Origin of the sequence: Streptomyces sp. NBC_00249 (assembly GCF_026342355.1) — a bacterium.
Lineage (GTDB): Bacteria > Actinomycetota > Actinomycetes > Streptomycetales > Streptomycetaceae > Streptomyces.
The window spans coordinates 390,108-446,708 of record NZ_JAPEMV010000004.1; the positions used below are offsets into that span (position 1 = coordinate 390,108).

General features: G+C 72.4%; 53 protein-coding genes, 1 tRNA gene and 1 pseudogene (2 of these 55 running past the window's edge). 32 read left to right on the forward strand and 23 right to left on the reverse strand.

The genetic code is table 11. The features are described 5' to 3' along the window. Positions 1-16: the 3' end of a DNA-binding transcriptional regulator gene (locus OOK31_RS20120; protein ID WP_267088670.1), read on the forward strand. 764 nt of this gene lie to the left of the window's left edge; 16 of the gene's 780 nt are visible here — the last part of the coding sequence; the start codon falls outside the window, past its left edge; it ends in the stop codon at positions 14-16. Between the two features lie 38 nt (positions 17-54). Here OOK31_RS20120 and OOK31_RS20125 read toward each other — a convergent pair whose 3' ends face one another. From OOK31_RS20125 to OOK31_RS20135, 3 genes are read right to left on the reverse strand one after another with little or no spacing between them, the layout of a single operon-like run. After that, positions 55-309 carry a glutaredoxin domain-containing protein gene (locus tag OOK31_RS20125; RefSeq protein ID WP_267088671.1) on the reverse strand — a complete coding sequence of 85 codons (255 nt, stop codon included), beginning with the start codon at positions 307-309 and terminating at the stop codon, positions 55-57. Beyond that, a complete protein-coding gene (locus OOK31_RS20130) occupies positions 306-482 on the reverse strand; it encodes a DUF397 domain-containing protein (protein WP_267088672.1) in 177 nt (58 codons plus the stop codon). Before OOK31_RS20130 ends, OOK31_RS20125 begins: the two co-directional genes overlap by 4 nt. Positions 483-486: 4 nt before the next feature. After that, a complete protein-coding gene (locus OOK31_RS20135; protein ID WP_267088673.1) occupies positions 487-1,350 on the reverse strand; it encodes a helix-turn-helix transcriptional regulator in 864 nt (287 codons plus the stop codon). Between the two features lie 223 nt (positions 1,351-1,573). Here OOK31_RS20135 and OOK31_RS20140 point away from each other — a divergent pair, with 223 nt between their 5' ends. The 5 genes from OOK31_RS20140 (at position 1,574) to OOK31_RS20160 (ending at position 6,343) form a co-directional block, all read left to right on the forward strand. Beyond that, positions 1,574-1,984 carry an ATP-binding protein gene (locus OOK31_RS20140; RefSeq protein WP_323188233.1) on the forward strand — a complete coding sequence of 137 codons (411 nt, stop codon included), beginning with the start codon at positions 1,574-1,576 and terminating at the stop codon, positions 1,982-1,984. Positions 1,985-1,994: 10 nt separating this feature from the next. Next, a complete protein-coding gene (locus OOK31_RS20145; RefSeq protein WP_267088674.1) occupies positions 1,995-3,206 on the forward strand; it encodes a DUF1266 domain-containing protein in 1,212 nt (403 codons plus the stop codon). A 72-nt stretch (positions 3,207-3,278) separates the two neighbouring features. After that, positions 3,279-3,692 (forward strand): PPOX class F420-dependent oxidoreductase, encoded by a 414-nt coding sequence (locus OOK31_RS20150; RefSeq protein WP_267088675.1) that lies wholly within the window; start codon positions 3,279-3,281, stop codon positions 3,690-3,692. A 417-nt stretch (positions 3,693-4,109) separates the two neighbouring features. After that, the gene (locus OOK31_RS20155) at positions 4,110-5,174 is read left to right on the forward strand and encodes a gluconolaconase (RefSeq protein WP_267088676.1); all 1,065 of its coding nucleotides are present in this window, start codon (positions 4,110-4,112) and stop codon (positions 5,172-5,174) included. Between the two features lie 11 nt (positions 5,175-5,185). After that, positions 5,186-6,343, forward strand: coding sequence for a hypothetical protein (locus OOK31_RS20160; protein WP_267088677.1), 1,158 nt, complete (start codon positions 5,186-5,188; stop codon positions 6,341-6,343). A gap of 66 nt (positions 6,344-6,409) precedes the next feature. Here OOK31_RS20160 and OOK31_RS20165 read toward each other — a convergent pair whose 3' ends face one another. The 5 genes from OOK31_RS20165 to pdhA (OOK31_RS20185) form a co-directional block, all read right to left on the reverse strand. Next, the gene (locus tag OOK31_RS20165) at positions 6,410-7,174 is read right to left on the reverse strand and encodes a hypothetical protein (RefSeq protein ID WP_267088678.1); all 765 of its coding nucleotides are present in this window, start codon (positions 7,172-7,174) and stop codon (positions 6,410-6,412) included. A gap of 34 nt (positions 7,175-7,208) precedes the next feature. Next, positions 7,209-8,147 carry a GNAT family N-acetyltransferase gene (locus tag OOK31_RS20170; RefSeq protein ID WP_267088679.1) on the reverse strand — a complete coding sequence of 313 codons (939 nt, stop codon included), beginning with the start codon at positions 8,145-8,147 and terminating at the stop codon, positions 7,209-7,211. Between the two features lie 133 nt (positions 8,148-8,280). Beyond that, on the reverse strand, positions 8,281-9,759 hold the full coding sequence (locus OOK31_RS20175; RefSeq protein ID WP_267088680.1) for a dihydrolipoamide acetyltransferase family protein: 1,479 nt from the start codon (positions 9,757-9,759) through the stop codon (positions 8,281-8,283). A gap of 13 nt (positions 9,760-9,772) precedes the next feature. Beyond that, the gene (locus tag OOK31_RS20180) at positions 9,773-10,753 is read right to left on the reverse strand and encodes an alpha-ketoacid dehydrogenase subunit beta (RefSeq protein WP_267088681.1); all 981 of its coding nucleotides are present in this window, start codon (positions 10,751-10,753) and stop codon (positions 9,773-9,775) included. Continuing rightward, on the reverse strand, positions 10,753-11,961 hold the full coding sequence (gene pdhA, locus OOK31_RS20185) for a pyruvate dehydrogenase (acetyl-transferring) E1 component subunit alpha (protein ID WP_267088682.1): 1,209 nt from the start codon (positions 11,959-11,961) through the stop codon (positions 10,753-10,755). The genes OOK31_RS20180 and pdhA (OOK31_RS20185) overlap by 1 nt, the downstream gene beginning before the upstream one ends. Before the next feature lie 325 nt (positions 11,962-12,286). Between pdhA (OOK31_RS20185) and OOK31_RS20190 the strand changes: the two genes are divergently transcribed. Then, on the forward strand, positions 12,287-12,946 hold the full coding sequence (locus OOK31_RS20190; RefSeq protein WP_030225053.1) for a response regulator transcription factor: 660 nt from the start codon (positions 12,287-12,289) through the stop codon (positions 12,944-12,946). Positions 12,947-13,117: 171 nt separating this feature from the next. Further along, entirely contained in the window at positions 13,118-13,561 is a 444-nt protein-coding gene (locus OOK31_RS20195; protein ID WP_267088683.1) for a pyridoxamine 5'-phosphate oxidase family protein, read from the forward strand. A gap of 72 nt (positions 13,562-13,633) precedes the next feature. On the opposite strand, the gene OOK31_RS20200 is transcribed toward OOK31_RS20195, so the two are convergent. Next, a complete protein-coding gene (locus OOK31_RS20200) occupies positions 13,634-15,241 on the reverse strand; it encodes a protein kinase (protein WP_267088684.1) in 1,608 nt (535 codons plus the stop codon). Between the two features lie 227 nt (positions 15,242-15,468). Here OOK31_RS20200 and OOK31_RS20205 point away from each other — a divergent pair, with 227 nt between their 5' ends. From OOK31_RS20205 to OOK31_RS20250, 10 genes are all read left to right on the forward strand, one after another. Beyond that, entirely contained in the window at positions 15,469-17,121 is a 1,653-nt protein-coding gene (locus OOK31_RS20205) for a protein kinase (RefSeq protein WP_267088685.1), read from the forward strand. Between the two features lie 227 nt (positions 17,122-17,348). Beyond that, positions 17,349-17,834, forward strand: coding sequence for a hypothetical protein (locus OOK31_RS20210; RefSeq protein ID WP_267088686.1), 486 nt, complete (start codon positions 17,349-17,351; stop codon positions 17,832-17,834). A gap of 83 nt (positions 17,835-17,917) precedes the next feature. Beyond that, positions 17,918-18,589, forward strand: coding sequence for a PadR family transcriptional regulator (locus tag OOK31_RS20215; protein WP_267088687.1), 672 nt, complete (start codon positions 17,918-17,920; stop codon positions 18,587-18,589). A gap of 24 nt (positions 18,590-18,613) precedes the next feature. Then, positions 18,614-19,357: an ABC transporter ATP-binding protein gene (locus OOK31_RS20220; RefSeq protein WP_267088688.1), complete on the forward strand. Its 744-nt coding sequence runs from the start codon at positions 18,614-18,616 to the stop codon at positions 19,355-19,357. Between the two features lie 8 nt (positions 19,358-19,365). Further along, positions 19,366-22,224: an ABC transporter permease gene (locus OOK31_RS20225; RefSeq protein ID WP_267088943.1), complete on the forward strand. Its 2,859-nt coding sequence runs from the start codon at positions 19,366-19,368 to the stop codon at positions 22,222-22,224. Positions 22,225-22,306: 82 nt separating this feature from the next. Next, positions 22,307-22,846 (forward strand): bacterial proteasome activator family protein, encoded by a 540-nt coding sequence (locus tag OOK31_RS20230; RefSeq protein WP_267088689.1) that lies wholly within the window; start codon positions 22,307-22,309, stop codon positions 22,844-22,846. A 448-nt stretch (positions 22,847-23,294) separates the two neighbouring features. Then, positions 23,295-24,209 carry an NTP transferase domain-containing protein gene (locus OOK31_RS20235; RefSeq protein WP_267088690.1) on the forward strand — a complete coding sequence of 305 codons (915 nt, stop codon included), beginning with the start codon at positions 23,295-23,297 and terminating at the stop codon, positions 24,207-24,209. Beyond that, complete coding sequence (locus OOK31_RS20240) at positions 24,206-25,507, forward strand: molybdopterin molybdotransferase MoeA (protein WP_267088691.1); 1,302 nt, start codon at positions 24,206-24,208, stop codon at positions 25,505-25,507. Before OOK31_RS20235 ends, OOK31_RS20240 begins: the two co-directional genes overlap by 4 nt. Continuing rightward, on the forward strand, positions 25,495-26,595 hold the full coding sequence (locus tag OOK31_RS20245) for a TrkA family potassium uptake protein (RefSeq protein ID WP_267088692.1): 1,101 nt from the start codon (positions 25,495-25,497) through the stop codon (positions 26,593-26,595). Before OOK31_RS20240 ends, OOK31_RS20245 begins: the two co-directional genes overlap by 13 nt. A gap of 38 nt (positions 26,596-26,633) precedes the next feature. Next, positions 26,634-27,611, forward strand: a complete 978-nt coding sequence (locus OOK31_RS20250; RefSeq protein ID WP_267088693.1) for an NAD(P)H-quinone oxidoreductase — start codon at positions 26,634-26,636, stop codon at positions 27,609-27,611. A gap of 114 nt (positions 27,612-27,725) precedes the next feature. Here OOK31_RS20250 and OOK31_RS20255 read toward each other — a convergent pair whose 3' ends face one another. The 3 genes and pseudogenes from OOK31_RS20255 to pdhA (OOK31_RS20265) all read right to left on the reverse strand — a co-directional run. After that, positions 27,726-29,042, reverse strand: a complete 1,317-nt coding sequence (locus tag OOK31_RS20255; RefSeq protein WP_267088694.1) for a dihydrolipoamide acetyltransferase family protein — start codon at positions 29,040-29,042, stop codon at positions 27,726-27,728. Continuing rightward, the gene (locus OOK31_RS20260; RefSeq protein WP_267088695.1) at positions 29,042-30,049 is read right to left on the reverse strand and encodes an alpha-ketoacid dehydrogenase subunit beta; all 1,008 of its coding nucleotides are present in this window, start codon (positions 30,047-30,049) and stop codon (positions 29,042-29,044) included. The genes OOK31_RS20255 and OOK31_RS20260 overlap by 1 nt, the downstream gene beginning before the upstream one ends. Further along, positions 30,049-31,182: pseudogene (gene pdhA, locus OOK31_RS20265) on the reverse strand (pyruvate dehydrogenase (acetyl-transferring) E1 component subunit alpha); the annotation flags it as partial. The pseudogene pdhA (OOK31_RS20265) and the gene OOK31_RS20260, both read right to left, overlap by 1 nt. Positions 31,183-31,359: 177 nt before the next feature. On the opposite strand from pdhA (OOK31_RS20265), the gene OOK31_RS20270 reads away from it, so the two are divergent. Beyond that, positions 31,360-31,947 carry an Lrp/AsnC family transcriptional regulator gene (locus tag OOK31_RS20270; protein ID WP_267088696.1) on the forward strand — a complete coding sequence of 196 codons (588 nt, stop codon included), beginning with the start codon at positions 31,360-31,362 and terminating at the stop codon, positions 31,945-31,947. Between the two features lie 66 nt (positions 31,948-32,013). On the opposite strand, the gene OOK31_RS20275 is transcribed toward OOK31_RS20270, so the two are convergent. After that, positions 32,014-32,601: a TetR/AcrR family transcriptional regulator gene (locus tag OOK31_RS20275; RefSeq protein ID WP_267088697.1), complete on the reverse strand. Its 588-nt coding sequence runs from the start codon at positions 32,599-32,601 to the stop codon at positions 32,014-32,016. Beyond that, positions 32,598-34,124 carry a 3-hydroxyacyl-CoA dehydrogenase gene (locus OOK31_RS20280; protein WP_267088698.1) on the reverse strand — a complete coding sequence of 509 codons (1,527 nt, stop codon included), beginning with the start codon at positions 34,122-34,124 and terminating at the stop codon, positions 32,598-32,600. Before OOK31_RS20280 ends, OOK31_RS20275 begins: the two co-directional genes overlap by 4 nt. 167 nt (positions 34,125-34,291) lie before the next feature. Here OOK31_RS20280 and paaN point away from each other — a divergent pair, with 167 nt between their 5' ends. Further along, complete coding sequence (paaN, locus tag OOK31_RS20285; protein ID WP_267088699.1) at positions 34,292-35,974, forward strand: phenylacetic acid degradation protein PaaN; 1,683 nt, start codon at positions 34,292-34,294, stop codon at positions 35,972-35,974. A 143-nt stretch (positions 35,975-36,117) separates the two neighbouring features. Here the strand turns inward: paaN and OOK31_RS20290 are convergent, their stop codons facing one another. The 3 genes from OOK31_RS20290 to OOK31_RS20300 form a co-directional block, all read right to left on the reverse strand. Next, positions 36,118-36,891, reverse strand: a complete 774-nt coding sequence (locus OOK31_RS20290) for an RNA methyltransferase (RefSeq protein WP_267088700.1) — start codon at positions 36,889-36,891, stop codon at positions 36,118-36,120. A gap of 122 nt (positions 36,892-37,013) precedes the next feature. Further along, entirely contained in the window at positions 37,014-38,177 is a 1,164-nt protein-coding gene (locus OOK31_RS20295) for an HTTM domain-containing protein (protein WP_267088701.1), read from the reverse strand. Further along, positions 38,165-38,851: a DUF5819 family protein gene (locus OOK31_RS20300; RefSeq protein WP_323188234.1), complete on the reverse strand. Its 687-nt coding sequence runs from the start codon at positions 38,849-38,851 to the stop codon at positions 38,165-38,167. Before OOK31_RS20300 ends, OOK31_RS20295 begins: the two co-directional genes overlap by 13 nt. A gap of 174 nt (positions 38,852-39,025) precedes the next feature. On the opposite strand from OOK31_RS20300, the gene paaA reads away from it, so the two are divergent. The 6 genes from paaA to OOK31_RS20330 all read left to right on the forward strand — a co-directional run bounded on the left by paaA (position 39,026) and on the right by OOK31_RS20330 (position 43,864). Continuing rightward, entirely contained in the window at positions 39,026-39,991 is a 966-nt protein-coding gene (gene paaA, locus OOK31_RS20305) for a 1,2-phenylacetyl-CoA epoxidase subunit PaaA (protein ID WP_267088945.1), read from the forward strand. Then, entirely contained in the window at positions 39,988-40,272 is a 285-nt protein-coding gene (paaB, locus tag OOK31_RS20310) for a 1,2-phenylacetyl-CoA epoxidase subunit PaaB (RefSeq protein WP_267088703.1), read from the forward strand. The genes paaA and paaB overlap by 4 nt, the downstream gene beginning before the upstream one ends. Beyond that, a complete protein-coding gene (gene paaC / locus OOK31_RS20315; RefSeq protein ID WP_267088704.1) occupies positions 40,269-41,018 on the forward strand; it encodes a 1,2-phenylacetyl-CoA epoxidase subunit PaaC in 750 nt (249 codons plus the stop codon). The genes paaB and paaC overlap by 4 nt, the downstream gene beginning before the upstream one ends. Beyond that, positions 41,015-41,515 carry a 1,2-phenylacetyl-CoA epoxidase subunit PaaD gene (gene paaD / locus OOK31_RS20320; protein ID WP_267088705.1) on the forward strand — a complete coding sequence of 167 codons (501 nt, stop codon included), beginning with the start codon at positions 41,015-41,017 and terminating at the stop codon, positions 41,513-41,515. Before paaC ends, paaD begins: the two co-directional genes overlap by 4 nt. After that, complete coding sequence (locus tag OOK31_RS20325; protein ID WP_267088706.1) at positions 41,516-42,613, forward strand: 2Fe-2S iron-sulfur cluster-binding protein; 1,098 nt, start codon at positions 41,516-41,518, stop codon at positions 42,611-42,613. It abuts the gene before it with no gap. 108 nt (positions 42,614-42,721) lie between these two features. Further along, the gene (locus tag OOK31_RS20330) at positions 42,722-43,864 is read left to right on the forward strand and encodes an acyl-CoA dehydrogenase family protein (RefSeq protein ID WP_267088707.1); all 1,143 of its coding nucleotides are present in this window, start codon (positions 42,722-42,724) and stop codon (positions 43,862-43,864) included. A gap of 62 nt (positions 43,865-43,926) precedes the next feature. Here OOK31_RS20330 and OOK31_RS20335 read toward each other — a convergent pair whose 3' ends face one another. From OOK31_RS20335 to OOK31_RS20360, 6 genes are all read right to left on the reverse strand, one after another. Beyond that, positions 43,927-44,271 carry a rhodanese-like domain-containing protein gene (locus OOK31_RS20335; protein ID WP_267088708.1) on the reverse strand — a complete coding sequence of 115 codons (345 nt, stop codon included), beginning with the start codon at positions 44,269-44,271 and terminating at the stop codon, positions 43,927-43,929. Positions 44,272-44,323: 52 nt separating this feature from the next. Beyond that, entirely contained in the window at positions 44,324-45,157 is an 834-nt protein-coding gene (locus OOK31_RS20340) for a J domain-containing protein (protein WP_267088709.1), read from the reverse strand. A gap of 94 nt (positions 45,158-45,251) precedes the next feature. Next, positions 45,252-46,628 (reverse strand): DUF2252 domain-containing protein, encoded by a 1,377-nt coding sequence (locus OOK31_RS20345; RefSeq protein ID WP_267088946.1) that lies wholly within the window; start codon positions 46,626-46,628, stop codon positions 45,252-45,254. 260 nt (positions 46,629-46,888) lie between these two features. After that, the gene (locus OOK31_RS20350; protein ID WP_323188235.1) at positions 46,889-47,548 is read right to left on the reverse strand and encodes a response regulator transcription factor; all 660 of its coding nucleotides are present in this window, start codon (positions 47,546-47,548) and stop codon (positions 46,889-46,891) included. Between the two features lie 8 nt (positions 47,549-47,556). Further along, entirely contained in the window at positions 47,557-49,254 is a 1,698-nt protein-coding gene (locus tag OOK31_RS20355; protein WP_267088710.1) for a histidine kinase, read from the reverse strand. Positions 49,255-49,479: 225 nt separating this feature from the next. Next, positions 49,480-49,562, reverse strand: a tRNA-Leu gene (locus OOK31_RS20360). Positions 49,563-49,854: 292 nt separating this feature from the next. Between OOK31_RS20360 and OOK31_RS20365 the strand changes: the two genes are divergently transcribed. From OOK31_RS20365 to pknB, 6 genes are all read left to right on the forward strand, one after another. Further along, on the forward strand, positions 49,855-50,673 hold the full coding sequence (locus OOK31_RS20365) for a DUF3662 and FHA domain-containing protein (protein WP_267088711.1): 819 nt from the start codon (positions 49,855-49,857) through the stop codon (positions 50,671-50,673). A gap of 10 nt (positions 50,674-50,683) precedes the next feature. Beyond that, positions 50,684-51,181 (forward strand): FHA domain-containing protein, encoded by a 498-nt coding sequence (locus OOK31_RS20370; protein WP_267088712.1) that lies wholly within the window; start codon positions 50,684-50,686, stop codon positions 51,179-51,181. Between the two features lie 144 nt (positions 51,182-51,325). Then, positions 51,326-52,792: a PP2C family serine/threonine-protein phosphatase gene (locus tag OOK31_RS20375; protein ID WP_267088713.1), complete on the forward strand. Its 1,467-nt coding sequence runs from the start codon at positions 51,326-51,328 to the stop codon at positions 52,790-52,792. A 31-nt stretch (positions 52,793-52,823) separates the two neighbouring features. Continuing rightward, entirely contained in the window at positions 52,824-54,248 is a 1,425-nt protein-coding gene (locus tag OOK31_RS20380; protein ID WP_267088714.1) for an FtsW/RodA/SpoVE family cell cycle protein, read from the forward strand. Further along, positions 54,245-55,708, forward strand: coding sequence for a penicillin-binding protein 2 (locus OOK31_RS20385; protein ID WP_267088715.1), 1,464 nt, complete (start codon positions 54,245-54,247; stop codon positions 55,706-55,708). The genes OOK31_RS20380 and OOK31_RS20385 overlap by 4 nt, the downstream gene beginning before the upstream one ends. 156 nt (positions 55,709-55,864) lie before the next feature. Next, positions 55,865-56,601: the beginning of a Stk1 family PASTA domain-containing Ser/Thr kinase gene (gene pknB, locus OOK31_RS20390; RefSeq protein ID WP_267088716.1), read on the forward strand. It continues 1,315 nt past the right edge of the window; only the first 737 of its 2,052 coding nucleotides appear in the window; it begins with the start codon at positions 55,865-55,867; its stop codon lies off the right edge, out of view.

The window sequence follows — 56,601 nt, forward strand, 5'->3', positions numbered from 1 at the left end:
CCGGGCCCCCGAGTAGGCACCGGAATGCCGAAGGCCCAGGAGCGGGGCCTCGGGTCACGCGGACAGGGCCTCGCGGATGCGGGTGAGGGAGGGGTTGGTGAGGACCGTTTCTGTGCCGGTCGGGGAGACGACGCGGACCGTCGGCACCGTTTCGTTGCCGTCGTTGACGCCGCGCACGAAGGCCGCCGCCTCCGGGTCCCGCCAGATGTTCACGGGACGGTACGGGGTCCCGGTGAGCCGGAGCTTGCTCCAGAGCGCGATGCAGAACGCGCAGCCGGGCCGCCAGTAGACGGTTATCCCGGGATTCACCGCGCGCCCGCGAACGCCGCCCAGGCGGTGGGGGTGACCTCGATGACGGGCCCGTCGGTCTGCTTACTGTCCCGGACCGCGACCACGCCGGCGACGTTCGTGGCCACTTCGACGCACTCGGTGTTGGCCTGGCCTTCGCTGTAGCTGGACTTCACGAACTCGAACTGGTTCACGGTCTTACATACCTTTGCTGATGGCGTCGATCAGGTTCACCGAGTCGTGCGGTGCAAGGCTCAGCCGTGAAACCTGGGCGAACGCGCGGGTGTAGGCAGCATTGGCTTCCGCCCCTTCTGCCCACAGGGTAGAGCCGATGGCCTCGGCGTAGCCGACTTCCAGCGCCCCGGGCTCCGAGAACGACACGATGTTGAACGAGCCGTTGGCACCGTGATAGGTCCCCGTGCGGAACGGCAGAACCTGCACGTGGACGTGCGGCAGTCGCGCCACCTCCACCAAGTGGTCGAGCTGTGCGCGCATCACATCGGGGCCACCGACCTGCTGGCGCAGCGCCGCCTCCCACAGCACCGCATGGAACTCCAGAGGCCGGTCACCCGACAGTCGCGCCTGCCGCTTGATCCGTGAGCTCACCAGCGCCTCGATCTCATCGGGATGTGTCCAATTCGAGGTGACACCCAACGCCCGGATGTACTCCGGGGTCTGGAGCAGCCCGGGCACGAGGGCCAGCTGCCACGTGCGGATGCGTGTGGCGACCTCCTCCATCGCGATGTACTCGCCCAGACCGCCCACGATGGGCATCTGCTGCCACCAGCCCTTGGCCTTGCGGCGCTCGCGGTCCAACTTCGCCAGGGACAGCAGGCTGTCGACGTCCGCCTCGTCCGTCACGCCGTACAGCTTGCACAGGGCGACGATGTCGGGATCCCGGAACGGCACCCAGCCGCGCTCCATCTTTGCGATCTTCGCCGCAGTCGCACTGAGCACCTGCGCCGCTTGCGGCTGCGTCAGCCCTGCCGCGTCCCGCAACCGCAGCAGCTCGCCACCCAGCCTCCGAGCGAGCACCGTCGACACCCGGTTGTCCGTGGGCACTTGATCCACCTCCTCGTACCTGACGCAGTCTTCACCGCGCGGAGCGAACGACACAACTACTCCCTGGGGATAGATTTCCCCGGAATAGCTTGCACCCCCATCCAAGGCGGCCCTACCGTCGGTGACGAACTGCTCACCGCGCAGCATCAGTTGGCGGAAGCGCACCGGACTGCCCGCGCGGCAGCGCCCCGGCATGCCACCGCCCCACCGGAGGTGCACCCACATGGACATGGACGGGCTCCAGCGGTACGACGTACGGAACTACCCGCCCCGCCAGGACTCGGTACCGGCGGCCCGCCGCCGCGCCGCGTGGCTCGCGGTGGCGTGGGGGCAGCCCGGGATCGCGGCGGACGTGGCGCTCGTGACCAGCGAGCTGACCACCAACGCGCTGCTGCACGGCTCGGTCGCCGACCGGTACCTGCGGGTGGAGCTGCGGCTCACCGGAGCAGTGCTCCGCATCGAGGTCACCGATCCGAAAGGCGAGCGGCGCCCCGAACCGAGGGCGGCCGGGCCCGGGGACCGGTTCGGGCGGGGGCTGCACATCGTCGGGGCGCTCACCCGCGACTGGGGGGTCAGCGAGCGGGTGGTCGGGAAGACCGTATGGGCGGAGCTGGGGCCGGAGGGAGCCGGATAAAGTCAGCCGTATGGATGGTGGCTGGACGGCGCCGAGCGCGATCGAGAGAGAGCTGTACGAGGCGAAGGCCCGGGGGGACTGGGCCGCGTACCTGGACACCCTCGCCCGCTCCCAGCTGTTCCTCGCGCAGCCCCGCGCCCGGGCCGACGCCGAGCCGGACACCGTGCGCTTCTACCCCACCCCGCACAACGCGCTCGTCGTCCACACCGCCGGCACCCTGCCCGTGCCCACCCCCGAGACGGTGTACGAGTCGCAGAGCCTGCGCTGGTTCGCGAAGGTCTGGGCCCCGACCGACCCCGCCTACCTCGCCGTGAACCCGGGCACGCCCTGCGAGGCCTACCTCACGACCACCCCCGCCGACGTCGCCCGCTGGCGTGCCCACGCCGAGACGGCCACCACGTACGGCCTCGCCGAGAACCGGGTCCACGCCCTGTTCACCGGCGGCCCGCTGCACGGCCCCGTCGCCCACGGCCTCGCCGTCGGCGGCCATCTCGCCGTCACCAACCGGGAGTTCTGGAACGCCCTCGCCTACCACGGCAACGGCTACCAGCGGCAGCGCGAGCGCCTGCGCGAGAGCTGGGACATCACCGACCGCACCGGCTGGCTACAGACCCTCGAAGCCCTGCTCGGCGCCCGCGTGGTCAGCCCCGTCTGGGAGTACGCCCTGCGCGTGCGCCGGGTCCTGGCCTCCGACTTCGCCGGGCCCGTCGACGTCGAGCACTGGCGGCACGCCGCCGAGGCCGGCCTGCGCCGCAGCGCCGAGCTGGCCGCCGAACCGCAGCTCACCCCCGACGGGGTCACCCTCGCCGAGCCGCGCCCCTCCGCCGAGGTCGAGGGCGAGATCGCCGGGGTGCGCCGGCTCATCGGCCGGATCGCCCGCTACGAGCAGCGCTTCCGCGCCGACGGGCTGCTGCCCGAGGACGGCTGGGTCCGCTCCGCCCTGGCCTGGGACCAGGGCCGCGCCTCCCAGATGGCCCGCTGGGGCCTCGGCGCCCGCTACGGCACCCTCGAGGACGCCGAGCGGGGCGTCCTGCGCGCCGGGGAGGCGGCCCGGGGGACGTACCGCTCGTGGGAGGAGTTCTCCGCCGGGTACGTCCTGGGGAGGTGCCTGCACTTCGACGAGGAGGAGTTCGGGGACTGGTACACCGGCGGCCTCGCCGCGCACCTGCTGCTGACCACCGATCCGGCCAGCCCATGGGTCAACATCCCCTGGAAGCCGTGAACTTCGGTTAGTCCTCAGGCGTGGCTCGAAACCACCCCGTGCGGCACGTCGGGCCCAATTACCCTCGGCCGCATGACTATTGCGCTGAACGACACCGTGCGACAGCTCCTCGACGCCCCGCACCCGGCGGTCCTCTCCACCCTCAACCCCGACGGCGCCCCGCAGAGTTCGGTGGTCTGGGTCAGCCGTGACGGCGACGACCTGCTGATCTCCACCGAGCGCGGCCGCCGCAAGGAGCTGAACATCGCCCGCGACGCCCGCGTCGGCCTGACCGTCTTCGACCTCGCCAACCCCTACCTCTACGCCGAGATCCGCGGCACCGCCACCCTCACCGAGGACATCGGCCGGGCGGTCGCCGGCCGCATAGCCGAGGAGTACGTGGGCGCGGAAGCCGCGAAGGACTACCTGGACCCCTCGGACGGTGCGGTACGCGTGGTCGTGCGCATCACCCCGACCAAGGTCCTCGGGAACGCCGCCAAGGCCTAGGCCGACAGGACCTGGGCCGCACCGGTCGCGGGGGCCGCCGTCCGGTGCGGCCGCCCGCGACCGTCCCGGCCCGCGCGGTGGGCCGCGTGGTCGAACATCCAACCGAGACAAGATCGAGCCGGAAGCGGAAGCCCGACTACGCCGAGGCAGCCCCAGGGATGTGTATCCGGACACCCCCGCACACCCGGCCGGGAGCCCGGCCGCCGCACCCCGTCCGCGATCTTGACCTCAGTGGATCAAGAGAAACCGCACCTGAACCGCCCACCCGCCCCGGGGCCGCGCCTCGCCCGCACATGATCACTTACGTGGTCAGCGGCCTCTGTCCGGTTGTCACCAGGTGGCGAGTTCAGCTCGCTGTGCACTTGGCTACTGATGCGTAGCGTCACCGACCTGCGACGCAGGGAGGGACGAAAGAGCATGGGCGACAGCAGCGCGAGGAACGATGTGGGCACGGCCTACATCAACGACGTATTCATGCGCCACCCACTGACCACACGGAACCAGGAAGAACTCGACATCGCCGCCAGGGCCGCCGGCATCCTGGAGCGGAATCTGCTCAGGAACGCGTTCAAGCGGACTCCCCAGGCGGGGGGAAAACAGATCGATCCCGTCGGGTTCTCCCTGAACCAGGTGCGCTACGGCGGATTCCCGCAGGACGAACAGAACGCGCGCGAGCGCGGCTGGCGCGCCTTCATGAACGTCGGCGTACCCGTCATCGAGGAGCGGAGCGACATCCAGCAGCCGCCCCCCGACATGATTTCCAAGCAGACGTACATCAACGGGACAGACCCGATCAAAATCACCGTGACGGACACGGTCGAATTCTCGATCTCGAACACGGTCAGCTGGTCGCTCCAGGGGGAGGTGAAACTCACCTTCGGGGCGAAGTCCATCGCGTCGCTCCAGCAACAGCTCCAGAAGAGCATGGAGATGAAGCAGTACCAGAAGACCACCCTGCTCAACAGCAAGGACAACCAGGGCGTCAACACGGAGTCCCAGACCGAGGCCACGAGCAACACCCAGGCCACGAGTTCCGTCACCGGCACCGGGGAGCTGTGGGGAGAGCTGGCGCTCGGGATCACCGGCTCCATCAGCGGTTCGCTGACCACCGAATGGAAGCACGTGTCGTCGGTCAGTTTCGACGTCATGAGCCGGGCGGACGTCATGGCCACGACGCGGCGCCAGATCCGCCAGTTCGACTACGAATTCCCCGTCACCTTCGGCGGCTGGGTCGCCTTGTACTATCCCGATCCGGTCGAGGTCAAGGAAACCGCCAAGCAGGGCACAGAACCGAAATATTCCAAGGTCATCGCGTGGAAACTCGGCGAATCCGCCCTCGATGGAAGCCGATTCGACCTGGCTGACGAAAAGAAGCGGTTCATGCAGAAGGGGACGGCAGAGACCGTCGCCGTCCGTGCCGGAGAACACCGCGTTTTCCAGCCGGAAGTGCTCGATTACCAGAACCAGAAGCAGCCGCTCTAGGAGTTAATCCCATGTCCTTCAAGAACATCTTCGACAACGGCGGGGACGAGGCCGGCTCCGCCGACCAGTCCGCCCAGAAGCTCAACCAGGACACTCCGGGAGCCGGCGACGTCTCGGAGGCCGTGCGCAAGCTGGAGAGCGAGCGCGACCCGTGGCTCGTACGCCAGACCGCGCACGGGGCCTTCGACGTCATGGGCTTCCTGGGCCCGCTCTTCCACAACGCCCAGGGCATGGCCGCCGCACAGCGCCAGGTCTCCGAGGACCCGGGCTCGGCGTCCACCATGGCCTCGTCGACCACGAAGGCCTTCGGACCGCCGACGGTGAGCATCGGCGACGAGGACATGCCCAAGCTCGAAGACCTGTCGAAGCTCCTGGCCAACAAGAGGAGCTACACCCTCATCGCGACGGGTCTGGGCACCTCCGAGGGCCTGGCGGTCGACCCCGCGCTCGACACGGCGTACGTCGGCGACCGGGGCGGCCTGAAGCTGACCGCGGTGAAGATCTCCACCGGCGCCACGCGCGTGGCCGCGAGCGCCCTGGGCGACATCGGCGACGTGGCAGTGGACCGCCAGGGCAGGGCCTGGACCACCGACTGGTCCGGCAACCGCCTGCTCGCGGTGGACCTGTCCACCGGCTCCTCCCGCAAGCTCGCCGACATCACGGGCCCGTACGGCGTGGCCCTGGACGGTGTGGGGAAGGCGTACGTGGCCACCTGGAACGACGGCCACCTGATCGCGGTCGACCTGGCGGGCGGGCAGAAGACCACGATCTCCACCGCTCTGGGCTCGGGCCTCGGCGGCGTGGCACTCGACGGGAAGGGCAAGGCGTACGTCGGCCAGAAGGACGGCAGCGGCAAGCTCTACGAGGTCGACCTCGGCAACGGCACCCACCGCGTCGTGACCACCCTCGCCGGCGCGACCACCATCCGCGTGGAACTCGACGGCGCGGGCCGGGCCTACACCATCGACCACGCGGGCGGCCGGCTCTACGAGATCACCCTCGCCGACGGCGCCCAGCGCGTGGTGGCCTCCGGCCTGGGGGCCTGCGAGGGGCTCGCGCTGGACACCGTCAACGGCTGGATCTACGTCAGCAACCGTGAAGGCCAGCTGTGGCAGATCGACCAGCGCGCCGTCCAGGCCCTGGGCGGCGTCGGCAAGGTCGTGCCGTAGGGCCTTCCGGCATACGCGGTACGGCAGGGACCCGGCCGGCGGCGGCCGGGTCCGGGGTCCCGGGTCCTACGGCAGCAGCGGGCGTACCGCCGCCCAGGCGTCGACGGCCTCCGCCAGGGGGTCGTCGGCCGCCAGGTACGGGCGCAGCTGGGTCATCCAGTGGGTCAGGCTCTTGACGCGGCGCAGGTGCCGGATGCGCGGGGTCGGCAGCTCCCGCCAGGAGGGTCCCTGCGCGGCGGCCTCGTCCGGGGTCAGGTCGATCAGCCCGAGCAGTTCGGCGCACAGGCCCGCCGGGTCCTCGGTGCTCTCCTGGCCGAGGAAGCGGATCAAGTAGCAGCGTACGTAGGCCACGTCGGCCCACCAGTGCAGTTCGGGGATGCCCTCCTCCTCGGCCAGGCGCCGGATCGCGGCCAGTGTCACCCGGCCCCAGCGCACCCGGACCTCGCGGGGCAGGCCTTCGTCCTGCATCCGCGTCCCGGCGAGGGCCCGCAGGGTCTGCGGCAGGGGCTCGTCGCCGAGCGGCGGCTCCGTGGCCAGCCAGGCCTCCAGTTCCTCCAGGGCGTGCCCCTCGGGCGGTACGGACGTCAGGACCTGGCCCCGGGTGAGGAGCGCGACCATGGCGCCCGTGAGGCGGACCTTCGCCACGTGACCGGCGTCGAAGAAGCCGACGGTCCGCCCGTAGCGCTCGATGCCGCGCAGGCCGAGCCGGGATTCCCCCACGGCGTAGACCTGTCCGGCGCGGGCGATGCCGCCCAGGCAGCGCACGACGCACACCCCGCCCGTGACGTCGGCCTCCTCGACGGAGTACACCTGCAGCTCGGTGATGGGCACCCGGCCCCCCTTCCCCGGGCGGGAGGTTACCGCCTCAGGCGCCGGCGGGCCGCTCCAGGACGAGACGGATCTCGGTGACCTCGTAGCCGGCCCGGTCGAAGGCGGCGGCCATGGGGACGTTGACGGTGTCGGTGGTGGCGGTGATCCGGTCGGCGCCCGCGGCCGCGTGGAAGCGGGTGATCTCGGCGAGCACCTCGTCGATCAGTCCCTTGCCGCGCTGCTCGGGGACGACGCCGAGGTAGCCGACGTTGCGGTGGTAGGGGGTGGCGGAGGGGATGGCCATGCCGGCGAGGGTGCCGTCGGGGAGGTGGGCCAGGCGCCACCAGGAGCGCTCGCCCGGGCAGTCGAGGTAGTAGGCGAAGTCGTCCTTGGCGAACTCCTCCTCGGTCGTCACGGCCAGTTCCTGCTGGGTGTTGAGGTCGAGGCTGCCCCGGGAGAGCCGGGCGAAGCCGTCGAGGAACTCCTCGTCGGTGCCCTCGCGGAAGACGAGGCGCCCGGTGGGCTCAGCGGTCCCGGCGGCGGGGGTCCACTCGTAGCGCAGGCGCTCGATCTCCTGGGTCAGACCGGCCCGGTACGCGGCTTCCTGCCGCCATGCCACGGCCGCGACCAGCTCCGCGTCGGCGCGCCAGTCGCGGGGCAGGGACAGGTTGTAGACCGGGGCCTTGCCGAAGGCGGCGTGCCCGGCGGCCAGCAGGCCGGCGGCGAGCGCGGCCGGGTCGGCGACGTCCGCACGGACGTGGAGGCAGTCGAGGGCGACGGGCCGCTCGCTGTCGGCGCGGCCCCACCACAGGGCGCGGGCGAGGAGGCGGCCGTCCTCGTCCTCGGCGAACCAGATCCACTCGGGCCGGATCTGGTTCGCGGCGAGTTCCTCGCGGACCCGGTCGGGGGTCAGGGCGGCGACGGGGCCGTCGGCCGGGTAGGCGAGGGCGCGGTCGAGGTCGGCGGGGTCTGCGGTGGCAGCACGGTAGATCATCCGGCGATGATCACACGGCGTGACATTTCCAGCCATGGATTTCGGCCGCCGAGCGGTACGAGCCCGCACGCCACGGGGGCCGGTCCCGCACCGGTGTGCGCGGGAACGGCCCCCAGGGGCGTACGGCGGACCGCTACGACCAGGTGATCAGCCGGCGCGGGTGCTCCAGGACGGCCGCGATGTCCGCCAGGAAGCGGGAACCGAGCTCGCCGTCGATGAGGCGGTGGTCGAACGACAGCGCCAGGGTGGTGACCTGGCGGGCCTTGACCTTGCCCTTGTGGACCCACGGCTGGAGCTTGATCGCGCCGACCGCGAGGATCGCGGACTCGCCGGGGTTCAGGATGGGCGTACCGGTGTCGACGCCGAAGACGCCGACGTTGGTGATGGTGATGGTGCCGTTCTGCATGTCGGCCGGGGAGGTCTTGCCGTCGCGGGCCGTGGCGACCAGCTCGGACAGGGCCGTGGACAGCTCGCCGAGGGTCTTGGCGTGCGCGTCCTTGATGTTCGGCACGATCAGCCCGCGCGGGGTGGCGGCCGCGATGCCCAGGTTGACGTAGTGCTTGAGCACGATCTCCTGGGCCGCCTCGTCCCAGGACGCGTTGACGTCCGGGTTGCGGCGGATCGCGACGAGGACGGCCTTCGCGATCAGCAGGAGCGGGTTGATCCGGAGCCCCGCGAGGTCCGGGTCGTCCTTGAGTTCCTGGACCAGCTTCATCGTCCGGGTCACGTCGAGAGTGATGAACTCGGTGACGTGCGGCGCGGTGAAGGCGGAGCCGACCATCGCCTGGGCGGTGACCTTGCGGACGCCCTTGACCGGGATACGGGTCTCGCGCGCCGAGGCCGCTGCGGCCTGCGGGGCGGCCGCCACGGGTGCGGGAGCCTCCACCGGAGCCACCGGAGCCACCGGGGCCGGCGCCGGCGCCGGGACGATCGCGGCCGCCGCGGCGGCGTGCACGTCCTCCCGGGTCACGACCCCGCCGTCACCGGTGGGTACCACCACGGCCAGGTCGATGCCCAGGTCCTTGGCGAGCTTGCGCACCGGCGGCTTCGCCAGCGGACGCTCACCGCCCGGCTGCGCCGGTACCACGACGGGCGCGGGAGCGGCCGGAGCCGCCGGGGCGGCCGTGCCGTTCTGCGCGGCCACGGCGGGGGCCGGGGCCGTGCCGTTCTGCGCGGGGGCGCCCTCGGCCGCCTTGCGGGGGCGGCGCTTGGTGGAGGCCGTGGAGACCCCGTAACCCACCAGCACGGGCTGCCGGGCGGCCGGAGCCTCCTCGGCGGCGGGAGCGGCGGGAGCGGCCTCGGCGACGGGCGCGGCCGGAGCAGCCGCCTCGGCGGCCTCCGAGCCGGCCGGGGCCGCGTCGGAACCGCCCGGGCCGGTCTGCACCGAGATGATGACCTGGCCGACGTCGACCGTCACGCCCTCCTCGAAGAGCAGCGCGTGCACCACTCCGTCGAAGGGGATCGGCAGCTCGACGGCCGCCTTCGCCGTCTCCACCTCGCAGACGACCTGACCGTCGGTGACCGTGTCACCCGGCTGGACGTACCACTTGAGGATCTCGGCCTCGGTGAGGCCCTCGCCCACGTCGGGCATCTTGAATTCGCGGATCGTCATGACGCGGTTCTCCTCAGTACGCCAGCGAGCGGTCGACGGCGTCGAGCACCCTGTCCAGGCCGGGCAGGTACTCGTCCTCCAGGCGGGCCGGCGGGTACGGGGCGTGGAAGCCGCCGACGCGCAGCACCGGGGCCTCCAGGTGGTAGAAGCACCGCTCCGTGATGCGGGCGGCGATCTCCGCGCCCATGCCGAGGAACACCGGGGCCTCGTGGACGACCACGAGCCGGCGGGTCCGCTCCACCGACGCCTGGAGCCCGTCGAAGTCGACCGGGGACATCGAGCGCAGGTCGACGACCTCCACCGACTTGCCCTCCTCGGCCGCCGCGGCCGCCGCCTCCAGGCACACCTTCACCATCGGGCCGTACGCGGCCAGGGTGAGGTCGGTGCCGGAACGCGCGACGCGCGCCTTGTGCAGCTCGCCGGGGATGGCCTCGACGTCGACCTCGCCCTTGTCCCAGTAGCGCCGCTTCGGCTCGAAGAAGATCACCGGGTCGTCGCTGAGGATGGCCTGCTGGAGCATCCAGTACGCGTCGGAGGCGTTGGACGGCGAGACCACCTTGAGGCCCGGGACGTGCGCGAAGAGCGCCTCGGGGGACTCGCTGTGGTGCTCGACGGCGCCGATGCCGCCGGCGTAGGGGATGCGGACGACGACCGGCAGCTTGATCTTGCCGAGCGCGCGGGCGTGCATCTTCGCGAGCTGGGTGACGATCTGGTCGTAGGCCGGGAAGACGAACCCGTCGAACTGGATCTCCACGACCGGCCGGTAGCCGCGCAGGGCCAGGCCGATGGCGGTGCCGACGATGCCCGACTCGGCGAGCGGGGTGTCGATGACCCGCTCCTCGCCGAAGTCCTTCTGCAGGCCGTCGGTGATGCGGAAGACACCGCCCAGCTTGCCGACGTCCTCACCCATGATGAGGACCTTGGGGTCGTTCTCCATCGCCTTGCGCAGCGACTCATTGAGCGCCTTCGCGATAGACATCTTTTCGACGGCCATCAGTGACCCTCCTCGAAGGACGCGAGGTAGGCGGCGAACTGGGCGCGCTCCTCGTCGACGAGCGCGTGCCCGTCCGCGTAGACGTTCTCGAAGATCGCCATGGTGTCGGGGTCGGGCATGGAGCGGACGACCTCGCGGACCCGCTTGCCGAGGGTCTCGCTCTCGGCCTCCAGCTCCTCGAAGAAGGCGTCGTCGGCGCCGCCGGTGGCCAGCAGGTGGGCCTTCAGGCGCAGGATCGGGTCCTTCGCCTCCCAGGCCGCCGTCTCCTCGTCCCGCCGGTACTTCGTCGGGTCGTCGGAGGTGGTGTGCGCGCCCATGCGGTACGTGAACGCCTCGACCAGGGTCGGGCCCTCTCCCCGGCGGGCCCGGTCCAGCGCCCAGCGGGTGACCGCGAGGCAGGCCAGGACGTCGTTGCCGTCGACGCGGACGCCCGGGAAGCCGAAGCCCTGCGCGCGCTGGTAGAGCGGCACGCGCATCTGGCGCTCGGTGGGCTCCGAGATGGCCCACTGGTTGTTCTGGCAGAAGAACACCACGGGCGAGTTGTAGACGGCCGAGAAGGTGAAGGCCTCGGCCACGTCGCCCTGGCTGGACGCGCCGTCGCCGAAGTAGGCGATGACGGCCGAGTCGGCGCCGTCCTTGGCCACACCCATCGCGTAACCGGTCGCGTGCAGGGTCTGCGAGCCGATGACGATCGTGTACAGGTGGAAGTTGTTCGTCGTCGGGTCCCAGCCGCCGTGGTTCACACCGCGGAACATGCCGAGCAGGTTCGTCGGGTCGACGCCGCGGCACCAGGCCACACCGTGCTCGCGGTAGGTCGGGAAGACGTAGTCGTCGTCGCGCAGGGCCCGGCCGGAACCGATCTGCGCGGCCTCCTGGCCCAGCAGCGAGGCCCACAGGCCCAGCTCGCCCTGGCGCTGGAGAGCGGTCGCCTCGCCGTCGAAGCGGCGGGTCAGGACCATGTCGCGGTAGAGCCCGCGCAGGTCCTCGGTGGTGATGTCCGCGACGAAGGGCGCGAACTCGGCGACGTCCGGGTTGTCCCCGGCCTCGACCCGTTCGCCCTCGGGCGTCAGCAGTTGTACGAGCTGAGGCTCGGCGTCGTGCGGCTGTGCGGTGGCAGCGGCGGTCTTGCGGGCGCTCGCCGCGCCTGCCGCCCGCTTGGTGCCGCTGCTGCGTCGCGGCTTGCGCGCGGCAGTGCTCTCCACGGTCACGTGTGCTCCTCCGTCGGTCCGGCACCCGGGTTCTCCGGGGTCCAGTGCGGCTCACCTGCATCCGTACCCGCGCACGGGGTGGGTGCGCGGCCGGTACGGGACTCAGGCGTGACAGGTGCCCCGGCGAGTGCCCTGCGCAAAGCACGTTACCCAGTGCGCCGCATAACTGCGAAACCCCGTTTGACCTGCGATTTTGCTTGGATATCCAAGTAAATCCAGGGCCACGGGAACAACCACTGGTCACAGCCTTGCAGGGGGCCGGAACAACGGCACGTTATCCCGGGTAACTCCGGCAGGGAAGGGGTGAGTGTGTGAAGATGACTTTGTGCGCGAAGACGGAAAAATCAAGGTATTCCTCCTGGACGACCACGAAGTGGTACGTCGGGGCGTTCATGAGCTCTTGTCGGTCGAAGACGACATCGAGATCGTCGGCGAGGCCGGTACGGCCGCGGACGCACTGGTGCGGATTCCGGCCACCCGCCCGGACGTCGCGGTCCTCGACGTACGGCTACCCGACGGCAGCGGTGTCGAGGTCTGCCGCGAGGTGCGCTCGCAGAACGAGGACATCAAGTGCCTGATGCTCACCTCGTTCGCCGACGACGAGGCACTGTTCGACGCGATCATGGCGGGCGCCTCGGGCTACGTCCTCAAGGCGATCCGCGGGAATGAGCTGCTCAGCGCCGTACGGGACGTCGCAGCCGGCAAGTCGCTGCTGGATCCCGTCGCGACCGCGCGGGTGCTGGAGCGGCTGCGCGACGGCAAGAACGGCAAGGGCGACGACCGGCTCTCCAACCTCACCGAGCAGGAGCGCAAGATCCTCGACCTGATCGGCGAGGGCCTGACGAACCGCGTCATCGGCGAGCGGCTGCACCTGGCCGAGAAGACCATCAAGAACTACGTCTCCAGCCTGCTGTCGAAGCTGGGCATGGAGCGCCGCTCCCAGGCCGCCGCGTACGTGGCCCGCCTGCAGGCGGAGAAGCGCTAGTCCGCCTCCAGCCGTCGCCGACCGGGTCCGTACCGGTTCACGACCGCGCGCGTCACGCCCCGTGGCGCTCTGATTCCACGGGGCGCACGGTTTGATTCGGGACCAACGTCCTCGATCATGAGGGCGGGATCCTCTTTCCCGGCGCCCTTCCGGTGCCGGACAGTGGTCTGCATGTCCCCTGAGGAACTCCACGCCATCGAACTGCTGCGCCAGGTGCCGTACGGCCGGGTCGCCACCAGCATGCGCGCGCTGCCCTTCCTCGCCCTCGCCCGCCACATCGTGGTGGACGGCAAGGTGGTCCTGAGAATGCACGCCGGTTTCGGCTATCACCAGGCCTGCAACGGCAGTGTCGTCTCCTACGGGGCGGACAACTGCAATTCCCGGGAGTCCCGGCTGTGGTCCGTGCAGTTCACCGGAACGGCGCAGATCGTCGAACCGACCACCGCGGAACTGGAGCTTTTCGGTCCGGTCCCGCATTTCGTGGACGGCGCGGTCTTCGACCCCGTCTACATGCGAATCGAACCCCAGCTCGTCACCGTGCACACCCTCGCGGGCATTGCGGACCGCCGCGAACAACACGAACAACCGGACCGTCAGTACCAGCACGTGCTCTGAGCAGTACCTGACTACGCGGAAGGGCCCGGCGGAATGCATTCCGCCGGGCCCTTCCGCGTACGTCGGTGCCGCTTACAGGCCGGCCTCGTTGACGGGGTCGCCGCTGCCGCCGCCGGTCGGCGTGCTCGGCTTCGTCGTCGGCGGGTCCACCGGCGGCGTCGTCTTCGGCGGCGACGGGTCCACGGGCGGCGTCGTCTTCGGCGGGGAGGTCGGCGGCGTCGTCGACGGGCTGGTGGTGGGCGTGAACTTGCTGCGGCTCGGCGTGGGGACGTACGTCTCCTCGTGCGAGCTGCCCGAGTCCGTGGTCGACGGCGCCGACGGGGTCTCGGAATCCTTCTTGTCGCTGCTCTGCGAGGCGCCCGGGGAGCTCTGCGTGGTGCTCGGCTTGTCGGTGTCGCCGGAGTTCTTGCCGACGGTCTTCACCGCGTACGCCACACCGCCGGCGATCGCGAGGATCGCGAGCAGCGCGAAGACGACCATCTTCCAGCGGCCGCTGCCGCGTCGGTCGTCGTAGCCGTCGTAGCCGCCGTGCCCGCCCTGGCCACCGCCGCCGTGACCGCCGCCGCCCGGGAAGGCGGTGCCGTCGTCCGGGTTCAGCGGGGGCACCATCGGCTGCTGGAACTGCGAGGTCGAGGCGTGCGAGGGGTACTGGGGCCGCTGGCCGCCGTTGCCGCCCATCGGCATGGCGGAGGTGGGCGCGCCGCCGGGCTGGCCGTGCGGGAGCGCCATGCCGACCGGGCCGGTGTTCCAGGTGCCGGTGTTCGGCCCCTGGTCGTGGAGCATCTGGAGCGCGTACTGGACGGTCCCGCGCATCTCCTCGGCGCTCTGGAAGCGGTCGTCCGGGTCCTTGGCCAGCGAACGCATGACCAGGCCGTCGAGTTCGTGCGGGATGGAGCCGCCCTCGGGCAGCTGCGAGGGCGGCACCGGCGCGTCCTGGACGTGCTGGTACACCACCGACAGCGGGGTCTCCCCGGTGAAGGGGGGCCGCAGCGCGAGGAGTTCGTAGAGCAGACAGCCGGTGGCGTACAGGTCGCTGCGGTGGTCCACGGCCTTGCCGAGGGCCTGCTCCGGCGACAGGTACTGCGGGGTGCCCATGACCATGCCGGTCTGGGTCATCGTCGACTGCGCGCCGTGCAGGGCGCGGGCGATGCCGAAGTCCATCACCTTCACCGCGCCGGTGTTGGTGATGATGACGTTGGCGGGCTTGATGTCGCGGTGCACGATGCCGTGCTGGTGCGAGTACGCGAGGGCTTCGAGGACGCCCGCGACGATGATGAGCGCCTGCTCGGGGCCCGGGGCCTCGGCGCTGATCAGCAGGTCGCGGATGGTGCGGCCCTCGACCAGCTCCATGACGATGTACGGGACGACGTTCGGGCCGACCCGGTCCTCGCCCGAGTCGTACACGGCGACCACGGCGTGGTGGTTCAGTCCGGCGACCGACTGTGCCTCACGGGTGAAGCGGGCCTTGGACACCGGGTCCTCGGCGAGGTCGGCGCGCAGCAGCTTCACGGCGACGGTCCGGCCCAGGCGCACGTCCTCGGCCGCGAAGACCTCCGCCATACCGCCGCGGCCCAGCCGGTGCGTGAGACGGTAACGTCCGTCGCCCACCAGGCCGCCTGCGCCCCAGTGCTCAGGACCTTCGGCCATCCCGGCGCCGTTTCCCTCGGGTTCGGGTGCCATCAGTCCTCGCCGTCGTCTCTCTCGTCCGCTCTAGCGGTGGGTCCTCATCGGGTGCTCCGATGAACGCTACAGCCTCCGAACCGGTCACCGTTCGGACAAAGGCACCCCGTAGCACCCTGGTCACGGAACGGGCACCTGGCTTGACGTGTGCTTGCCCTCCGGCAGACTGGGCGCGACATGCGCTCAGCCAGACGCGTAGGGACACAGCCCGAGGGGAAGCAACAGTCATGAGCCAGGACGGCACGCAGGGCCGGTACGCAGGCGGCTCCCTGGCCGGTGGCCGTTACCAGCTAAGGGATTTGCTGGGCGAGGGGGGCATGGCCTCCGTCTATCTCGCGTACGACTCCGCGCTCGACCGGCAGGTCGCCATCAAGACCCTGCACAGTGAACTGGGGCGCGAGGCGTCCTTCCGCGAGCGGTTCCGGCGTGAAGCGCAGGCTGTTGCGAAACTGTCGCACACCAATATCGTCTCGGTCTTCGACACCGGCGAGGGCGAGCTCGACGGCGCCCTCATGCCGTACATCGTCATGGAGTACGTGGAGGGCCGCCCGCTGGGTTCGGTCCTGGACGCGGACATCCAGCAGTACGGGGCGATGCCGGCCGACAAGGCGCTGAAGGTGACGGCCGACGTGCTGGCCGCGCTGGAGACCAGTCACGAGATGGGCCTGGTCCACCGTGACATCAAGCCCGGCAACGTGATGATGACCAAGCGCGGCGTGGTCAAGGTCATGGACTTCGGCATCGCGCGGGCCATGCAGTCGGGGGTCACCTCGATGACGCAGACCGGCATGGTCGTCGGCACCCCGCAGTACCTGTCGCCGGAGCAGGCGCTGGGGCGCGGCGTCGACGCCCGCTCCGACCTGTACTCGGTCGGCATCATGCTGTTCCAGCTGCTGACGGGCCGGATCCCCTTCGAGGCGGACTCGCCGCTGGCCATAGCGTATGCGCACGTCCAGGAGGAGCCGGTGGCTCCGTCGACCGTCAACCGGTCGATCACCCCGGCGATGGACGCGCTGGTGGCGCGGGCCCTGAAGAAGAACCCGAACGAGCGTTTCCCGACGGCCGCGGCCATGCGGGACGAGGTCATGCGGGTGATGTCGGCCGGGCAGGCGGGTGCTCCGGTGATCGTGCCGGGCGCGGCCACGGGCGGCAGCGGGGCGGGCGTCGGCTCGGCCGTGTTCCCGCCGGTGGACACCAGCACCAGCTACCACACGGCCCCGCCGCAGTCCGTGCAGCAGCCCTACCAGGCGCCGCACACCCCGTCCCCGCACACCCCGTCGCCGTACGCGCCGACGCCCGCGCCGCAGCAGCCGCTGCACGCGCAGGGCGGCTACGCGACGCCGGCGCCGCAGCAGTACGCCCCGCAGACCCCGCCGCCGTTCACCATCTCCCCGTCGCCCGCGCCGGCCCCGGCCGCCTCGGGCGGCGGGAAGCGGAACACGCCGGTCGTGGTCGGGGCGATCGTGGTGGCACTGCTGGCCATCGGCGGTCTGATCGCGGTGCTCAACATGGACGAGGACAAGGACAAGGGGAACGACAACGCGGCGAACCCGGCCGCCTCGGCGTCGCCCTCGGGTTCGACGCCCGCCGGGCACAAGGGGCCCGACACCACCCGCACGATCGACCCCGAGAAGTGCAAGAACGCGTCGAAGTCCTACAAGGACGCCGCCAAGGTCGTGGCGCCGGACTTCCGGGTCAAGCACCTGCGCTCGGTGAAGGAGTGCATCCAGGCGGCGGGCTGGAGCTTCAAGATCGAGACCCGTGACGAGGCGGTCTGGGGCCAGGACACCGTCCTGGACCAGATGCCGGCCGCCGGTTCTGACGTCTCGAAGGACAAGACCGAGTTCACGCTGTACGTCTCGACGGGCGACCCGCAGTAGTGGCGCGGGGCGCGACGGCGCCCCGCGGCGCGTAAGGGCCCCGCGGGGCGTCAGCGCCCCGCCACACGTGACGCACGCGACACACCCGCATCCCGGGCCACCCTGATGGGCGGCCCGGGATGCCGCTTTTGCCCCACTATGTAAACCTGAGCGTGTGAATCCGGGCAGGCCGTCCCGGCACCTCGCCGAAGCGGCAACTCGCGTGCCCGGAACGGGAGGGGCTCCCCGTGACCCAACGCCTGCGCGCACCGCACTGGACGGCCGGGGCCGCACTGGCCGCCGCCGCGCTGCTGGCCACCGCGCCCGCGAACGCCGTCCCCGGCCGCACCCCCGACCCCGCCGCGCCCGTGCGTGCCGTCGTGGTGGCCGACGTACCCGAGGAGGCCTACGAGGAGCTCGCCGGCAGCGCTGCGGGCGTCGGGCGGGAGCGCCCCGGACGGCCCCCCGGCGAGCGGGCCGACCCCGAGCTCGCGGTGGCCTCCCGGCCGCTGCGGCCGATGCCTCCGCAGCGTCCGCGCCGGGAGCCGGCCGCCGCCGCGAGCAGTGCGCCGGCCGTGGCACCGAGCCGTCCCGCCCCGGTCTCCGCGCTGGGCACCGAGCCCAACGACCGGGCCGCCGACCTGGCCGCGCACATACTGCCGCTGGGTACCGGGCTGGCCCTGATGGGGGTCGGGCTGGGGTACATGGGGATGCGCCTGCGACGCGGCCGATAGGTGGGCCTCCGGAGGTCCGTGGCTGGTCAGGGGCCGGTCGGGGGCACTTGCGGTGAGGAGCATACTCGGTATACATACTGAGTATGTCGATCCGTCACGGGCTCCTGGCCCTACTGGAACGGGGCCCTCGCTACGGCTCCCAGCTCCGCACCGAATTCGAATCCCGCACGGGCTCCACCTGGCCCCTGAACGTCGGGCAGGTCTACACGACCCTCGCCCGGCTGGAGCGCGACGGCCTCGTCGAGCCCGGCGGCGAGGACGCCTCCGGGCACACCCTGTACGCCGTCACCGACGCCGGGCGCGCCGAACTGCACGAGTGGTACGAGCGCCCCGTCGACCGCACCAACCCGCCCCGTGACGAGCTGTCCATCAAGCTCGCCATGGCCGTGGGCGCCCCCGGCGTGGACATCCGCGCCGTCATCCAGTCCCAGCGGCACGCCACCATCCAGGCCATGCAGGACTACACCCGGCTCAAGGCGCAGGCCATCACCGCCGTCGAGAGCGGCCGCTCCGACGAACGCGACGACCTGGCCTGGCTGCTGGTCCTCGAGCAGCTGATCTTCCAGACCGAGGCCGAGGCCCGCTGGCTCGACCACTCCGAGGCCCGGCTCGTCCGGCTGGCCGCCCGCGCCGCCGCGGAGCCCGCGCCTCCCGGCCCTTCCGGTCCCGCGGGCCCTTCCGGCACGACCACCGACCCCACCACCGGCGCCACCACCGCCGGCCGGCCCCGCGGCGCCCGCACGCGCCGGGGCTGAACCACCGTTCCAGGGGGACCCCTCATGCCTGACCAGCACCGTTCACAGCCCGTACTCCAGCTCGACCGGCTCGTACGCACCCACGGCAGCGGCGCCACCGAGGTGCACGCCCTGCGCGGGATCGACCTGCGCGTGTACCCCGGCGAACTCGTCGCCGTCATGGGCCCGTCCGGCTCCGGCAAGTCCACACTGCTCACCCTCGCGGGCGGGCTCGACGTCCCGACCAGCGGCCACGTCCTCGTCGAGGGCGTCGACCTCACCACCGCGAACCGCAGGCAGCTGGCCGCCCTGCGGCGCCGCAGCATCGGCTACGTCTTCCAGGACTACAACCTCATCCCGGCCCTCACCGCCGCCGAGAACGTGGCCCTCCCCCTCGAACTCGACGGGACCTCCGCCCGCAAGGCCCGCACCGCGGCCCTCGCCGCCCTCGACGAGATCGGCCTGCGCCGGCTCGCCGACCGCTTCCCCGACGAGATGTCCGGCGGCCAGCAGCAGCGCGTCGCCATCGCCCGCGCCCTCGTCGGCGACCGCCGGCTCGTCCTCGCCGACGAACCCACCGGCGCCCTCGACTCCGAGACCGGCGAGTCCGTCCTCGCCCTGCTGCGCACCCGCGTCGACGCCGGCGCCGCCGGAATCCTCGTCACGCACGAACCCCGCTTCGCCGCCTGGGCGGACCGCGTCGTCTTCCTGCGCGACGGCAGCGTCGTCGACGAGACCCTGCGCAGCCACGCCGACTCCCTGCTCAGCGGTCGGGCGGCCGGCCTGTGAGCTCCCTGATCGGTTCCTGGTACCACTCCTGGATCGCGGCCCTGCGGATAGCCCGCCGCGACGCCTGGCGCGCGAAGGGCCGCAGCGTTCTGGTCCTCGCGATGATCGCCCTGCCGATCGTCGGGGTGAGCGCCGCCGACCTCACCCTGCGCAGCGCCCAGCTCTCCCCCGGGCAGCAGCTCGACCGGCAGCTCGGCGCCGCCGACGCGCGGGTCAGCCCGTCCGGGCTCGACGCCGCGGTCTACCAGCACCCCGACTGGAAGCACTTCGCGCCCGTCGGCGGCTACGAGAAGTACCGGCCCGACGCCGACGCCGCGAAAGCACTGCCGCCGCTGAAGTCGGCCTTCCCGGCCACCGCCAAGTTCACCGTCGACACCAGGGCCCACACCAAGGTGCACACCACGCACGGGCTGCTCGATACCGAGCTGCGCGAGCTGGACGTACACAACCCGCTGACCGCCGGGATCCTCACCCTGGCCCGCGGCCGGCTGCCCCAGGGACCCGGCGAGGTCATCGCCACCCAGGCCTTCCTGAAGGCCTCCGGGCTGAAGGTCGGCTCCTCGGCGACCCCGCGCGGCTCCCCCGTCCCGTACAAGATCGTGGGCGCGTACGAGCTGCCCTCCGCGCTGAAGAACCTCGAACTCCTCGCCCTGCCCGGGAACCTGCTCGCCCCGCTCGACAAGGCCTTCCAGGCCGCCGGGACGGACGGACTGAACGCCCGGTCCACCTACCTCGTGGCCGTCGGCGGCGAAGGTTTCACGTGGAACATGGTCAAGGAGGCCAACAGCAGGAGCGCGCTCGTCCTCTCCCGCGTCGTGACCCTGCGGCCCCCCGCCGACTCCGACGTGCCGCTGTTCAAGCAGCAGCGCAAGGAAGAGTTCGAGGAGACGGGCAACGACGGCGGCCGGATCACCGAGGAGGCCGTCCTGATCACCGTCGTGGGCCTCGCCATGCTGGAGATCTGCCTGCTCGCCGGACCGGCCTTCGCGGTCGGCGCCCGGCGCTCGCGCCGCCAGCTGGGCCTGGTCGGCGCCAACGGCGGCGAGCGTCGGCACATCCGGGCCGTCGTGCTCTCCGGCGGCCTCGTCATCGGAGCGGCGGCCGCCGTCATCGGCTCCGCCGTCGGGATCGCGCTCATGGTCGGGCTGCGGTCCTGGCTGGAGGAGCAGATCGGCATCCGTTTCGGCGGCCTCGACTTCCGCCCGCTGGAACTCCTCGGCATCGCCCTGCTCGCCGTCCTGACCGGCCTGCTGGCCGCGATAGCCCCCGCGATCACCGCCTCCCGGCAGACCGTACTGGCCTCCCTCACCGGCCGCCGCGGCATCCGCCGCGCCAACCGGGTGCTGCCCGTGATCGGGCTCCTCGCCGTGGCCGGAGGCGCCGCGATCGCCCTCTACGGCACGAACTACCGGGTCAGCCCCACCTTCGTCGCGGGCGGCAGCGCCCTCGCCGAGCTGGGCGTCGTCGCCCTCACCCCGGCCCTCGTCGGCCTGTTCGGGCGACTCGGGCGCTGGCTGCCGCTGTCCCCCCGGCTCGCCCTGCGCGACGCCGTCCGCAACCGGGGGCGTACGGCGCCGGCCGTGGCCGCCGTACTGGCCGCCGTCGCCGGAACCGTGGCCGTGTCCACGTACCAGCACAGCCAGGAGGTGCAGGCACGGCACGAGTACACCGCCGAACTGCCCGCGAACGCCGGTTTCCTGATCTCCGCGGACAACAGCGGGCAGAAGCACGTGCCCGCCCTGCGCGACGCGCTCTCGAGGAGCCTCCCGGTGGCCGTGCGCGCCGACGCGGAGCGGATGGTGGCCGGGAACGTGAACTGCCGCTCCCGCTCCACCGCTCCGGGCTGCGGAAGCGTGGAGGTCATCACCCCGAAGGAACAGCGCTGCCCCCTCTACGAGGCCGAGAACGGCCCCGCCTCCTTCCCGCCCGACAAGGAGAAGGAACTGCGCAAGGACCCGCGTTGCGCGATGCGGGAGTACATCTCCCCCTTCGACACGGTCGTCGCCGACGAGAAGCTGCTGAGCGTGCTCGCCGTCACCGACCCCGGCTCCGTGTCGGCCCTGAAGGCCGGTCAGGCCGTCGCCTTCGACCGGAACATCGTCAAGGACGGCAAGGTCACCCTGCGGCTGGTCACCGACTCCGCCGCGGCCGGCGCGGCCTCCGCCAAGCACGCCGAGATCCCGGGCGAGGACCGGGTCCTCACCGTCCATCAGGCACCCGCCTCCACCGTGAGCTGGGGCCTCAAGCTGGTCGTACCGCCCTCCGCCACCAAGGCCGCCGGCATCACCACGGCGCCGGTCGGCACGTACTTCAGCCTCGACGGGAAGGCCTCCACCGAGCAGCGGCAGCGGCTGAACGGCGAGATCGACCTCACGGGCGCAGAGGCCCGCGTGAAGATCGAGGAGGGCTACCAGGACAAGAGCACCGCCGGCGCCCTCGCCCTCGGCATCTTCGCGGGCCTGGTCACCATCGGCGCCGCCGGCATCGCCACCGGCCTCTCCCAGGCCGACTCCGAAGCCGACCTCAAGACCCTGGCGGCGGTGGGCGCGGCCCCTCGCGTCCGGCGCACCCTCAGCGGCTTCCAGTGCGGGGTGGTCGCCCTGATGGGCGTGGTCCTCGGCACGGCGGCGGGCATCCTGCCGGCGGTCGGGCTACGGCTCACCCAGGAGCGGGAACAGCAACGCCTGATCAGCCGCGGCCTCGAGATGGGCTACGCCACGGCGAGGGACGCCGAGATCTACGTGCCGATCGCGGTGCCGTGGGAGACGGTCGCCGGACTGCTGGTCCTGGTCCCGCTCGGCGCGGCCCTGCTGGCGGCACTGGTCACCCGTTCGAACGGCGCACTGGCACGGCGCGCGGCCGACTGATGCAGGTGCCCCCGTACAGGGTGGATCACGCCTGTACGGGGGCACACCGTGTGAGTACGGAGGTGTGCGAGAGAATGTCGGCATGGAGATGCCGAGGAGTGAACGGTCGCAGGACAGTCCCCCGCACGTCCTGATCGTGGGACAGGACGGGACGGCGGTCGGCGGCGCCGATGACGAGTCGCGCGAGGTTCCGGTGACGGAGATGGTCGAACAGCCTGCCAAGGTCATGCGGATCGGCAGCATGATCAAGCAACTTCTGGAAGAAGTGCGCGCCGCCCCTCTGGACGAGGCCAGCCGGGTCCGTCTGAAGGACATCCACGCGGCGTCGGTGAAGGAACTGGAGGACGGCCTCGCCCCCGAGTTGGTCGAGGAACTGGAACGGCTCTCCCTGCCCTTCACGGAGGAGGCGATCCCCTCCGAGGCGGAACTGCGCATCGCGCAGGCACAGTTGGTGGGCTGGCTGGAGGGTCTCTTCCACGGGATCCAGACGGCCCTGTTCGCCCAGCAGATGGCGGCGCGGGCCCAGCTGGAACAGATGCGCCGCGCCCTGCCGCCGGGCGCCTCCCACGAGGACGACGACGAAGGCCCCCACGGCGCCGTCCGCTCGGGCCCCTACCTCTAGCCCGCGGCGCAGACCAGGAAACGGCTGGGGTGAACGCACCCCAGCCGTTTCGGCATACCCGGGCCACATCCAGCCCCGCAGACGAACGGATACGCCGGCCACAACCAGCCCCGCCGGCGTTAGAGGCGCGGGGTCCGGGGCGGAGCCCCAGGGAACGGACCCGCAGACGCACGGCTACGCCGCCACCTTCCAGCCCCGCCGGCGTTTGAGGCGCGGGGTCCGGGGCGGAGCCCCAGGGAACGGACCCGCAGACGCACGGCTACGCCGCCACCTTCCAGCCCCGCCGGCGTTTGAGGCGCGGGGTCCGGGGCGGAGCCCCAGGGAACGGGCGAAGGGTGGGGCGGGGAGCAAGCCCCGCGCAGCGGCACCACGAACCCCGTCCGGGCCCCGGTAAGGCGGCGGTAAGCGGCGCCCCCACGGCACCGCCCCGACGGCCATACTCGAAGCCATGACCTACGACGCGATCGTCCTGGCCGGCGGCGCGGCCCGCCGCCTCGGCGGGGCCGACAAGCCCGCCCTGCACGTAGGCGGCCGCGCCCTCCTGGACCGGGTCCTGGACGCCTGCGCGGACGCCCGCGCGACGGTCGTGGTCGGCGCCCGGAGGGCAACGGCCCGCCCGGTCCGCTGGGCCCGCGAGGACCCGCCCGGCGGCGGCCCCGTGGCCGCGCTGGACGCCGGGCTGCGGCAGACGACCGCCGAGCTGGTCCTCGTACTCTCCGCCGACCTGCCCTTCCTCGACCGGGACACCGTCCACGCCCTCCTCGACGCCGCCGCGTCGGACGGCGCCCCCCTCGACGCCACCGCGTCCGACGGCGTGCTGCTCCGCGACCCCGACGGCCGCGACCAGCCCCTCGTCGCCGCCTACCGCACCGAACCGCTGCGCCGCGAACTCGCCCTGCTCGCCACCGAGCACGGTCACCTGCGCGACCTGCCCCTGCGCGCCCTGACCGCCGAACTGGACCTGGCGACCATCACCGCCGCCGCGCCGCTCGCCTCCTTCGACTGCGACACCTGGGAGGACCTGGCGGCGGCCCGGGCCCGCATCAGGGAGCATGGGAGTGTGCTGGAGCAATGGATCACCGCCGCCAAGACCGAGCTCGCCATCGAGGACGTCGACGTCGACGTCAAGACCCTGCTCGACCTCGCCCGTGACGCCGCCCACGGCGTCGCCCGGCCCGCGGCGCCGCTGACGACCTTCCTCGTCGGCTACGCGGCCGCCCGCGCCGAGGCCGCCGGCACCGACCCCGCCCGGGCCGTCGCCGAAGCCTCCCGCAAGGCCGCCGACCTCGCCCTGCGGTGGGCCGCCGAAACCGACCCCGCCCAGAGCGGCCCCGTCCAGCCCGAGGAGACCGGCTCCGGATGACCCGTACCGACGCCGACGGCGCCCTCGACGAGGCCCTCGCCCTGGTCAGCCGCGACCCCGGGCACGGCCCGGGCGGCGGCGGCCCCGAGCACCGCGCCTCCCCCTGGCACCGCGCCCGCGAGAGCGCCGTACGCGCCGGCTCGGGCGCCCGGGGCCGCACCCACCGCGTCCCCCTCGCGGAGGCACTCGGCGAGGTGCTGGCCGCGCCCCTCGACGCCCTCGGCGACCTGCCCTCCTTCGACACCTCCGCCATGGACGGCTGGGCCGTCGCCGGCCCGGGCCCCTGGCAGGTCCGCCCGGGCGGCGAGATCCTCGCCGGGGCCGAGCCGCCCGGGCCCCTCGCGGACGGGGCCTCCGTCCGGATCGCCACCGGCGCCCGGATCCCCGCCGACACCACCGCGGTGATCCGCAGCGAGCACGCCCGCGAGTCCGGCGGCCAGCTGTACGCCGAGCGGCCCGTCTCCACCGGCCAGGACATCCGCCCGCGCGGCCAGGAGTGCCGTTCCGGCGACCTGCTGCTGCCCACCGGCTCCCTCGTCACCCCGGCCGTCCTCGGGCTCGCCGCGGCCGCCGGGTACGACGAGCTCGTCACCCGGCCGCGGCCCCGCGTGGAGATCCTCGTCCTCGGTGACGAGCTGCTCACCGAGGGCCTCCCGCACGACGGCCTGATCCGTGACGCCCTCAGCCCGATGCTCGGCCCCTGGCTCGCCCGGATCGGCGCCGAGGTCGTCGCCACCCGCCGGCTCGGCGACGACCCGGCCGGCGCCGAGGCCCTGTTCGAGGCCGTCACCGGCTCCACCGCCGACGTGGTCCTCACCACCGGCGGCACCGCCTCCGGCCCCGTCGACCACGTCCACCCCGTGCTGCACCGCGCCGGCGCCGAGCTGCTCGTCGACGGGGTCGCCGTGCGCCCCGGGCATCCGATGCTGCTGGCCCGGATCGGCGACCGGGCCGACGGCCGCCACCTGGTCGGGCTGCCCGGCAATCCGCTGGCCGCCGTATCCGGGCTGCTGACCCTCGCCGAGCCGCTGCTCCGGGCCCTCGCCGGCCGCCGCCGCAGGCCCCGGTACACGGCGCCGGTCCAGGGCGACGTACCCGGGCACCCGTACGACACCCGGCTCGTGCCGGTGCTGCTGACCGACGAGCACGCCGTACCGCTGCGCTGGAACGGCCCGGCGATGCTCCGCGGGGTGGCGGCCGCCGACGCGCTGGCCGTCGTACCGCCGCACGGCGCGCGGTCGGGGCAGGACCTGGAGATCCTGGACCTGCCGTGGGCCTCGGGGGGATGTTTCACGTGAAACTTCACGGCCAGGACGCCATGGCGCGGGGCGCCGACGAGAAGCTCGTCTCACGCCGCGTCAAACTGCCCAAGCGGGTGGTCGAGAAGCCCTTGCGGCAGGTCACCCGCCGTCTGCTGATGGCCCTGTTCGTGCTGTGCCTGACGGTCCTGATCGTCTGGCTCGACCGCGCGGGCTACCACGACAACGCCAACGAGCAGGTCGACTTCCTCGACTGCGTCTACTACGCGACCGTGACCCTGTCGACGACCGGCTACGGCGACATCGTCCCGTACAGCGACAGCGCGAGGCTGGTCAACGTCCTGCTGATCACCCCACTGCGGGTGCTCTTCCTGATCATCCTGGTCGGCACCACTCTGGAAGTCCTGACCGAGCGCACCCGCGAGGAGTGGCGGCTCAACCGCTGGAGGAACAACTTGCGCGAGCACACGGTCGTCGTCGGCTTCGGCACCAAGGGCCGCTCGGCCCTCCAGACGCTGCTGGCGACCGGCCTCCACAAGGACCAGGTCGTCATCGTCGACCCCAGCGCCAAGGTCATCGACATGGCCAACGCGGAGGGGTTCACGGGGGTCGTCGGCGACGCGACCCGCTCCGACGTGCTGCTGCGGGCCGAGCTCCACAAGGCCCGCCAGATCGTCATCGCCACCCAGCGGGACGACACGGCGGTCCTGGTCACCCTGACCGCCCGCCAGCTCAACCGGGGCGCGAAGATCGTCGCCGCCGTCCGCGAGGAGGAGAACGCGCCGCTGCTCAAGCAGTCCGGCGCGGACGCGGTCATCACGAGCGCCAGCGCGGCCGGCCGGCTCCTCGGGCTGTCCGTGCTCAGCCCGAGCGCGGGCACCGTGATGGAGGACCTCATCCAGCAGGGCACCGGCCTGGACCTGATCGAACGGCCCGTCCGCAAGCCGGAGGTGGGCCGCAGCGTCCGGGAGACCGAGGACCTGGTGGTCAGCGTGCTGCGCGGGCACCGGCTGCTCGCCTACGACGACCCGCACGCGAGCCCGCTCCAGTTGACGGACCGTCTGATCACCATCGTCCGCGCCACACCCCCGACGGCCCCTCACGTCACCCTCGGACCGGCCGAGTAGCGGTACGGGCGGGCCCGGCTTCGCGTAGATTCCGGGCCATGCATGCGATCACCATCGAGCAGCCCGGCGGGCCCGAGGCCCTCGTCTGGGCCGAGGCACCCGATCCGGTGGCGGGGCAGGGGGAGGTGCTCGTCGAGGTCGTGGCGAGCGCCGTGAACCGCGCCGACGTCCTCCAGCGACAGGGGTTCTACGACCCTCCGCCCGGCGCCTCGCGCCACCCCGGCCTGGAGTGTTCCGGGCGCGTGGTGGAGGTCGGGCCCGGGGTGTCCGGCTGGGCGGTGGGCGACGCGGTGTGCGCGCTGCTGGCCGGTGGCGGGTACGCGCAGCGGGTCGCCGTACCGGCGGGCCAGCTGCTGCCCGTACCGGCGGGCGTGGACCTGGTGGCGGCCGCCGCGCTGCCGGAGGTCGTCTGCACGGTGTGGTCCAACGTGTTCATGGTCGCCGGGCTGCGTCCCGGCGAGACCCTGCTCGTGCACGGCGGGGCCAGCGGCATCGGGACCATGGCGATCCAGCTGGGCAAGGCCGTGGGCGCGCGGGTGGCGGTGACGGCGGGCGGCAAGGAGAAGCTGGCGCGCTGCGCGGAGCTGGGCGCGGACATCCTCGTCGACTACCGCGAGCAGGACTTCGTGGAGGAGCTGCGGGCCGCGACGGGCGGGGCCGGGGCGGACGTGATCCTGGACATCATGGGCGCGAAGTACCTGGCGCGGAACCTGGACGCGCTCGCCGTGAACGGCCGGCTGGCCGTGATCGGGCTCCAGGGCGGCGTGAAGGCCGAACTGAACCTGGGCGCGCTGCTCGCCAAGCGGGCGGCGATCACCGCGACCTCCCTGCGGGCCCGGCCGCTGGAGGAGAAGGCGGCGATCGTGGCGGCCGTACGGGAGCACGTGTGGCCCCTGATCGCCTCCGGCCGCATCCAGCCGGTGGTGCACGCGACGTACCCGATGGCCGAGGCCGCCGAGGCACACCGGGTGATGGAGTCCGGCGGACACGTGGGCAAGCTGCTGCTCACGGTCTGACGGCGACGGCGCTCCGCGCGCGGTGTCCGGGGTCCGGGGCGGAGCCCCGGGGAACGGGCGAAGGGCGGGGCGGGGAGAAGTCCCGCGCAGCGGGACCGCCCCCGCCCCGGACCGTCAGAGCGTGCGCAGCAGCACCGCCGGGGATTCCACGCAGTCGGCGACGTACCGCAGGAAGCCGCCCGCCGTGCCGCCGTCGCACACCCGGTGGTCGAAGGTCAGCGACAGCTGGACGACCTTGCGGACCGCCAGCTGCCCGTCGTGGACCCACGGCTTGTCGATGATCCGGCCCACGCCGAGCATCGCCGCCTCCGGGTGGTTGATGATCGGCGTGGAGCCGTCGACCCCGAACACCCCGTAGTTGTTCAGGGTGAAGGTGCCGCCGGTGAGGTCGGCCGGGGTGAGCTTGCCCGCCCGGGCCAGCTCCGTCAGCCGGGCGAACTCCGCCGACAGGGACTCCGGGCTGCGCGTGTGGGCGTCGCGGACCACCGGGACCATCAGCCCGCGCTCGGTCTGTGCGGCGAAGCCCAGGTGCACGGACGGCAGCCGGACGATCTCCTTCGCCTCGAGGTCGACGGTGGAGTTGAGCTCCGGGTACCGGGCGAGCGCGGCCGTGCAGATCCGGGCCAGCAGCGCGAGCACCGAGATCTTCGGCCCGTCCACGGCGTTCATCGCGGCGCGGGCCGCCATCAGTTCGGTGGCGTCCGCGTCGACCCAGCAGGTGGCCTCGGGGATCTCGCGCCGGCTGCGCGAGAGCTTCTCCGCGACGGCGCCGCGCAGACCCTTGAGCGGGATCCGCTCCCCGGCGGGGGCGGTCGCGGCGACGGCCGTCGGCGCGGGTTCCACGGGCTTGAGGGCCGCCTCGACGTCGGCCCGCAGGATCAGACCCTCGGGGCCGGAGCCGCGCAGCTCCCGCAGGTCGAGCCCGTTGTCCCGGGCCAGCTTGCGGACCAGCGGGGAAATCACGGGCACCGGACCGGCGGGCACCACGGCGACGGGCGCGGGCGCCGCAACCGGGGCAGGGGCCGGAGCCGGAGCCGCGACAGGAGCAGGGGCGGGGGCCGCCGCTGCCGCCGGGCGGATCCGGCGGCGCCGCGCGGGCCGGGAGTGGTCCGTGCCGTATCCGACCAGCACGTTCCCCGAGCCCGAGCCCTCCCCGGCGGCCGGGTCGGGCTCCGGCAGGGTGCTGGAACCGACCGCCACCGTGATCAGCGGGGCCCCGACGGGCAGCTCCGTGCCCTCCTCGCCGAAGCGGGCGGTGACCACGCCCCCGTAGGGGCACGGCACCTCGACCATCGCCTTGGCGGTCTCGACCTCCACCACCGGCTGGTCGATCTCGACGACGTCGCCCACGGCCACCAGCCAGCGGACGATCTCCGCCTCGGTCAGTCCCTCACCGAGGTCGGGCAGCTTGAACTCCAGTACCTGCGGCATCAGTTCTCCCACTGCAGGCGGGCCACGGCGTCCAGGATCCGGTCCACGCCGGGCAGGTGGTGCTTCTCCAGCATCGGCGGCGGGTACGGGATGTCGAAGCCCGTCACCCGCAGCACCGGGGCCTCCAGGTGGTGGAAGCAGCGCTCCATGACGCGGGCGGCGATCTCCGCCCCCGGCCCGCCGAAACCGCCCGCCTCGTGGACGACCACCGCGCGCCCGGTACGGCGTACGGAGGCCACGACGGTGTCCTCGTCGAAGGGGACCAGCGAGCGCAGGTCCACGACCTCCAGGTCCCAGCCCTCCTCGCGGGCCGCCTCGGCCGCCTCCAGGCAGACCGGGAGGGAGGGTCCGTAGGTGATCAGGGTGGCGCTCGCGCCCGTGCGCCGGACCAGGGCCTTGCCGATGCCCGGCACGGACGCCGGCGACTCGGGCGACCAGGCGGCCTTCGACCAGTACAGGCGCTTGGGCTCGAGGAAGACCACCGGGTCGTCGCTGGCGATCGACGCGCGCAGCAGTCCGTACGCGTCCTCGACCGTCGCCGGGGTCACCACGTGCAGTCCGGGGGTGGCCACGTAGTAGGCCTCGGAGGAGTCGCAGTGGTGCTCGACGCCGCCGATGCCGCCGCCGTACGGCACGCGGATGGTGATCGGGAGCGGCATCGCGCCCCGGGTGCGGTTGCGCATCTTCGCGACGTGCGAGATGAGCTGCTCGAAGGCCGGGTAGGCGAACGCGTCGAACTGCATCTCCACGACCGGCCGCAGCCCGTACATGGCCATGCCGACGGCGGTGCCCAGGATCCCGGCCTCCGCGAGCGGGGTGTCCGTGACCCGGTCCTCGCCGAACTCCTTCGCGAGTCCGTCCGTGATCCGGAAGACCCCGCCGAGGGCGCCGACGTCCTCGCCCATCACGTGGACGGTCGGGTCCTCCGCCATCGCGTCGCGCATGGCCCGGGTGAGCGCCTGCGCCATCGTCGCGGGCTTCACCGCCTGCTCGGCCACCGTGCTCATGCGTCGTCCTCGGCTTCCAGTTCGGCACGCAGCAGTTCCGCCTGCTCGCGCAGCTGGCCGGTCTGCTCCGCGTAGACGTGTGCGAAGAGGTCCATCGGGTCGAGGACCGGATCGGCGTTCATCCGCTCGCGCAGGTTCGCCGCCATCGCCTCGGCGGCGTCGCGGGCCTCCTGGATGCCGGCGGCGTCAAGGATCCCGCGCGCGGTCAGCTCGCGCTCCAGCAGCTCCACCGGGTCGTGCGCCTTCCAGGCCTCCACCTCGGCGTCGGAGCGGTAGCGCGTCGCGTCGTCGGCGTTCGTGTGGGCCTCCATCCGGTACGTGACGGCCTCGATGAGGGTCGGCCCGCCGCCCGCCCGGGCCCGCTGGACGGCTTCGGTGAGGACCTCGTGCATGGCGGCCACGTCGTTGCCGTCGACGAGACGGCCCGGCATTCCGTACCCGACGGCCTTGTGGGCCAGCGTCGGGGCGGCGGTCTGCTTGGCGAGCGGCACGGATATCGCGAAGCCGTTGTTCTGGACCAGGAAGACGACCGGGGCCTGCCAGACGGCCGCGAAGTTCAGCGCCTCGTGGAAGTCGCCCTCGCTGGTGCCGCCGTCGCCGACCATGGCGAGGGCGACGACCTCGTCGCCGCGCAGCCGGGCGGCGTGCGCCAGGCCCACCGCGTGCGGCAGCTGGGTGGCGAGCGGGGTGCACAGCGGGGCTATCCGGTGCTCGCGCGGGTCGTACCCGGTGTGCCAGTCGCCGCGCAGCAGCGTCAGGGCCTGTACGGGGTCCAGCCCGCGCGCCACGGCGGCGAGGGTGTCCCGGTAGCTCGGGAACAGCCAGTCCTGCTCCTCCAGGACCAGTGCGGCCGCGATCTCGGCGGCCTCCTGGCCCACGGTGGAGGGGTACACGGCGAGACGGCCCTGCCGGGTCAGCGCGGTGGCCTGCGCGTTGTATCGGCGGCCGCGCACCAGTTCGGCGTAGTACCGGCGCATCAGAGCGGGGTCGAGGCGGTCGGCCGCCGGTGTGCCCAGCACCCGGTACGGCTCGGGGTCCGGAAGCAGCGGGGCGGCCTCCGTACGGGGCCTCCAGGCGGGCGGCGGGGTGGCACGGTGGGACGCACCGGCACCGGGCAGCTCTTGGACCGTCATGGCGGCGTACACCTCCTCGTGGGAAGCGGGCAGGGACGTCTCGGGTGTGAGGCGCCTCACCTACCGATTGTTCGGTCGTTGGCGCAATTTGGCTACAGGCGGCTCCAGGCTGTGGACAAAGTGGCGGCGGGGCCCTGGGATGGGTGCAGGACGTCCAGGAGAGGGAGGCAGTGGGCAATGCCGGATGAACAAATGGCCGGAGCGGGTTCCGTACCGGTCCCACCGGGGGGTGCCACCGGCGCCCCGGGCGCCTCCGGGGGCCCCCAGGCACCGGCCGTCCCGCCGCGCCCCCTGGACCCCATCGACCGCTCGATCATGCGGCTGCTCCAGGCGGACGGGCGCGCGTCGATACGCTCGGTGGCCGAGCAGGTCCACGTCTCGCGCGCGAACGCCTACGCCCGGATCAACCGGCTGATCGACGACGGGGTGATCCGCGGGTTCACGGCCCGCGTGAACCACGAACGCGCAGGTCAGGGCGCCTCTGCCTATATCACCCTGAAGATCGTCCAGAACTCGTGGCGGACGGTCCGCGAGAAGCTCCGCGAGCTGCCGGGCGCGGCCCACATCGCGCTGGTCAGCGGAGACTTCGACGTCCTCCTGCTGGTCCACACCCCCGACAACCGCACCCTGCGCGAACTGGTCCTGACCCGCCTCCAGGCCATCCCGGAAGTCCTCTCGACCCGCACGCTCCTGGTCTTCGAAGAAACGGATCTCCTGGCCCCGGGCCCCTCCACCACCCCACCGACCACCCTCACGGAGGCCTAGGCCGTCTCTTCCTCCGAAAGAGACGGCCTAGGCCACCCCCTCGGGGGACGGCCGCGGGCGTGGGGTCTACGGGGTCGTGCGCAGGCCGTCGAAGGCCATGTGGACGACCGCGTCCGCGAGCTGGTCGGGGGTGGTGCCCGGGTGCGGGCGGTACCACTCGACCAGGGAGTTCACCATGCCGAACAGCAGGCGGGTGGCGAGCCTGATGTCCACGTCGGCGCGCAGGTCCCCGTCGGCCGCGGCGGCCTTGAGGAGGTCGGCGACCTGGTGGTCGAACTCACGGCGGCGCTCCAGGGCCCAGCGCTCGGTGCGGGTGTTGCCGCGCACCCGGAGCAGGAGGGTGACGTACGGCAGCTCCGAGACCAGGACCTCGACCGTGCGGCGGGTGACGTACTCGACCCGTTCGACCGCGCGGCCGCGTACCGCTCCGGGCTCCTCCAGGACCGCGAAGAGCCCGTCCAGGGCGCGGCTGACGGCGCGCAGCAGCAGTTCTTCCTTGCCCGCGACGTGGTGGTAGATCGAGGACTTGGAGATGCCCGCGGCCTTGGAGAGGTGCTCCATCGAGGTGCCGTCGTAGCCGCGCTCGTTGAAGACCTGGACGGCGACCGTCAGCAGGGTTTCCGGGGTGTAGGTGTCCCGCCGGGTGGTGGTCATGCGCTTTCCCCCTCGCCGTCGGCGTCGTCCTCGCCGGCCGCGTAGCCCAGCTTGAACAGGGCCAGCGAGGGCGCGTAGCGGCCTCCGGGACAGCGTTCGTCCAGGTGGTGCAGCAGGTCGTACGCCCAGTCCCGGCCGAGCCGGTCGTGCCATTCGGCCGGGCCCATCGGGTAGTTGACGCCGAGCCGCATCGCGGTGTCGATGTCCTCGGCGGTGGCGACGCCGCGCGCGACGGCGTCGGCGGTGAGGTCGATCAGCATGGCCACGGTCCGGGCGACGATCATGCCGGGGACGTCGCCGATGACGGAGACCTTCTTGCCGAGCTTCTGGAAGAGCCCGATCGCCTCGGCGAGGGTCCGCTCGGTGGTGTCCTCGCTGGCGGAGAGCGCGACGCGGCCGGCCTGGCGGTAGTCCAGCGCGAGGTCGAAGTAGACGACGTCCGCGAACTCCACGGAGGTCTTGCCGTCGGCCAGCACCAGCTGGCCCTCGCCGGGCAGCTGGATGTACGGGCCGCCGTGCTCGGTGGCCGTGACCGCGATCCCGGCCTCCTCGATGAGCTCGGCGAGCGCGGCGGCCGGGCCGAGGTCGCCGACGACGGTGACCTTGTCTGGGGCCGCTTCGGGGCCCGCCGTGTGCGGCTCGGGCTGGAGCGCGTCGTCCCCGTACGGGAACCAGCCGTGCCCGGACTTGCGGCCGAGGCGGCCCGACTGGACCAGGCGGCGCTGGGCGAGCGAGGGGGTGAACTTGGGGCTCCGGAAGAAGGAGTCCCACACGGAGCGGGTGACGGCCTCGTTGACGTCCTGGCCGATCAGGTCGGTCAGCTGGAACGGGCCCATCTTGAAGCCGCCGCTCTCGCGGAGCACGGCGTCGATCGTCGCCGGGTCGGCGCCCTGCTCCTCGTACACCGCGAAGGCCTCGGCGTAGAAGGGGCGGGCGATCCGGTTGACGATGAAGCCGGGGGTGTCGGCGCAGCGGACCGGGTTCTTGCCCCATCCCAGGACCGTGTCGTACGCGCGCTCGGCGGCGGCCGGGTCGGTCGCGAAGCCGCTGACCACCTCGACGAGCGGGAGCAGCGGGGCCGGGTTGAAGAAGTGCAGGCCGAGGAAGCGGCCGGGGCGCGCGAGCCCGGCGGCGAGCTCGGTGACGGAGAGGGAGGAGGTGTTGGTGGCCAGCAGGGCGTCCGGCGCGACCACTCCTTCGAGTGCCGCGAAGAGCGAACGCTTGACGGTGGCGTCCTCGACGACGGCCTCGACGACGAGCGCGGCGTCGGCGAGGGCGGCGAGGCCGTCCGCCGCACCGATCCGGCCGATCGCGTCCTCGGCCTCGGCCCGGTCGAGGCGGCCCTTGGCGGCCATCCGCTCGACGCGCTCGCGCACGAGGGCCGCTCCGGCGGCGGCGAGGTCGTGGTCGATGTCGTGGATCAGCACGCGGTGACCTGCGAGGAGGGCCACCTGGGCGATGCCCTGTCCCATGGTGCCGGCGCCGACGACCGCCACAGTGCGGGACCGCTCGATTGCTGTCATGTCCTGATCCTCCCGCACCGACTTATCCACAGGTCTGCCGGGCCCTCTTGTCCCGACCGATCGTTCGGTTACTCTAACTCCAGTCTGCTCTTCTTCACCCGCCCCTGCCTGATCCCGGTCTGCGACCCAGTCCGATCTTGCCCGGCTCAACGAGGAGTTGGTCCCTGATGGCCGCCGAGCTCACCCTCCCCCAGCTGACCGAGAAGCACCGGTCCACCCTGGACCAGGCGCTGACTGCCATCCGCAGCCGCGCCTACTGGTCCCCGCACCCCGAGCACCCGAAGGCGTACGGCGAGAGCGCCCCGGCCGACGGCCTCGCGGCCTTCGAGGCCGTCCGCGGCACCCGCTTCGACCTCGGGCAGCCCGGCACCGACGGCTGGGCGGGCGGCGAGGTGTCCCCGTACGGCCCGGAGCTGGGCGTCGAGTACCCGCATGTCGACCCGGACGTGCTGCTGCCCGCGATGCGGGTCGGCATGGGCTCCTGGCGGGACGCCGGGCCCGAGGCGCGCGCCCTGGTCTGTATCGAGATCCTGGCCCGGATCGGCGCCCGGACGCACGAGTTCGCGCACGCGGTCATGCACACCAGCGGCCAGGCCTTCATGATGGCCTTCCAGGCGGGCGGACCCCACGCGCAGGACCGCGGCCTGGAGGCGGTGGCCTACGCCTACGAGGAGCAGACCCGGGTCCCCGGGCAGGCGGACTGGTCGAAGCCGCAGGGCAAGCGGGACCCGCTGGAGCTGGGCAAGACCTTCACCGCGGTGCCGCGCGGGATCTCGCTGATGATCGGCTGCAACACCTTCCCCACCTGGAACGGCTACCCGGGCCTCTTCGCCTCCCTCGCCACGGGCAACGCGGTGCTGGTCAAGCCCCACCCGCGCGCCGTCCTCCCGCTGGCGCTCACGGTGAAGGTGGCCCGCGAGGTCCTCGCCGAGGCCGGCTTCGACCCGAACCTGGTGGCCCTGGCCGTCGAGCGGCCGGGCGAGGGCATCGCGAAGACCCTGGCCCTGCGCCCCGAGATCAAGCTGATCGACTACACCGGCTCGACGGAGTTCGGCGACTGGCTGGAGGCCAACGCCCGCCAGGCGCAGGTCTACACGGAGAAGGCCGGCGTCAACACCGTCGTCGTCGACTCCACCTCCGACTACAAGGGGATGCTGTCCAACCTGGCCTTCTCCCTGTCCCTGTACAGCGGCCAGATGTGCACCACCCCGCAGAACCTGCTGATCCCGCGCGAGGGCATCGACACGGACGCCGGCCACAAGTCGTACGACGAGGTCGTCGCCGATCTCGCCGCCTCGGTGGGCGGCCTGCTCGGTGACGACGCCCGTGCCAACGCCCTGCTGGGCGCGCTGGTCAACCCGGACGTCAAGACCCGCCTGGAGGCGGCCGCCGGCCTCGGGGAGGTCGCGCTGGCCTCCCGCGAGGTGGTCAACCCCGAGTTCCCGGACGCCGTCGTACGGACCCCGGTGATGGTGAAGCTGGACGCCGCCAAGGCGGACCCGGAGGCGCCGTACCTGTCGGAGTGCTTCGGCCCGGTCTCCTTCGCGGTGGCCGTCGACTCCACGGCGGACGCCCTGGAGCTGCTGCGCCGCACGGTGCGGGAGAAGGGCGCGATGACGGTCGGCGCGTACACGACCTCGGCGGACACCGAGCGGGCCATCGAGGAGGTCTGCCTGGAGGAGTCGGCGCAGCTGTCGCTGAACCTGACGGGCGGGGTGTACGTCAACCAGACCGCGGCCTTCTCCGACTTCCACGGCTCCGGCGGCAACCCGGCGGCGAACGCCGCGCTGTGCGACGGCGCGTTCGTCGCGAACCGCTTCCGCGTGGTGGAGGTCCGCCGCCAGGCCTGAAGCCCGAACCCTGCGCCAGAGGCGGGGCCCGACGCCGTAAGGCCGTCAGGCCCCAGCCCCTGCTCCACCCCGACGCGACGACGCTCGGCGCGGCCGCGGCGGTCGTGGGCGTCGGCGTCGGCGTCGGCGTCGGCGTCGGCGTCCTAGGAGTGCTCGCCGCCCTGCTCGGCGGCCGGCGGGGGACCGCCCCAGTGGAAGAGGGTCATGGCGACGCTGGTGGCCAGGTTGTAGCTGGAGACCTGCGGGCGCATCGGCAGGGAGACGAGGTGGTCGGCGCGGGCGCGAAGCTCGGGTGAGATCCCGTGGCGTTCCGAGCCGAAGGCCAGCAGGGCGTCGTCCGGGAGGGTCAGGGCGCGGATGTCGGCGCCCTCCGGGTCGAGCGCGTACACGGGCCCCGCCGGGAGTTCCTCCAGCTCGACCCGGTCCACGGTGGTGGCGTAGTGCAGCCCGGCCCCGGCACGGACCACGTTCGGGTGCCAGGGGTCGAGGTCGCCCCGGGTCAGCACCCCGGTGGCGCCGAAGCCGGCGGCGAGGCGGACGACGGCCCCGACGTTGCCGAGGTTGCGGGGGTTGTCGAGCAGCACGATCGGGGCGGTGCGGGGGGTGCGCGCCAGGGCGGCCCGGCCCTGCTCCCGGTCGGGGCGGACGGCGAGCGCGGCGACCCCGGTGGGGTGCACGCGGGGCAGCAGTTCCTTGAGCTCGGCCCGGCGCACCAGCCGCTCCACCTGCGGGGCCACGTCCGGAGCCAGCCCGGCGGCGAGCGCCCGTACCGCCTCGGGGTCGTCGGCGACGGCCGCCAGCACCTCGGCGCCGAAGCGCAGGGCGTGCTTCAGGGCGTGGAACCCGTCGAGCAGGACCACCCCGTCCCGCCCGGCCGCCTCCCGCCACTCCCGCCCGACACCCACCTGCTCACTCATACCGCTGACCCTACGCGGGGCTGGATAGATCCAGCCCCGCCGGCGTTTGAGGCGCGGGGTCTGGGGCGGAGCCCCAGGGAACGGTGGAAGGGCGGGTAGGGGACCAGCCCCGCGCAGCGGTGTCAGCGCGGGACGGGGCTCGGTTCGGCGGGCGCCGACGCAGGGGCCGGGACCCGCCCGGACCCCTTCCGACCGGCGGCCAGCCGTACGGCGGTGGCCCGCGCCCCCACCCACACCAGCAACCCGGTCGGCAGGAACACCGCATCGGCGGCGATCATCGCCAACGAGAAGAACGGCAGCCCCAACAGCACCGCGATGCCCACGTGCTCCAGCATCATCAGCGCGAGCAGCACGTTCTTGACCCGCCGGTCGAACAGCGTGAACGGGAACGCCACCTGCACCGCGACCGTCCCGTACGTCAGCAGCATCACCAGCGTCCCGCTCCCGGCGAGCGCCCCGGAGAGCCCCGGCCACGGGGTGAAGTAGTCCAGCCCGAGCGGGTAGTACAGGGCGGTGCCGTCCTGCCACCGCGAGCCCTGGATCTTGTACCAGCCGGCGGTCGCGTAGATCAGGCACACCTCCGCCATGATCACCAGCATCCCCGCGTTGTGCAGCAGGTTCGCGAGGACGTCGAGGGCGGCCCGGCCCTCGCCCTCCCGTTCGTACCGGTCGACCAGCCACCACAGCCCGAGCCCCACCCACAGCGCCGCGAAGGCCGACGTCCAGCCCGCGCCGAACCGCCCGCTCGCCGCCCCGAAGACGAGGAAGCCGCCCAGCACCAGCCACAGCAGCGGTCCGGCCGCCCCCGCCGAGGCCGAGCCCCGCAGCCGGGCCCGCCGCGCGTCCAGCGACCAGACCCGCGCGCAGCGGGTCAGCACCAGGTAGACGGCCATGAGGTGGATGACGTTGTCCCCGCCGTCGCCCATGAACACGCTGCGGTTCTGCAGGGACAGCACCCCGACCATGAAGACGACGGACGTCGCCCGCGTCCGCCAGCCGAGCAGCAGCAGCACGCTCGCCAGCACCGCGACCGCGTAGACGGTCTCGAACCAGAGCGCGGAGTCCGACCACAGCAGCACCGTGAAGGCCTTGTTGCCGTCGACGAGGCGCTCCGCCAGCTGCCAGCTCCACGGCCCGTCGGGGCCGTACAGCTCGTGGCGGTGGGGGAACTCCCGCAGCAGGAAGAACAGCCAGGTCCCGGCGAAGCCGATGCGGACCACGGCGCTCTGGTACGGGCCCAGCGCCTCCCCGGTGACCTTCGCCAGCGCCCGTCTCACACGTTCCACCACGGCAGCTCCCGGTAGTACGTCTGGGTGTCGGTCTTCTCGTCGCTCCAGCCCGGCGCGGCCACGGCCCGCGTCGCCGAGCGGAGCTGGATCCGTACGATCCGCTCGCCGTCGCGCTGCGCGGGGGTCAGCCGGTTCAGGGCGATCCGCCGCAGGTACTCCTCGGAGAGGGCGCCGCGGTCGCCGCTGGGCCGGTTCTCCTCGTCGTGGGAGCCGGTGAAGAAGTCCCAGGCCCGGCGGAGCTCGTTCTGCTCGGTGTGGCTGGGCAGCAGGCTGTGGCGGATGGCCGCGCCGTCCTCGGCGGACAGGTCGCGCCAGTCGGCGGTGACGAGTTCGCCGGCGGGGGTGCGGACCTGGGCGCGGACCTCCACGGAGATGTTCTGCTGGAGGGGATTGGGCGCGAAGAGCTTCCAGTTCTGTTCGAACTCGGGGTAGACCCAGGAGTCGATCAGGGCCGCGTGCCGTTTGCTGACCGTGTTGGGCGGGGCGACGTGCAGGAAGACGAAGGCCAGGTGCGCGCAGGCGGCGACGCCCACCACCGCCAGGGCGAGGGCGGCGAGGACCCGGTAGGGGGTCGACAGGCCCGCGATGCCGGGCGCCCGGGGCCCTGGGGCCGGTGGCGGGACGTCCGGCGGAAGGACTCCTTCCGCGGGCTCGTGCTCGTTCGAATCCATCCCGCCCCGATCATCCGGCGTCCACAGGCTTGCCCACAGAGGTTGACACCCTACGGGCCGCCGTCTCACCATTGAAGTGGATGAACCGAACGATCGGTCGGTCGGGCGGACGGCAGACTCAGAGAGGGGGCCGGGATGGTCGCAGTGACCCCGGAAACGGGCACGTCAGGCACGATGGAGGCGCACCCCGCCGATCTCGGCGCGCAGCTCCTGGCGGCGTTCGACGCCGCGGTGGCGGCCGACGAGCGCGTGGAGCCGCGCGACTGGATGCCCGAGGAGTACCGCGCCTCCCTGGTCCGCCAGATGGCCCAGCACGCACATTCCGAGATCATCGGCATGCAGCCCGAGGCCAACTGGATCACCCGCGCGCCCTCGCTGCGCCGCAAGGCGATCCTGATGGCCAAGGTGCAGGACGAGGCGGGCCACGGCCTCTACCTCTACAGCGCGGCCGAAACCCTCGGCACCAGTCGCGACGAGCTGCTCGACAAGCTCCACTCGGGCAAGCAGAAGTACTCCTCGATCTTCAACTACCCCACCCTGACCTGGGCGGACGTGGGCGCGATCGGCTGGCTCGTGGACGGCGCGGCGATCACCAACCAGGTCCCGATCTGCCGCTGCTCCTACGGCCCGTACGCCCGCGCCATGGTCCGGATCTGCAAGGAGGAGTCCTTCCACCAGCGCCAGGGCTTCGAGCTCCTCATGGCCCTGTCCAAGGGCACCGAGGCCCAGCACGCCATGGCGCAGGACGCCGTCGACCGCTGGTGGTGGCCCTCGCTGATGATGTTCGGCCCGCCGGACGACGAGTCGGCGCACTCCGCGCAGTCGATGGCCTGGCGGATCAAGCGGCACTCCAACGACGAGCTGCGCCAGCGGTTCGTCGACATCGCCGTCCCGCAGGCCGAGGCCCTCGGCCTGACCCTGCCCGACCCCGACCTCAAGTGGAACGAGGAGCGCGGGCACCACGACTTCGGCGCCATCGACTGGGCGGAGTTCTGGGACGTGCTCAAGGGCAACGGCCCCTGCAACGAACAGCGCATCAGCCAGCGGCGCCGGGCGCACGAGGAAGGCGCCTGGGTCCGCGAAGCGGCCGCGGCGTACGCCGGCAAGCACACCAGCACAGGACGAGAGGTACAGGCATGACGCAGAACTGGCCCCTGTGGGAGGTGTTCGTGCGCTCGCGCCGCGGCCTCTCGCACACGCACGCGGGCAGCCTCCACGCCCCCGACGCGGAGATGGCGCTGCGCAACGCCCGCGACCTCTACACGCGGCGGGGCGAGGGCGTCTCGATCTGGGTCGTGCCCTCCACCCAGATCGTGGCCTCCTCGCCGGACGAGCGGGACCCCTTCTTCGAGCCCTCCGCCGACAAGCCCTACCGGCACCCCACCTTCTACGAGATCCCCGAGGGGGTGCGTCACCTGTGAGCACACCAGTGAGCAGCACCGGCACCGGCACCGCGGACGTCACCGCGGCCGCCGCGCTGGCCCTCGGCGACGACGCGCTGATCCTCTCCCACCGCCTCGGCGAATGGGCCGGCCACGCCCCGGTCCTGGAGGAGGAGCTGGCCCTCGCCAACATCGCCCTCGACCTGCTCGGCCAGGCCCGCGTCCTGCTGTCCATGGCCGGCGACGAGGACGAGCTGGCCTACCTCCGCGAGGAGCGCGCCTTCCGCAACCTCCAGCTCGTCGAGCAGCCGAACGGCGACTTCGCCCACACCATCGCCCGGCAGCTGTACTTCTCCCTCTACCAGCACCTGCTCCACACGGAACTGGCCGCCGGGGACGGACCGTTCGCCCCTCTCGCGGCGAAGGCCGTGAAGGAGACCGCCTACCACCGCGACCACGCCGAGCAGTGGACGCTGCGGCTCGGCGACGGCACCGAGGAGAGCCGGCGCCGCATGCGGGCCGCGCTGGACTCGCTGTGGAAGTACACCGGGGAGCTGTTCCAGCCGGTCGAGGGACTGGAGCTGGACACGGCCGCCCTCGAGGCGGCCTGGCTGGCCGCGCTGGGCGACGTACTGGAGCGGGCCGGTCTGGCACTGCCCGAGGGGCCGCGTACGGGCGCCTGGGCCGCCGGAGCGGGCCGTCAGGGCCTGCACACCGAGCCGTTCGGGCGGATGATCGCTGAGATGCAGCACCTGCACCGCAGCCACCCCGGAGCGTCGTGGTGAGCGCCGCCGCGCCGACCCGCCTGGAGGCGGAGCTGGCCGAGCTGGCGGGCTCCGTCCCCGACCCGGAGCTGCCCGTGCTCAGCCTCGCCGAGCTGGGCGTCATGCGCGGGGTGCGGATGCACGAGGACGGCCACGTGGAGGTCACCCTCACCCCCACCTACACCGGCTGCCCGGCCATCGAGGCCATGTCGGCCGACATCGAGCGGATCCTCAACGGCCACGGCATACCCGAGGTGCGGGTCACCACCGTCCTCGCGCCCGCCTGGTCCACGGACGACATCACCGCCGAGGGCCGCCGCAAGCTGGCGGAGTTCGGCATCGCCCCGCCCCGCCCGCACTCCGCCGACGGACCGGTACCGCTGACCCTGTCGGTGCGCTGCCCCCACTGCGGGTCGACCGACACCGAGCTGCTCAGCCGGTTCTCCTCCACCGCGTGCAAGGCGCTGCGCCGCTGCGTCGCCTGCCGCGAACCGTTCGACCACTTCAAGGAGCTGTAGATGGCCGCACCCCGCCACGGCGCGTTCCACCCGCTGACGGTGGCGGCAGTCGACCGGCTCACCGACGACTCGGTGGCGCTGACCCTCCAGGTCCCCGAGGCCCTTCGCGAGGACTACCGGCACGCCCCCGGTCAGCACCTGACCCTGCGCCGTGTCTCCCCCGACGGTCCGGAGATCCGCCGGACCTACTCGATCTGCTCGACCGCCCCGGCCTCTGACGGTCCCGGGCCCGCGTCGCTCCAGGTCGGGGTGCGGCTGGTGGAGGGCGGCGAGTTCTCCACGTTCGCGCACAAGGAGATCGCCGCCGGGGACGTCCTGGACGTGATGGTCCCGGCCGGCCGGTTCGTGCTGGAGCCCGCCTTGGCCCCGGCCGCCGCGCACTACGCGGCGGTCGTCGGCGGCAGCGGCATCACCCCGGTGCTGTCGATCGCCGCCTCGCTGCTCGCGGCCCGTGCCGACGCCCGGTTCTGCCTGATCCGCAGCGACCGCAGCGCGGCGTCGACGATGTTCCTGGAGGAGGTCGCCGACCTCAAGGACCGCTACCCCGACCGCTTCCAGCTGGTCACCGTCCTCTCCCGCGAGGAGCAGGAGGCCGGGCTGCCGTCCGGCCGGCTCGACGAGGCCCGGCTGTCGGCCCTGTTGCCCGCGCTGCTGCCGGTCGCCGAGGTGACGGGCTGGTTCCTGTGCGGGCCCTACGGGCTGGTGACGGCCGCGGAGCGGGCCCTGGGCGCGCTGGGCGTCGTACGGACCCGGGTGCACGAGGAGATCTTCCACGTGGAGGGCACGGACGCGCCGGGCCCCGCCCGCGCGGCGGCGCCCGCGCACGGCCGGGTCACCGCACGGCTCGACGGCCGCTCGGGCACCTGGCCGGTGCAGGACGGTGAGTCGCTGCTGGACGCCGTCCTGCGGGCCCGCGCGGACGCCCCGTACGCCTGCAAGGGCGGGGTGTGCGGCACCTGCCGGGCCTTCCTCGTCAGCGGCGAGGTGCGGATGGACCGCAACTTCGCGCTGGAGGAGGAGGAGACGGAAGCCGGGTTCGTGCTGGCCTGCCAGTCCCACGCGGTGACCGAGGAAGTGGAGATCGACTTCGACCGCTGAGCCGCCGGCCGCCCGCGCCCCCGGAGCCCTGTCCATTTACAGGAACGTGTTCTATCTTGACGGCCCGTCAGGACAGAGCGGGATCCGGTGCGCGCGGGAGGACAGGCAGTGGACTTCACCTTCACCGAGGAACAGCAGGCGGCCGTCGAGGCGGCGAAGGCCGTGTTCGCCGATGTCGCTCCCGACGGCGTGCCCAGCCCGGCACTCACCCCGCGGGCCGTCGCCGAGGAGTTCGACCGGCCGCTGTGGGCCCAGCTCGCCTCGTCCGACCTGCTGAGCCTCGTCCTCGCCGAGGAACACGGCGGCGCCGGCCTGGACGCCATCGCCCTGTGCCTGGTGCTGCGCGAGGCCGCGAAGGTGCTGGCCCGGGTGCCACTGCTGGAGCACTGCGCCACCGCCATGGCCGTCCAGGCCCACGGCGGCCCCGCGCTCACCGCCGCCCTGCTGCCGGGCGCCGGGAGCGGCGCCCTCGTCCTGACCGTCGCCGCGCACGGCCGTACCGGCCACGACCCGGCCGAACTCGCCGTCACCGCACGCCGCGAGGACGCCGGCTGGACCCTGGACGGGGTGCAGACCTCCGTCCCCTGGGCGCACAGCGCCGACTGGATCGCCGTACCCGCCCGCACCGGCGAGGGCGAGGCCGTGCTCGCGCTGGTCCCGCGCACCACCGGGGGTCTCTCGCTCGCCGACCAGTACTCCACCAGTGGGGAGCGGCTCGCCGAACTCACCCTGGACGGCGTCCGGGTGCCCGCGACCCACCTGATCGACACCCCCGGGGCCTGGGACCGGCTGCGCCAGCTCCTGGCCACCGGGACCTGCGCACTCGCACTCGGCCTCGGCGAGGGTGTCCTCACCATGACCAGCCAGTACACCAGCAAGCGCGAACAGTTCGGCTTCCCCGTGGCCACCTTCCAGGCCGTGGCCGTCCAGGCCGCCGACCGGTACATCGACCTGCGCGCCATGGAGGTCACCCTCTGGCAGGCCGCCTGGCGCCTCGACGCCGCGACCGGCGGCGCGGGCGGCCCGCTCCCCAGCGCCGGAGACGTGGCCGTCGCCAAGATCTGGGCCTCCGAGGGCGTACGCCGCGTCGTGCAGACCGCCCAGCACCTGCACGGCGGCTTCGGCGCCGACACCGACTACCCGCTCCACCGCTACCACGCCTGGGCCAAGCAGCTGGAGCTCCAGCTCGGCCCGGCAGCGGCCCACGAGGAGGCCCTCGGCGACCTGCTGGCCGCCCACCCCCTCGCCTGAGCCGCCGACCCGCCGACCCGCCGACCCGCCGGGCCACCGGGCCACCGGGCCCCTGGGTTCCGCTACAGCACGAAGGCCGGGTTCCCGCTGTCCGTCACCATCGGGCGCCCGGCACCCTCCCAGGCCTGCATCCCGCCGTCGATGTTCACCGCGTCGATGCCCTGACGCAGCAGGTACTGGGTGACCTGCGCCGAACGCCCGCCGACCCGGCACATCACGTGCACCCGGCCGTCCTGCGGGGCGGCCTCGGTGAGCTCGCCGAAGCGGGCCACGAAGTCACTCATCGGGATGTGCAGCGCGCCGTCGACGTGCCCGGCCGCCCACTCGTCGTCCTCCCGGACGTCCAGCACAAAGCCTTCGGCGGGCACCGCGGCGGCGTCCACCGAGGGAAGCGGTCCGAGGTTCATCACTGTCGCCTTCTCTCTTCACGGATCTGGCCTGCCAACCTATCCGACCCCACTAGAGGACGGTGGTCAGCTCCGCCAGCTCCGTCTCGCGCTCGGAGACCTGCGCCAGCAGCTGCTCCGCGATCTCCTCCAGCAGCCGGTCCGGGTCGTCCGGGGCCATCCGCAGCATCGCCCCGATCGCGCTGTCCTCCAGCTCCCGGGCCACCAGGGAGAGCAGCTCCTTGCGCTGCGCCAGCCACTCCAGCCGGGCGTACAGCTCCTCGCTCTCGCTCGGCCGGACGGCCGCGGGCGCCGGACCGGCCGCCCACTCCTCGGCCAGCTCGCGCAGCAGCTGCTCCTCACCGCGCCCGTACGCGGCGTTGACCCGCACGATGAACTCCTCGCGGCGCGCCTGCTCGGCCTCGTCCTGCGCGAGATCCGGATGCGCCTGGCGGACCAGCTCGCGGTACAGGCGACGGACCTCCTCCGTCGGCCGCACCCGCTCCGGCGGCCGCACGGGCCGGTCGGTGAGCATCGCGGCGGCGTCGTCGGAGATCCCGTCCGAGCCCAGCCAGTCGTGGAACAGCTCCTCCACCCCGGGCATCGGCATGACCAGCGCCCGGGCGTCACGGGCCCGCCGCAGGTCCTCCGGATCACCGCTGCGGGCCGCCTTCGCCTCCGCGATCAGCGCGTCCAGCTCGTCGAGCCGCGAGTACATCGGGCCGAGCTTCTGGTGGTGCAGCCGGGAGAAGTTCTCGACCTCCACGCGGAAGGTCTCCACCGCGATCTCGAACTCGATCAGCGCCTGCTCGGCGGCGCGCACGGCCCGGTCGAGCCGTGCCTCGGGCCGCTCGTCACCGGAGGCGGCGGGCTCTTCGGGGACTGTCTGTTCGGTCTGCTCGCTCACCCGGCCAGCCTACGGCCCCGCCCGGCTCCCCATGTTTCACGTGAAACACAAGGAGCCGGGCAACAGCTCCGGCTTCCCGCCTCAGGCCCCGTCCTCAGACCCCGGCCTCCGCCGCGATCCGGCCGGAGCGGACCGCCGCGACCAGATCCGCGTGGTCGGCCTCGCTGCGGTCGGCGTAGGCCACCGCGAAGGCAGCCACGGCCTCGTCCAGCTCCTCGTTCTTCCCGCAGTACCCGGCGAGCAGCCGGGGGTCGGCGCTGTGCGCGTGGGCCCGCGCCAGCAGGGCGCCGGTCATCCGGCCGTAGTCGTCGATCTGCTCGACGGCCAGCGCCGCCGGGTCCACGCTGCCCTTGCGGTTGCGGAACTGGCGCACCTGGAAGGGCCGCCCCTCCACGGTGGTCCAGCCCAGCAGGATGTCGGAGACCACCTGCATCCGCTTCTGCCCGGCCACCACCCGGCGACCCTCGTGCTCCTCGGCCGGCGCGTGGAAGCCCAGCCCGGGCAGGTACGGCAGCAGGACGGAGGGCCGCGCCTCCTTCACCTGGAGCACCAGCGGCTCGCCCCGGTGGTCCAGCAGCAGCACCACGTACGAGCGGGTGCCCACGCTCCCGGTGCCCACCACCCGGAAGGCCACGTCGTGGATGGCGTACCGGGCCAGCAGCGGCAGCCGGTCACCGGGCAGCGTGTCCAGGTACGGGCCCAGCGAGGCCGCCACGGCCGCCGCCTCCCCGTCCCCGACCCGGCGCAGCACCGGCAGGGCGTCCACGAAGCGGCGTCCGCCGTCCGCGCCGGCCTCGGTCGACCTGGCCGCGAACCGGGCGGAGGTGTTGTTGCGGGCCTTCGCCGAGACCCGCTCCAGGGTGCCGAGCAGGTCACGGGCGTCGGTGTGGGAGACGAGTTCCTCGTCGGCGATGGCGTTCCACGCGTCCAGCGCGGGCAGCTTGGCCAGCAGCCGCATGGTCCGCCGGTACGCGCCCGCCGCGTCGAGCGCGGCCGCCCGGCAGGTGTCCTCGTCGGCGCCCGCGACCCGCCCGGCCAGTACCAGGGAGGTCGCCAGCCGCTTCAGGTCCCACTCCCAGGGCCCGAAGACGGTCTCGTCGAAGTCGTTGAGGTCGATGACGAGCCGGCCGCGCGCGTCGCCGTAGAGGCCGAAGTTGGCGGCGTGCGCGTCGCCGCAGATCTGCGCGCCCACCCCGGTCACCGGACCGCCGGACAGGTCGTGCGCCATCAGCCCGGCCGCCCCGCGCAGGAACGCGAAGGGGTTCGCGGCCATCCGGCCCACCCGTATCGGGGCCAGCTCGGCGACCCGGCCGGCGTTGGACTCCTCCACCGCGCGGACGGCGTCCGGGCGGTCGGCGGGTGCCTCGAAGCGGGCGTGCGCCGCGCGCGGTACGCGCTCGCGCAGCGCCCTCCCGGCCTCCTTGGCCGAACCGGCCACGGTCCGGGGCGCGAAGCCCCGGACCCCCGGTATCCGCCCGCCGCCGAAGCCCGCGCCGGAGCCCGCGCCAAAGCCCGCCCCGGAGCCCGCCGCCGCGCCCGTCACGAGGCCGGCCACAGCGCCCGCCACAGGACCCGGCGCCGTACCCAGCCCCGTACCCCGCCCTGCGCCCAGCCCCGTGCCCGTCGCCCCGTCCGACGCGTTCTGCCTCGGTACCGTCACCATCCGCGCTGCCCCCGCACGTGTCGCGCCATACCGGCCGCTGCGGCCGGTCGAGTTCGGCCCGACCGTATCTACAGCCCGGCGTCCCTGGCCAGCAGGGCCGCCTGGACGCGGTTCTCGCACTCCAGCTTCGCGAGGATCCGGCTCACGTACGTCTTCACCGTCGCCTCGCTCATGTGCAGCCGCCGGCCCGCGTCCGCGTTGGACAGGCCCTCCCCCAGCAGGGCCAGCACCCCGCGTTCGCGTTCGCTCAGCCCGTCCACCCGGCGCCGGGCCTCCTCGCCGCGGCCCGCGGCCCGCCCGGCCGCCAGCTGGTCCACCACGTGCCGGGTCGCGGCCGGCGACAGGTACGCGTCCCCGGCGGCCGCCGCCCGGACCGCGCCGATCAGCTCCGCGGGCGCCGAGTCCTTCAGCAGGAAACCCGCGCCGCCCCCGCTCAGCGCCCGCAGCACGTTCTCCCGCTCCCCGAAGGTGGTCAGGATCAGCGCCCGCACGCCCGGCGCCGCCCGCCCCAGCTCGCCCAGCGCGGTCAGCCCGTCCATCACCGGCATCTGGATGTCCAGCAGCACCACGTCGGGGGCGTGCGAGCGGGCCAGCTCCACCGCCTCCCGGCCGTTCGCGCCCTCCGCGACGACCTCGATGTCCGGAGCCGAGGTCAGGATCATCCTGATCCCGGCCCGGATCAGGGGTTCGTCGTCGGCGATCACCACTCGGATCACTTTGGCTGACACCCGCGCTCCTACTGCTTGACCTCGTAAGCCTGCTTCTCGACGAGCTTGCCGTCCCGGAAGCAGAAGCGGAAAACGGCATCGTCCGTCAGGTCCGGCGCGGCCTCGTCCGACAGCAGCGCCAGGCACTTCGCGCCCTGCGGTTTCGGCGGCCCCTTGCGGTCCAGTCCCGCCGTCAGGATGCTGTCCCCGCTCGGCAGCCGGTCGCGCACCTCGGACTCCGGGTCACCCACGTGGACGGCGTCGTATTCGGTCCGGCTGATGGTGGCCTTGTCCGCCGAGCCGACCATCAGCACCACCGCCGCCCCGATCACGATCACCAGCACCACCAGCGCCGCCACCGCGATCCCGCAGCCCATCACCACGCCGCCGCTCCGGCTGCGCACCGAGGCCGCCAGCTCCCGGTCGACCGCGCTCCAGTCGGTGGGCGCGGAGCCCTGGTCCTTGCGGCGCAGCGCCTGCGCCTGCGCCCGCTGCCCGAAGTCGTCGGGCACGTCCTCGGCGAGACCGGCCGGCTCCGTCCCGTACGGCAGCACGCCCGCCACCCGGAAGCCGCCGCCCTCGGCCGCCCCCGCGTGGACCATGCCGCCGACGAGTCGCGCCCGCTCGCGCAGTCCGGTCAGTCCCTGCCCGCCGGAGACGACCTCGCCCGCCGCGGGCCCGGCCGCCGGGCCGTTGGCGATCTCCACCACCAGCGAGTCGTCCTCGTAGCGCAGTTCGACCGTGATCGCGGCCCCCGGCGCGTGCTTGTAGGCGTTGGTCAGCGCCTCCTGCACGATCCGGTACGCCGCGTGGTCGCAGGCCGCGACGAGCGGCCTGGGCTGCCCGCTCGTCCGCAGCCGTACGTCGGTCCCCGCGGCCCGCGCCGCCTCCACGATCCCGCCAATCCCGGCCACTCCCCGCGCGGCGGGCTGCGCCTCCTCGACCGGGGTGGGCGCCTCCACCCCGTCGCGCAGGATCCCGACGACCTCGCGCAGCTCGTGCATGGCCTCCACCGAGGCCTGCCGCAGCACCCCCACGGCCTCCCGCTGACGGTCGGTGAGCTGCGGGTCCACCTCGAGGGCCCCCGTGTGCACCGAGATCAGGGCCAGCTGGTGGCCGAGGCTGTCGTGCATGTCCTGGGCGATCCGCTGCCGCTCCCGCAGCCTGGCCTGCCCGGCGACCATCGTCCGCTCGCGCAGCAGCTGGCTGTTGCGTTCCTGGAGGGCGCTCAGCAGGGTCCGGCGCTGGTACCAGTAGCGGCTCGCCAGTCCGGGCATGACCGTGGAGGCGAGGAAGATCAGCATGCCGAGGACCAGCATCAGCACGATCCGGCCCTGGGACCACTGGTCCAGCAGGCCCAGGCCGACCTCCGCGAAGAAGGCCAGGACGAAGGCGGCGAGCGCTCGGCCCACCCCGACGATCCGCCGGCCGGCCGACCAGGCGAGGACGACGGTCAGCAGTGCGGCGCCGGGCAGGAGCGCGGACGCCGCGGCGCCCAGCACCAGCGTGGTCGCCGGCAGCCGTCGGCGCAGCAGGGTGAACACCACCACGACGGCGAAGCCCGCGGCCATCTTCGGGCCGGAGCTGTTGTCGAGCTCGTCGATGCCCAGGCCGAGCAGGGCCACCACCACGACGAGCACCAGATCGCCCGCCAGTACCCGCCGGGTCCAGGGCTCGGGGCCCTTCAGCCAGTCCCAGCCCGCCCGCATCCTCGCCTTGGCATCCACGCGACCGACCCTAGACACCGCCGTCCACCACCGTCCGCCCACTTTCGTCGCTCGTCGCGTGACGAAAGTCGGACCGCCGAAGAGTTGGGGGACGGCGCCGGGTTGGGTACCGCACACCGGTAGCTCACACCGGTAGCTCACTCCGGCACCGCGCACCGGCACCGGAAACCGGTACGAAAAAGCGGAAAGCCCCGATCCGGATTCCGGATCGGGGCTTCCCCGATGTGGGCGAGGGGGGATTTGAACCCCCACGTCCCGAAGGACACTGGCACCTGAAGCCAGCGCGTCTGCCGTTCCGCCACTCGCCCGAGTAGCACTCCAGCGGTTCTTCCCTTTCGGGCCGTTCCCCTGGCGACGTCGAAACACTAGCACGTCAGACGGGGTGCGTTGAAATCGCTTTCCCGGCCCCCTTCGGTGACCCCGGGACGGCCCCTCCCGCAGCCACCGCCGGGTGCGGGACACTGTCCCTGGACCGCCCCTACGATCCCTTGTGAGGACCAACACTCCTGCGCACAGGACCGAAGGGGAACCAGCCGAATCCGCCACGCGTGGATACGATCAGTAAGCAGTACAGGGCGACAACGACGGAGGAGGTGCCCCATGGGAGTTCTGAAGCGGTTCGAGCAGCGACTCGAAGGTCTGGTGAACGGCACCTTCGCCAAGGTGTTCAAGTCCGAGGTCCAGCCGGTGGAGATCGCCGGAGCCCTCCAGCGGGAGTGCGACAACAACGCCACCATCTGGAACCGCGAGCGGACCGTCGTACCCAACGACTTCATCGTGGAGCTGAGCACGGGCGACTACGAGCGCCTGAGCCCCTACTCCGGCCAGCTCGGCGACGAGCTCGCGGGCCTCGTCCGCGACTACGCCAAGCAGCAGCGCTACAGCTTCATGGGCCCCATCAAGGTCCACCTGGAGAAGGCCGACGACCTCGACACCGGTCTGTACCGGGTCCGCAGTCGCACCCTGGCCTCCAGCACCTCCCAGGACGCGCCGCAGGCCGCCCAGGGCCAGCAGCAGGGCGGTTACGGCTACCCGCCGGTCGCCGCCCCGCCGATGCCCTCCGGCCCGCCCCCGGGCGGACCGGCCGGGGCGGGTGCCCGCCCCGGCGGCGCCCCCGTACCTCCCGGCGGCCCCGGCACCACGCGCCGCTGGATCGAGATCAACGGCACCCGCCACCAGATCTCGCGCCCCACTCTCGTACTCGGCCGGAGCACCGAGGCCGACGTGCGGATCGACGACCCCGGCGTATCGCGCCGGCACTGTGAGATCCGGACCGGAACACCCCCGACGATCCAGGATCTCGGGTCCACCAACGGCATCGTGGTGGACGGACAGCACACCACCCGCGCTACGCTCCGCGACGGCTCGCGGATCGTCGTGGGCAGCACCACCATCATTTACCGGCAAGCCGAAGGGTGAAGCGGGGGCAATGTCAGAGCTGACCCTGACGGTCATGCGGTTGGGTTTCCTGGCCGTTCTGTGGCTGTTCGTCATCGTGGCCGTCCAGGTCATTCGCAGCGACCTCTTCGGTACGCGCGTCACGCAACGCGGCTCACGCCGCGGGAGCGCGGCGGGCGCTCCGCAGCAGACCGGTCGTCAGACCGCGCCACCCCAGCAGCGCCAGCGCAGGGGTGCGCCCACCAAACTCGTCGTCTCCGAGGGCACCCTCACGGGCACCACGGTGGCCCTCGCCGGCCAGACGATCACCCTGGGCCGCGCGCACGACTCGACGATCGTGCTGGACGACGACTACGCGTCCAGCAGGCATGCCAGGATCTACCCCGACCGTGACGGCCAGTGGATCGTCGAGGATCTCGGGTCCACCAACGGCACGTATCTCGACCGGACCCGGCTGACTACCCCGACGCCCATTCCGCCGGGCGCCCCGATCCGCATCGGCAAGACCGTCATCGAGCTGCGGAAGTAGTACGAGAATGAGCGAGCGGAGCGAGCGAGCCGCGGCGGTCCGTCCCACCGGGGACCGGTACCCGTGCGCGCTCCCGACCGGAGGGTGGGCAGTGTGGCTCGAGACCGGTTGTACCCCGAGGCATCGTCGACAGGGCAGGTGCGCATGAGTCTGTCCCTGCGGTTCGCCGCCGGATCGCACAAGGGGATGATCCGCGAGGGCAACGAGGACTCCGGTTACGCCGGTCCCCGGCTCCTCGCCATCGCCGACGGCATGGGTGGCCAGGCAGCCGGCGAGGTCGCCAGCTCCGAGGTGATCTCCACCCTCGTCCAGCTCGACGACGACGTCCCGGGCTCCGACATCCTCACCTCCCTCGCCACGGCCGTGCAGCGCGCGAACGACCAGCTGCGCGTCATGGTCGAGGAGGACCCCCAGCTGGAGGGCATGGGCACCACGCTCACCGCCCTGCTGTGGACCGGCCAGCGCCTCGGCCTCGTCCACGTCGGCGACTCCCGGGCCTACCTCCTGCGCGACGGCGTCCTCACGCAGATCACGCAGGACCACACCTGGGTGCAGCGGCTCGTCGACGAGGGCCGCATCACCGAGGAGGAAGCCACCACGCACCCGCAGCGCTCCCTGCTCATGCGGGCGCTCGGCAGCGGCGACATCGTCGAGCCCGACCTCTCCATCCGAGAGGTCCGTGCCGGCGACCGCTACCTCATCTGCTCCGACGGCCTCTCCGGCGTGGTCTCCCACCAGACCCTCGAAGAGACCCTCGCCGACTACCACGGCCCCCGCGAGACCGTGCAGTCGCTGATCCAGCTCGCCCTGCGCGGCGGCGGACCCGACAACATCACCTGCATCGTCGCCGACGTCCTCGACACGGACAGCGGGGACACCCTCGCCGCCCAGGTCAGCGACACCCCGGTCGTCGTCGGCGCGGTCGCCGAGAACCAGCACCAGCTCTTCGACGGCGGCAACGCCATGCAGACCCCGGCCGGCCGTGCCTCGGGCCTCGGCCGCCAGGCCGCACCGCCCGCCGGCGCCTTCGGCCCCCCCGGCAGCGGCGAGACCCCCGGCTACGGATACCCCGACCAGAGCCAGGGCGCGGGCGGCGGATACGGCAGCTTCGGCGAACCCGAGGCGTACGAAGCCGATCCGGAGTACGACGACACGTACGACCACCCCCGCAGGCGCCGCAGCAAAGGGCGCAAGTGGACCACGCGGACGCTGATCCTGCTGCTCGTCGCCGGCGTCGTCGGCGGCGGGCTCTACGCCGCGCACCGCTGGACGCAGACCCAGTACTACCTGGGCGTCAAGGGCGACCACGTCGCGCTGTACCGCGGCATCAGCCAGAACCTCGCCTGGATCCACCTCTCCCAGGTGGAGACCGATCATCCCGACATCGAACTGAAGTACCTGCCGTCCTTCAAGCGCAAGCAGGTCGAGGCCACCATCACCGAAGGCAGCCTCGACGGAGCCCGTAAGAAGATCGACGAGCTCGGCACCCAGGTCTCCGCCTGCAAGAAGGACGAAGCCCGCCGCGCGGCGGAAGCGCAGAACAGCCAGACGCCCGGCCCCAGCCTGACTCCCGCGGAGCAAGCTGTCGTCGGCCAGTGCGAAAAGCAGTAGCCATACGCGGGCACAGGGGGCCCGTCACACCATGAGCGTTGTCACCAACACGACCACCATCGGCGCCATCGAGGCGCCGAGCCGGCGGAACACCGAGCTCCTGCTGCTCGCCTTCGCCGTGGTCATCCCGATCTTCGCCTACGCCAACGTGGGCCTGTCGATCCACGGCAAGCTGCCCCCGGGCATGCTGACCTACGGGCTCGGCCTGGGCGTCCTCGCGGGCATCGCCCACTTCGTCGTACGCCGCTACGCGAAGTACGCCGACCCGCTGCTGCTGCCGATCGCCACCCTGCTCAACGGCCTGGGCCTGGTCCTCATCTGGCGCCTCGACCAGTCCGAGCGGCTGCAGAAGCTCGCCAAGGGCACCTTCGGCACCTTCTCCGAGTCGGCGCCGCGCCAGATGCTCTACACGGCGCTGGCCATCGCCCTGTTCGCCGTCGTCCTGCTGGTCCTCAAGGACCACCGCGTGCTCCAGCGGTTCACGTACATCTCGATGGCCGCCTCGCTGGTCCTGCTGATCCTGCCGGTCGTACCAGGTCTGGGCGCGGACGTCTTCGGCGCCAAGATCTGGATCAGCGTCGGCGGTTTCTCCATCCAGCCCGGCGAGTTCGCGAAGATCGTGATCGGGGTGTTCTTCGCGGGCTACCTGATGGTCAAGCGCGACGCCCTGGCCCTGGCCAGCCGCCGCTTCATGGGCCTCTACCTGCCGCGCGGCCGCGACCTCGGCCCGATCCTGATGATCTGGGCGATGAGCCTGCTCGTCCTCGTCTTCGAGAACGACCTCGGCACCTCGCTGCTCTTCTTCGGCATGTTCGTGATCATGCTGTACGTCGCCACCGAGCGCACCAGCTGGATCGTCATCGGCCTGCTCATGTCGACGGCCGGCGCCGTGGTGGTCGGCACCACCGCCAGCCACGTCGAGGCCCGTGTGAACGCCTGGCTCGACCCCTTCGGCTGCTACGCCGACTCCGGCGCCTGCCAGCAGGTCGGCCAGTCGATCATGAGCTTCGGCTCCGGCGGGGTCCTCGGCACCGGCTGGGGTCAGGGCAACTCCGACCTCATCGGCTTCGCCGCGAACTCCGACTTCATCTTCTCCACCGTCGGAGAGGAGCTCGGGCTGACCGGCGTCATGGCCTTCCTGCTGCTCTACGGGCTGATCATCGAGCGGGGCGTGCGCACCGCCCTCGCCGCCCGCGACCCCTTCGGCAAGCTCTTCGCCATCGGGCTCTCCGGCGCCTTCGCCCTGCAGATCTTCGTCGTCGCCGGCGGAGTCATGGGCCTCATCCCCCTCACCGGTATGACCATGCCCTTCCTCGCGTCCGGCGGTTCCTCCGTCCTCGCGAACTGGGTGCTCATCGCCGTCCTCATCCGGATCAGCGACACCGCACGCCGTCCCGCACCGGCCCCCGCCCCGTCCCCCGACTCCGAGATGACCCAGGTGGTCCGCCCGTCATGAACAAGCCCCTGCGCCGCATCTCGCTGTTCTGCGGGCTGCTCGTCCTCGCGCTGCTGATCCGGACCAACTGGCTGCAGTACGTCCAGGCCGAGGAACTCAGCACCCGCAAGGAGAACCGCCGGGTCCAGATCGCCCAGTACGCCACCGAGCGCGGCAACATCATCGTCCAGGGCCAGCCCATCACCGGCTCCGCCGCGACGGACAGCACCTACTTCAAGTACAAGCGGACCTACATCGACGGCCCCCTCTGGGCGCCCGTCACGGGCTACGCCTCGCAGGCCTACGGCTCCACCCAGCTGGAGAACATCGACGACGGCATCCTCACCGGCAACGACGACCGGCTGTTCTTCGACCGCACCATCGGCATGTTCACCGGCGAGAAGAAGCAGGGCGGCAACGTCGTCACCACCCTGAACGCCGCCGCCCAGAAGGCCGCCTTCCAGCAGCTGGGCAGCAAGAAGGGCGCCGTCGCGGCGATCGACCCGCGCACCGGCGCCATCCTGGCCCTGGTCAGCACCCCGTCCTACGACCCCTCCAGCTTCGCCGGGATCTCCAAGGACGACGAGAAGGCCTGGGTCGCGCTCAAGGACAGCGAGGACAAGAACCTCGTCAACCGCGCCCTGCGCGAGACCTACCCGCCGGGCTCCACCTTCAAGGTGGTCACGGCCGCGGCCGCGCTGGAGAACGGCGTGGTCACGGACATCGACGCGCCCACGGACACCCCCGAGCCGTACATCCTGCCGGGCACCCGGACCCCGATGGTCAACCACGCGTCGGGCTGCGAGAAGGCCTCTCTGAACAACGCGCTCCGGGTCTCCTGCAACTCGGTCTTCGCGAACCTGGGCGACAAGGTCGGCCGCGACAAGATGGTCGACACCGCCCAGAAGTTCGGCTTCAACAACGACAAGATCGACATCCCGGTCCGTGCCTTCGCCAGCGTCTACGACAAGACCATGGGCAAGGACGGCAACGCGCAGAGCTCGATCGGCCAGTTCAACACCGCCGCCACCCCGCTCCAGATGGCCATGGTCACCGCGGCCATCGCCAACGACGGCAAGCTGATGAAGCCGTACATGGTCGACAACCTGGCGGCGCCGAACCTCGACGTGATCGAGAAGCACGAGCCGCAGGAGATGAGCCGGCCCCTCTCCGCCGCGAACGCGCAGAAGGTCCAGCAGATGATGGTCAACGTCGTCGAGAACGGCACCGGCACCCAGGCCAAGATCAAGGGCGTCACCGTCGGCGGCAAGACCGGCACCGCCCAGCACGGCGAGAAGAACGCCAAGCGCCCCTACGCCTGGTTCATCTCCTACGCCGAGAACCCCGACGGCTCCTCCCCCGTCGCCGTGGCCGTCGTCATCGAGGACAGCGCCGCCGACCGCGAGGACATCAGCGGTGGCGGCCTGGCGGCCCCCGTCGCCAAGGCCGTCATGGAAGCCGTCCTGAAGAACAAGGGATGAGACGCGCAGAGCGGATCCGAGCGCTCGGTACCGGTCCGATATCAGCCTGTGGTCACGAACCGATCACCGACGATCGGCCGGTAGCCTTGCCGCGAACAGCACACCGCCGGACCGCACACCGGTGCGGTCGGGACTGACGGAGAGGGCTGCAACGTTATGGAAGAGCCGCGTCGCCTCGGCGGCCGGTACGAGCTGAGCCACGTGCTCGGCCGTGGTGGCATGGCCGAGGTCTACCTCGGTCACGACACCCGGCTCGGCCGTACCGTCGCCGTCAAGACCCTGCGCGCCGACCTCGCCCGCGACCCGTCCTTCCAGGCCCGGTTCCGCCGCGAGGCCCAGTCGGCGGCCTCGCTCAACCACCCGGCGATCGTGGCCGTCTACGACACCGGCGAGGACTACGTCGACAACATCTCCATCCCGTACATCGTGATGGAGTACGTCGACGGCTCGACCCTGCGCGAGCTGCTGCACTCGGGCCGCAAGCTGCTGCCCGAGCGCACCCTCGAAATGTGCATCGGCATCCTCCAGGCCCTGGAGTACTCGCACCGCGCCGGCATCGTGCACCGCGACATCAAGCCCGCCAACGTCATGCTGACCCGGACCGGCCAGGTCAAGGTCATGGACTTCGGCATCGCCCGCGCCATGGGCGACTCCGGCATGACGATGACGCAGACGGCCGCCGTCATCGGCACCGCCCAGTACCTCTCCCCGGAGCAGGCCAAGGGCGAGCAGGTCGATGCGCGCTCCGACCTGTACTCGGCGGGCTGCCTGCTCTACGAGCTGCTCTGCGTCCGGCCGCCGTTCGTCGGGGACTCCCCCGTGGCCGTCGCCTACCAGCACGTCCGCGAGGAACCGCAGCCCCCGTCGAACTTCGACCCCGAGATCACGCCCAC

Excerpts from the sequence above, each read along its gene's own strand:
- OOK31_RS20245 (WP_267088692.1), top strand. The coding sequence starts at position 25,495 with ATGTTTCACGTGAAACTTCACGGCCAGGACGCCATGGCGCGGGGCGCC.
- OOK31_RS20270 (WP_267088696.1), top strand. The coding sequence starts at position 31,360 with ATGCCGGATGAACAAATGGCCGGAGCGGGTTCCGTACCGGTCCCACCG.
- OOK31_RS20155 (WP_267088676.1), top strand. The coding sequence starts at position 4,110 with ATGGGCGACAGCAGCGCGAGGAACGATGTGGGCACGGCCTACATCAAC.
- OOK31_RS20290 (WP_267088700.1), bottom strand. The coding sequence starts at position 36,891 with ATGAGTGAGCAGGTGGGTGTCGGGCGGGAGTGGCGGGAGGCGGCCGGG.
- OOK31_RS20205 (WP_267088685.1), top strand. The coding sequence starts at position 15,469 with ATGAGCCAGGACGGCACGCAGGGCCGGTACGCAGGCGGCTCCCTGGCC.
- OOK31_RS20255 (WP_267088694.1), bottom strand. The coding sequence starts at position 29,042 with ATGCCGCAGGTACTGGAGTTCAAGCTGCCCGACCTCGGTGAGGGACTG.
- OOK31_RS20150 (WP_267088675.1), top strand. The coding sequence starts at position 3,279 with ATGACTATTGCGCTGAACGACACCGTGCGACAGCTCCTCGACGCCCCG.
- OOK31_RS20160 (WP_267088677.1), top strand. The coding sequence starts at position 5,186 with ATGTCCTTCAAGAACATCTTCGACAACGGCGGGGACGAGGCCGGCTCC.
- OOK31_RS20375 (WP_267088713.1), top strand. The coding sequence starts at position 51,326 with ATGAGTCTGTCCCTGCGGTTCGCCGCCGGATCGCACAAGGGGATGATC.
- OOK31_RS20335 (WP_267088708.1), bottom strand. The coding sequence starts at position 44,271 with ATGAACCTCGGACCGCTTCCCTCGGTGGACGCCGCCGCGGTGCCCGCC.
- OOK31_RS20275 (WP_267088697.1), bottom strand. The coding sequence starts at position 32,601 with ATGACCACCACCCGGCGGGACACCTACACCCCGGAAACCCTGCTGACG.
- OOK31_RS20175 (WP_267088680.1), bottom strand. The coding sequence starts at position 9,759 with ATGACGATCCGCGAATTCAAGATGCCCGACGTGGGCGAGGGCCTCACC.
- OOK31_RS20250 (WP_267088693.1), top strand. The coding sequence starts at position 26,634 with ATGCATGCGATCACCATCGAGCAGCCCGGCGGGCCCGAGGCCCTCGTC.
- OOK31_RS20215 (WP_267088687.1), top strand. The coding sequence starts at position 17,918 with ATGTCGATCCGTCACGGGCTCCTGGCCCTACTGGAACGGGGCCCTCGC.
- paaB (WP_267088703.1), top strand. The coding sequence starts at position 39,988 with ATGACGCAGAACTGGCCCCTGTGGGAGGTGTTCGTGCGCTCGCGCCGC.
- OOK31_RS20380 (WP_267088714.1), top strand. The coding sequence starts at position 52,824 with ATGAGCGTTGTCACCAACACGACCACCATCGGCGCCATCGAGGCGCCG.
- OOK31_RS20365 (WP_267088711.1), top strand. The coding sequence starts at position 49,855 with ATGGGAGTTCTGAAGCGGTTCGAGCAGCGACTCGAAGGTCTGGTGAAC.
- OOK31_RS20230 (WP_267088689.1), top strand. The coding sequence starts at position 22,307 with ATGGAGATGCCGAGGAGTGAACGGTCGCAGGACAGTCCCCCGCACGTC.
- OOK31_RS20300 (WP_323188234.1), bottom strand. The coding sequence starts at position 38,851 with ATGGATTCGAACGAGCACGAGCCCGCGGAAGGAGTCCTTCCGCCGGAC.
- OOK31_RS20145 (WP_267088674.1), top strand. The coding sequence starts at position 1,995 with ATGGATGGTGGCTGGACGGCGCCGAGCGCGATCGAGAGAGAGCTGTAC.
- OOK31_RS20260 (WP_267088695.1), bottom strand. The coding sequence starts at position 30,049 with ATGAGCACGGTGGCCGAGCAGGCGGTGAAGCCCGCGACGATGGCGCAG.
- OOK31_RS20385 (WP_267088715.1), top strand. The coding sequence starts at position 54,245 with ATGAACAAGCCCCTGCGCCGCATCTCGCTGTTCTGCGGGCTGCTCGTC.
- paaN (WP_267088699.1), top strand. The coding sequence starts at position 34,292 with ATGGCCGCCGAGCTCACCCTCCCCCAGCTGACCGAGAAGCACCGGTCC.
- OOK31_RS20240 (WP_267088691.1), top strand. The coding sequence starts at position 24,206 with ATGACCCGTACCGACGCCGACGGCGCCCTCGACGAGGCCCTCGCCCTG.
- OOK31_RS20280 (WP_267088698.1), bottom strand. The coding sequence starts at position 34,124 with ATGACAGCAATCGAGCGGTCCCGCACTGTGGCGGTCGTCGGCGCCGGC.
- OOK31_RS20235 (WP_267088690.1), top strand. The coding sequence starts at position 23,295 with ATGACCTACGACGCGATCGTCCTGGCCGGCGGCGCGGCCCGCCGCCTC.
- OOK31_RS20140 (WP_323188233.1), top strand. The coding sequence starts at position 1,574 with ATGGACATGGACGGGCTCCAGCGGTACGACGTACGGAACTACCCGCCC.
- OOK31_RS20170 (WP_267088679.1), bottom strand. The coding sequence starts at position 8,147 with ATGATCTACCGTGCTGCCACCGCAGACCCCGCCGACCTCGACCGCGCC.
- OOK31_RS20370 (WP_267088712.1), top strand. The coding sequence starts at position 50,684 with ATGTCAGAGCTGACCCTGACGGTCATGCGGTTGGGTTTCCTGGCCGTT.
- paaA (WP_267088945.1), top strand. The coding sequence starts at position 39,026 with ATGGAGGCGCACCCCGCCGATCTCGGCGCGCAGCTCCTGGCGGCGTTC.
- OOK31_RS20180 (WP_267088681.1), bottom strand. The coding sequence starts at position 10,753 with ATGGCCGTCGAAAAGATGTCTATCGCGAAGGCGCTCAATGAGTCGCTG.
- OOK31_RS20195 (WP_267088683.1), top strand. The coding sequence starts at position 13,118 with ATGTCCCCTGAGGAACTCCACGCCATCGAACTGCTGCGCCAGGTGCCG.
- OOK31_RS20220 (WP_267088688.1), top strand. The coding sequence starts at position 18,614 with ATGCCTGACCAGCACCGTTCACAGCCCGTACTCCAGCTCGACCGGCTC.
- OOK31_RS20200 (WP_267088684.1), bottom strand. The coding sequence starts at position 15,241 with ATGGCACCCGAACCCGAGGGAAACGGCGCCGGGATGGCCGAAGGTCCT.
- OOK31_RS20325 (WP_267088706.1), top strand. The coding sequence starts at position 41,516 with ATGGCCGCACCCCGCCACGGCGCGTTCCACCCGCTGACGGTGGCGGCA.